General features: G+C 45.4%; 50 protein-coding genes, 1 pseudogene and 1 other annotated feature (1 of these 52 running past the window's edge). Of the genes and pseudogenes, 10 read left to right on the forward strand and 41 right to left on the reverse strand.

Annotated features, from left to right (window positions below):
* Window positions 1-321: 321 nt before the first annotated feature.
* The 5 genes from WJQ40_RS07985 to WJQ40_RS08005 form a co-directional block, all read right to left on the reverse strand.
* Window positions 322-3,243 (reverse strand): glycoside hydrolase family 3 C-terminal domain-containing protein, encoded by a 2,922-nt coding sequence (locus WJQ40_RS07985; RefSeq protein ID WP_337539129.1) that lies wholly within the window; start codon window positions 3,241-3,243, stop codon window positions 322-324.
* Window positions 3,244-3,292: 49 nt separating this feature from the next.
* Complete coding sequence (locus WJQ40_RS07990; RefSeq protein WP_337539130.1) at window positions 3,293-3,799, reverse strand: polysaccharide biosynthesis protein GtrA; 507 nt, start codon at window positions 3,797-3,799, stop codon at window positions 3,293-3,295.
* Window positions 3,796-6,261: a glycoside hydrolase family 3 C-terminal domain-containing protein gene (locus WJQ40_RS07995; protein WP_337539133.1), complete on the reverse strand. Its 2,466-nt coding sequence runs from the start codon at window positions 6,259-6,261 to the stop codon at window positions 3,796-3,798. Before WJQ40_RS07995 ends, WJQ40_RS07990 begins: the two co-directional genes overlap by 4 nt.
* 107 nt (window positions 6,262-6,368) lie before the next feature.
* On the reverse strand, window positions 6,369-7,703 hold the full coding sequence (locus WJQ40_RS08000) for an ATP-binding protein (RefSeq protein WP_337539135.1): 1,335 nt from the start codon (window positions 7,701-7,703) through the stop codon (window positions 6,369-6,371).
* A gap of 2 nt (window positions 7,704-7,705) precedes the next feature.
* A complete protein-coding gene (locus tag WJQ40_RS08005; RefSeq protein ID WP_337404136.1) occupies window positions 7,706-8,476 on the reverse strand; it encodes a LytTR family DNA-binding domain-containing protein in 771 nt (256 codons plus the stop codon).
* Window positions 8,477-8,632: 156 nt separating this feature from the next.
* Here WJQ40_RS08005 and WJQ40_RS08010 point away from each other — a divergent pair, with 156 nt between their 5' ends.
* Window positions 8,633-9,961: an MATE family efflux transporter gene (locus WJQ40_RS08010; protein ID WP_337539137.1), complete on the forward strand. Its 1,329-nt coding sequence runs from the start codon at window positions 8,633-8,635 to the stop codon at window positions 9,959-9,961.
* 9 nt (window positions 9,962-9,970) lie between these two features.
* On the opposite strand, the gene WJQ40_RS08015 is transcribed toward WJQ40_RS08010, so the two are convergent.
* From WJQ40_RS08015 to WJQ40_RS08025, 3 genes are read right to left on the reverse strand one after another with little or no spacing between them, the layout of a single operon-like run.
* Complete coding sequence (locus WJQ40_RS08015; protein WP_337539138.1) at window positions 9,971-10,969, reverse strand: CPBP family intramembrane glutamic endopeptidase; 999 nt, start codon at window positions 10,967-10,969, stop codon at window positions 9,971-9,973.
* Window positions 10,962-11,474, reverse strand: a complete 513-nt coding sequence (locus WJQ40_RS08020; protein ID WP_337539140.1) for a DUF6773 family protein — start codon at window positions 11,472-11,474, stop codon at window positions 10,962-10,964. Before WJQ40_RS08020 ends, WJQ40_RS08015 begins: the two co-directional genes overlap by 8 nt.
* 5 nt (window positions 11,475-11,479) lie before the next feature.
* Window positions 11,480-11,689 carry a helix-turn-helix transcriptional regulator gene (locus WJQ40_RS08025; protein WP_118798403.1) on the reverse strand — a complete coding sequence of 70 codons (210 nt, stop codon included), beginning with the start codon at window positions 11,687-11,689 and terminating at the stop codon, window positions 11,480-11,482.
* Window positions 11,690-11,900: 211 nt separating this feature from the next.
* Between WJQ40_RS08025 and WJQ40_RS08030 the strand changes: the two genes are divergently transcribed.
* The gene (locus WJQ40_RS08030; RefSeq protein ID WP_337539142.1) at window positions 11,901-12,656 is read left to right on the forward strand and encodes an exodeoxyribonuclease III; all 756 of its coding nucleotides are present in this window, start codon (window positions 11,901-11,903) and stop codon (window positions 12,654-12,656) included.
* 2 nt (window positions 12,657-12,658) lie between these two features.
* Here the strand turns inward: WJQ40_RS08030 and rsmH are convergent, their stop codons facing one another.
* Complete coding sequence (gene rsmH, locus WJQ40_RS08035; RefSeq protein WP_337539143.1) at window positions 12,659-13,726, reverse strand: 16S rRNA (cytosine(1402)-N(4))-methyltransferase RsmH; 1,068 nt, start codon at window positions 13,724-13,726, stop codon at window positions 12,659-12,661.
* Between the two features lie 15 nt (window positions 13,727-13,741).
* Window positions 13,742-16,156: a Tex family protein gene (locus WJQ40_RS08040; RefSeq protein WP_337539144.1), complete on the reverse strand. Its 2,415-nt coding sequence runs from the start codon at window positions 16,154-16,156 to the stop codon at window positions 13,742-13,744.
* Window positions 16,157-16,350: 194 nt separating this feature from the next.
* Here WJQ40_RS08040 and WJQ40_RS08045 point away from each other — a divergent pair, with 194 nt between their 5' ends.
* From WJQ40_RS08045 to WJQ40_RS08055, 3 genes are all read left to right on the forward strand, one after another.
* A complete protein-coding gene (locus WJQ40_RS08045; protein WP_262572186.1) occupies window positions 16,351-16,788 on the forward strand; it encodes a hypothetical protein in 438 nt (145 codons plus the stop codon).
* 92 nt (window positions 16,789-16,880) lie between these two features.
* Complete coding sequence (locus WJQ40_RS08050) at window positions 16,881-17,420, forward strand: hypothetical protein (protein ID WP_337404118.1); 540 nt, start codon at window positions 16,881-16,883, stop codon at window positions 17,418-17,420.
* A gap of 17 nt (window positions 17,421-17,437) precedes the next feature.
* Entirely contained in the window at window positions 17,438-18,154 is a 717-nt protein-coding gene (locus WJQ40_RS08055; protein WP_337539147.1) for a DUF975 family protein, read from the forward strand.
* Window positions 18,155-18,213: 59 nt separating this feature from the next.
* On the opposite strand, the gene prfB is transcribed toward WJQ40_RS08055, so the two are convergent.
* Both prfB and secA read right to left on the reverse strand, forming a co-directional pair.
* A protein-coding gene (prfB, locus tag WJQ40_RS08060) for a peptide chain release factor 2 (protein ID WP_337539149.1) occupies window positions 18,214-19,336 on the reverse strand; the annotation gives its coding sequence in 2 pieces (ribosomal slippage) (window positions 18,214-19,260 and window positions 19,262-19,336; 1,122 coding nt in all).
* 47 nt (window positions 19,337-19,383) lie between these two features.
* Complete coding sequence (secA, locus tag WJQ40_RS08065) at window positions 19,384-21,951, reverse strand: preprotein translocase subunit SecA (RefSeq protein WP_118798437.1); 2,568 nt, start codon at window positions 21,949-21,951, stop codon at window positions 19,384-19,386.
* 468 nt (window positions 21,952-22,419) lie between these two features.
* On the opposite strand from secA, the gene WJQ40_RS08070 reads away from it, so the two are divergent.
* Window positions 22,420-23,583, forward strand: coding sequence for a PD-(D/E)XK nuclease family transposase (locus WJQ40_RS08070; RefSeq protein WP_337539151.1), 1,164 nt, complete (start codon window positions 22,420-22,422; stop codon window positions 23,581-23,583).
* 130 nt (window positions 23,584-23,713) lie between these two features.
* Here the strand turns inward: WJQ40_RS08070 and WJQ40_RS08075 are convergent, their stop codons facing one another.
* The 7 genes from WJQ40_RS08075 to aspS all read right to left on the reverse strand — a co-directional run bounded on the left by WJQ40_RS08075 (window position 23,714) and on the right by aspS (window position 33,081).
* Window positions 23,714-25,102 (reverse strand): TrpB-like pyridoxal phosphate-dependent enzyme, encoded by a 1,389-nt coding sequence (locus tag WJQ40_RS08075; protein ID WP_118798386.1) that lies wholly within the window; start codon window positions 25,100-25,102, stop codon window positions 23,714-23,716.
* Window positions 25,103-25,207: 105 nt separating this feature from the next.
* A complete protein-coding gene (locus WJQ40_RS08080; protein WP_337539153.1) occupies window positions 25,208-26,263 on the reverse strand; it encodes an aminotransferase class I/II-fold pyridoxal phosphate-dependent enzyme in 1,056 nt (351 codons plus the stop codon).
* 102 nt (window positions 26,264-26,365) lie between these two features.
* Window positions 26,366-27,433, reverse strand: coding sequence for a butyrate kinase (gene buk / locus WJQ40_RS08085; RefSeq protein WP_118798384.1), 1,068 nt, complete (start codon window positions 27,431-27,433; stop codon window positions 26,366-26,368).
* 9 nt (window positions 27,434-27,442) lie between these two features.
* The gene (ptb, locus tag WJQ40_RS08090; RefSeq protein WP_118798383.1) at window positions 27,443-28,363 is read right to left on the reverse strand and encodes a phosphate butyryltransferase; all 921 of its coding nucleotides are present in this window, start codon (window positions 28,361-28,363) and stop codon (window positions 27,443-27,445) included.
* 111 nt (window positions 28,364-28,474) lie between these two features.
* Window positions 28,475-29,914, reverse strand: coding sequence for a TrkH family potassium uptake protein (locus WJQ40_RS08095; protein WP_262572206.1), 1,440 nt, complete (start codon window positions 29,912-29,914; stop codon window positions 28,475-28,477).
* 10 nt (window positions 29,915-29,924) lie between these two features.
* Window positions 29,925-31,307, reverse strand: coding sequence for a Trk system potassium transporter TrkA (trkA, locus tag WJQ40_RS08100; protein ID WP_337539157.1), 1,383 nt, complete (start codon window positions 31,305-31,307; stop codon window positions 29,925-29,927).
* Window positions 31,308-31,329: 22 nt separating this feature from the next.
* On the reverse strand, window positions 31,330-33,081 hold the full coding sequence (aspS, locus tag WJQ40_RS08105; RefSeq protein ID WP_337539159.1) for an aspartate--tRNA ligase: 1,752 nt from the start codon (window positions 33,079-33,081) through the stop codon (window positions 31,330-31,332).
* A gap of 109 nt (window positions 33,082-33,190) precedes the next feature.
* Window positions 33,191-33,483: a binding site (T-box leader), on the reverse strand.
* A gap of 298 nt (window positions 33,484-33,781) precedes the next feature.
* Here aspS and WJQ40_RS08110 point away from each other — a divergent pair.
* Both WJQ40_RS08110 and WJQ40_RS08115 read left to right on the forward strand, forming a co-directional pair.
* On the forward strand, window positions 33,782-34,918 hold the full coding sequence (locus tag WJQ40_RS08110; RefSeq protein ID WP_118798379.1) for a sodium ion-translocating decarboxylase subunit beta: 1,137 nt from the start codon (window positions 33,782-33,784) through the stop codon (window positions 34,916-34,918).
* Between the two features lie 36 nt (window positions 34,919-34,954).
* Window positions 34,955-35,083 (forward strand): hypothetical protein, encoded by a 129-nt coding sequence (locus WJQ40_RS08115; protein ID WP_262572213.1) that lies wholly within the window; start codon window positions 34,955-34,957, stop codon window positions 35,081-35,083.
* Between the two features lie 2 nt (window positions 35,084-35,085).
* On the opposite strand, the gene WJQ40_RS08120 is transcribed toward WJQ40_RS08115, so the two are convergent.
* From WJQ40_RS08120 to WJQ40_RS08130, 3 genes are all read right to left on the reverse strand, one after another.
* Window positions 35,086-35,601 carry an NUDIX hydrolase gene (locus WJQ40_RS08120; RefSeq protein WP_337539162.1) on the reverse strand — a complete coding sequence of 172 codons (516 nt, stop codon included), beginning with the start codon at window positions 35,599-35,601 and terminating at the stop codon, window positions 35,086-35,088.
* Between the two features lie 27 nt (window positions 35,602-35,628).
* A complete protein-coding gene (locus tag WJQ40_RS08125; RefSeq protein WP_337539164.1) occupies window positions 35,629-36,669 on the reverse strand; it encodes a diguanylate cyclase in 1,041 nt (346 codons plus the stop codon).
* 91 nt (window positions 36,670-36,760) lie between these two features.
* Window positions 36,761-37,315: a TetR/AcrR family transcriptional regulator gene (locus WJQ40_RS08130; RefSeq protein ID WP_337539166.1), complete on the reverse strand. Its 555-nt coding sequence runs from the start codon at window positions 37,313-37,315 to the stop codon at window positions 36,761-36,763.
* Window positions 37,316-37,456: 141 nt separating this feature from the next.
* Here WJQ40_RS08130 and WJQ40_RS08135 point away from each other — a divergent pair, with 141 nt between their 5' ends.
* Entirely contained in the window at window positions 37,457-37,834 is a 378-nt protein-coding gene (locus WJQ40_RS08135) for a CidA/LrgA family protein (RefSeq protein WP_262572216.1), read from the forward strand.
* Window positions 37,831-38,523: an LrgB family protein gene (locus tag WJQ40_RS08140; protein ID WP_118798376.1), complete on the forward strand. Its 693-nt coding sequence runs from the start codon at window positions 37,831-37,833 to the stop codon at window positions 38,521-38,523. The genes WJQ40_RS08135 and WJQ40_RS08140 overlap by 4 nt, the downstream gene beginning before the upstream one ends.
* On the opposite strand, the gene WJQ40_RS08145 is transcribed toward WJQ40_RS08140, so the two are convergent.
* The 19 genes and pseudogenes from WJQ40_RS08145 to WJQ40_RS08235 all read right to left on the reverse strand — a co-directional run.
* Entirely contained in the window at window positions 38,516-40,285 is a 1,770-nt protein-coding gene (locus WJQ40_RS08145) for a methyl-accepting chemotaxis protein (protein WP_262572217.1), read from the reverse strand. The two genes, WJQ40_RS08140 and WJQ40_RS08145, sit on opposite strands and share 8 nt — an antisense overlap.
* 106 nt (window positions 40,286-40,391) lie before the next feature.
* A complete protein-coding gene (gene mmsB, locus WJQ40_RS08150) occupies window positions 40,392-41,582 on the reverse strand; it encodes a multiple monosaccharide ABC transporter permease (RefSeq protein ID WP_337405270.1) in 1,191 nt (396 codons plus the stop codon).
* Window positions 41,579-43,123 (reverse strand): multiple monosaccharide ABC transporter ATP-binding protein, encoded by a 1,545-nt coding sequence (gene mmsA, locus WJQ40_RS08155; RefSeq protein WP_262572219.1) that lies wholly within the window; start codon window positions 43,121-43,123, stop codon window positions 41,579-41,581. The genes mmsB and mmsA overlap by 4 nt, the downstream gene beginning before the upstream one ends.
* 174 nt (window positions 43,124-43,297) lie before the next feature.
* Window positions 43,298-44,470 carry a multiple monosaccharide ABC transporter substrate-binding protein gene (chvE, locus tag WJQ40_RS08160; protein ID WP_337539168.1) on the reverse strand — a complete coding sequence of 391 codons (1,173 nt, stop codon included), beginning with the start codon at window positions 44,468-44,470 and terminating at the stop codon, window positions 43,298-43,300.
* A gap of 207 nt (window positions 44,471-44,677) precedes the next feature.
* Complete coding sequence (locus WJQ40_RS08165) at window positions 44,678-45,727, reverse strand: substrate-binding domain-containing protein (RefSeq protein WP_118798371.1); 1,050 nt, start codon at window positions 45,725-45,727, stop codon at window positions 44,678-44,680.
* Entirely contained in the window at window positions 45,724-47,328 is a 1,605-nt protein-coding gene (locus tag WJQ40_RS08170; protein ID WP_337539170.1) for a helix-turn-helix domain-containing protein, read from the reverse strand. The genes WJQ40_RS08165 and WJQ40_RS08170 overlap by 4 nt, the downstream gene beginning before the upstream one ends.
* Window positions 47,306-48,823 (reverse strand): sensor histidine kinase, encoded by a 1,518-nt coding sequence (locus WJQ40_RS08175; protein ID WP_337539171.1) that lies wholly within the window; start codon window positions 48,821-48,823, stop codon window positions 47,306-47,308. Before WJQ40_RS08175 ends, WJQ40_RS08170 begins: the two co-directional genes overlap by 23 nt.
* A complete protein-coding gene (locus WJQ40_RS08180; RefSeq protein ID WP_337539172.1) occupies window positions 48,807-49,859 on the reverse strand; it encodes a substrate-binding domain-containing protein in 1,053 nt (350 codons plus the stop codon). Before WJQ40_RS08180 ends, WJQ40_RS08175 begins: the two co-directional genes overlap by 17 nt.
* 738 nt (window positions 49,860-50,597) lie before the next feature.
* A pseudogene (locus WJQ40_RS08185) lies at window positions 50,598-50,744 on the reverse strand (polysaccharide deacetylase family protein); the annotation flags it as partial.
* Between the two features lie 134 nt (window positions 50,745-50,878).
* Complete coding sequence (tnpA, locus tag WJQ40_RS08190) at window positions 50,879-51,307, reverse strand: IS200/IS605 family transposase (protein ID WP_337539173.1); 429 nt, start codon at window positions 51,305-51,307, stop codon at window positions 50,879-50,881.
* Window positions 51,308-51,384: 77 nt separating this feature from the next.
* The gene (locus WJQ40_RS08195) at window positions 51,385-52,254 is read right to left on the reverse strand and encodes a GH25 family lysozyme (protein ID WP_337539175.1); all 870 of its coding nucleotides are present in this window, start codon (window positions 52,252-52,254) and stop codon (window positions 51,385-51,387) included.
* Window positions 52,255-52,318: 64 nt separating this feature from the next.
* Window positions 52,319-52,525 carry a holin gene (locus WJQ40_RS08200; protein ID WP_337539177.1) on the reverse strand — a complete coding sequence of 69 codons (207 nt, stop codon included), beginning with the start codon at window positions 52,523-52,525 and terminating at the stop codon, window positions 52,319-52,321.
* A 13-nt stretch (window positions 52,526-52,538) separates the two neighbouring features.
* Complete coding sequence (locus WJQ40_RS08205; protein WP_337539179.1) at window positions 52,539-52,841, reverse strand: hypothetical protein; 303 nt, start codon at window positions 52,839-52,841, stop codon at window positions 52,539-52,541.
* Window positions 52,838-53,296, reverse strand: coding sequence for a hypothetical protein (locus WJQ40_RS08210; protein ID WP_337539181.1), 459 nt, complete (start codon window positions 53,294-53,296; stop codon window positions 52,838-52,840). Before WJQ40_RS08210 ends, WJQ40_RS08205 begins: the two co-directional genes overlap by 4 nt.
* 14 nt (window positions 53,297-53,310) lie before the next feature.
* Window positions 53,311-53,991, reverse strand: coding sequence for a hypothetical protein (locus WJQ40_RS08215; RefSeq protein WP_337539183.1), 681 nt, complete (start codon window positions 53,989-53,991; stop codon window positions 53,311-53,313).
* A gap of 490 nt (window positions 53,992-54,481) precedes the next feature.
* Window positions 54,482-55,081: a hypothetical protein gene (locus WJQ40_RS08220; RefSeq protein WP_337539184.1), complete on the reverse strand. Its 600-nt coding sequence runs from the start codon at window positions 55,079-55,081 to the stop codon at window positions 54,482-54,484.
* 21 nt (window positions 55,082-55,102) lie between these two features.
* The gene (locus WJQ40_RS08225) at window positions 55,103-55,855 is read right to left on the reverse strand and encodes a hypothetical protein (protein WP_337539185.1); all 753 of its coding nucleotides are present in this window, start codon (window positions 55,853-55,855) and stop codon (window positions 55,103-55,105) included.
* A 5-nt stretch (window positions 55,856-55,860) separates the two neighbouring features.
* Window positions 55,861-56,913: a siphovirus ReqiPepy6 Gp37-like family protein gene (locus WJQ40_RS08230; protein WP_337539186.1), complete on the reverse strand. Its 1,053-nt coding sequence runs from the start codon at window positions 56,911-56,913 to the stop codon at window positions 55,861-55,863.
* A gap of 15 nt (window positions 56,914-56,928) precedes the next feature.
* Window positions 56,929-57,671, reverse strand: the 3' portion of a protein-coding gene (locus tag WJQ40_RS08235; protein WP_337539187.1) for a hypothetical protein. 121 nt of this gene lie beyond the right edge of the window; the window shows 743 of its 864 coding nt (coding positions 122-864); its start codon lies beyond the right edge, outside the window; its stop codon occupies window positions 56,929-56,931.

Below are 57,671 nucleotides of genomic sequence, written 5' to 3' on the forward strand. Positions count from 1 at the left end.
CATCAGATTTTCACATGAATTTCTGTTACATTTTTATCGTATCAGTATATGAAATGTATGTCAAGTCGTTTTGTATCGTTTTGTGATCGGTATTTCGTTTCTGCTATTTCCCCATATTTCTGTAAGAAACCAGATTCTCCGTCTGCGGCGAGTCGCTTTACGCAACGTCTGTCCTTCCACTGCAGTGTGATCCTGCCCAGAGGGCTTTTTTATGTCATTGGAACATTATGGAATAATTTCCTATTCCATAAAAAATGTGGCTCTGCAAATATATTTCTATTTACAGAACCACACTTTACTACCATGATTTATTTCTTTTATTTATTTCTGTTCTGCCTCATTTTGCAGATCGCTTTTCCTGTACTTCTGAACTGTTCTGATTTCAGCTACTGCAAATAAGATCAGTACCAGTGCATCAACTCCGATCAGTACCTTCTGCCATGTGTCCAGTCCTCTGTCAAAGGTATGGTCTTCATATACCCTTGAATTGACAACCGTATACAGAATATTCTTAGTTGCCTGGCGCATTGCCTTTACAGCTGTTGCTGACGTGGTATCTGTCAGATAATTTGTTCCTGTATCATAATCAGCTAGCATAATATCTACACCATTACGGATTGCTCTGTCTGAATCCATAAATCCGAAGTCTACAAAATAATCTGTCAGAACCATTCCTCTGAATCCCCATTCATCACGGAGAATTGTCAGATCCAAAGGAGCACAGGCGCATCCCGGTAATGTTCCAATATGATTATAAGAACTCATAACCGCATCCGCACCACCATCTTTTACCGCTAATTCAAATGGTTTCAGATAAATTTCTCTGATCGCCTGCTCGGTACTCCATGTACAGAGCTGTCCATATCTGTTTGTTTCCTGATCATTTAACGCAAAGTGTTTTATGTAAGCATATACGCCATGTTTTTTAGCTGCTTCTACTGCTTTGGCAGCCATTTTTCCGGCAAGAACGCCATCTTCGGAATAATACTCAAAATTTCTGCCGCCAAATGCGGTACGGTGCATATTCATAGATGGTGCATACCAGCCTGTAACACCCATTTCGTCTGCCATCTCTCCGATGTTATCGCCAAAGGTTGCAGCCAGTTCCTTATTCCATGTACATGCCAGCATTACTTCTGATGGGAATCCGATGGATCCCTGTCCTGTAAAGTTATTATTAATTGCGGCTGCCCCGTCACAGTCAACAGTAGATGATTTTTCAATGCTTTCGATTGCTGCTGTCTGGTATCCACCTGTAGCAATCAGTGTATTCATCTCGTCTACGGTAAGTTCATCCAGAAGCTGTTCCCATTTTTCATCATCATAATCAACATTTTTCAAATCTTCCAGTACGATTCCATTTTTGGCTCCTGTTACCGGCATCTCATCATTTTCATCATTATAATCCCTGGGATCATAATTGGAGTTATTTAAAAATGCCTCTTTTTCCTGTTCAGGAAGCATATAGTCTGACGGAGCTGCTGTTGCTTTTTCATAATTGGCAAATCCATCTGCTCTGGACAGATATTCTGCATTTCCCTCTGCAAACTCCAGTTGTGTTACTGCTGCTGTCTGATCAGAGGAACGTGCATTGTCTTCACTATATACGGTATCATTCTGCACCGTATAGACTCTGGAATCTATCACATTGTGTGAATCTGCATTAATGGAAATGGTGTAATCTCCGCTTTCCAGAACATAGCACTTATTTACCTTTGCATCAAAGGATGCCATATCTTCAACAGCAAATGAAATGGTAAGTACCTGTGACTCTCCCGGCTTTAACATATCTGTTTTTGCAAATTCCACAAGATTTGCAGAAGCCTTCTCGATACCTCCATTGGTATATGGCGGATCAAAAAATACCTCTACTACATCTTTACCTGCAACGTCTCCTGTATTCTGTACTGTAACTTCAAATGATACTATACCATTTTCTTCAGAAATATCTCCCATTTTCTGTGAAAATGTTGTATAACTCAGTCCGTAACCAAACGGATACTGTACTGTGCTATCATAATCTATGAAGTTTTCCTTTGCGGCTGTTTCATAATATTTGTAACCTACATATATGTTTTCCACATAATTAACGAAGGAAGGATACATATCCACAAGGCCAAGATCATCAATGTGACCATACTGCTTCATGTTCTCATATGTAAAAAGTCCGATATTATTAAAGTATGGTGTCTTTGTCAGATCATAAACAAAAGTATCTGCTGTCTTACCGGAAGGATTCACTTCTCCGTTTAAGATTTTTCCAAGAGCGGTAAAACCTGCCTGTCCTGCTCCGGGTGTGTAAATGGCTGCCTTCACAGAATCATACTGATCCAGTACGCCAAGTTCCATTGTATTGGCAGAGTTGATCACAACAATAACTGTTGAAAATTCTTTTGCCACACGATCGATCATCTGTAACTCTCTTGTTGTCGGCTCCAGATAGGTCTTGGATTCATCCAGATCTTCCGCATATTCGCTCATCCTAAGTCCTTCAGCACCACCCCACAGGCCGCCGCCACTTGCTTTGAATGTGTCTTCTTCTACATAATAACTGGTTGGCAAATCGGCTCCTTCTCCTCCGGATCTTGCCAGAACAACGACAGCAACATCGGAAAAAGCTTTTGCTTTGTTAAAAATATCTGCCTGATCATATTCATCCATAGATGGTTCCGGTACTGTCCAGTCCTGTCCCCAGTAATCAATGATTGGTCTTGTATCCTTAAAGTTCACATAAAAATCTGCGATTTCCTGATTGACTTCAAATCCTGCTTTTTTCAGTCCCTCTAAAATGGATACTTTATCATAATTGTCATTGATGGAACCGGCACCGGTTCCACTGTATACCGGATTGGTAGAAGACCAGCCAAATACATTTAACTTCTTTGTATCCTTTAACGGTAGTGTATTATCCTCGTTCTTTAATAACACCATGCCTTCCTCAGCCATCTGAACATTTGCATTAATCGCATTGTTCATGGAATCTTCCGATATCGTTCCGTCTCCGCTGACCAGATTCAGCAGCGTTCTCATGGGACCGGTACAGATCAGATTGATCACGATCGTGATTCCAAGTCCCATCGCAATAAGATCTTCCTTACAGATCAATGCCTTTTTTCTTTTTTCAACCTTACTGCATGCTATGATCACAATTAGTGCCATAACAATAATAACCGCTAATGCAATTAACTGTGGTTTACAGCTGTTCAGCACGTTTATGACGTCACCCACACTAAAACTAACCATGTTTTTTCCTCCATCACTTATATACTAACTTATTTTTTACTATTTTTATTCAGCTTTTCTTTTTTCCCGGCATTACCCAGAATTTCATGGTCGGATAGCTGATTACAACCTGCACCAGAATATTCAGAATATTTGCAAGTGTGGGAACCACCCCCTGCGGGATCCCAAGCCCGATCAGCCACCCCTGACTGTAAGCCGGCAATGCCGTAGATACCAGCACCAGAACTACTGCCAGTACCGCATATTTCCAGGCTGCTTTTCCAAAAGCCGCATCCGAATGAAACACCAGATTTTTCTGTACAAAGAAATTCACCGTCTGGGCTGCTGCCGTTGCCACAAGGAAACTTAAAAATCCGCAAAGCATCAGGCTTTCCCTTGTTGTATAATCAAAAATCCAGGCCTGAAAGGGTATTTCTTTCAGTCCCTTGAACACAAACCCTGTACAGATCCACATCACTACAAAATTCGTGACCGTTGCGCAGTTTGACAGAATATTAAAGATAATGAACTCATAAAGATCCGGATGGCTTTCTTTCCATTGTTTCAGTCCCTTCATGTCTCACCTTCTTTCTTCTGATTATCCTCACCGGTCTGTCTCTCCAGCGTCTCTTCATATTCTCTGTTGGCACGGCGGTTTTTAAAAAATCCTGTTATCACCTTTGAAAGGCCCTGCAGGGTTCTACCGTTTACCACCAGCAAAATGCCATCCACCATTTTCATGTCCACCATGCCTTCTGTCATTTTGGCAATCGCCCGGAAGGGCATATTATACTGAAACAGAGTATTCAGATCCGGCTGTTTTCCCTTTTTTTCCGCCTTCTCAATTTTCTTCTTAAGGCTTCCTGCGATCAGCCTTGCCAGAGGATTTCTGGCATAGCGCATATCTGACAGGGGATCATTCCGGTCAAGAGTCCTTCGCTGTTTCCGGCTGTCTGTCTGCTCTTTTGCACCAGGCAGCATTTCCGGTTCACCAGCTTTCGCCAATGTCTCTCCCGTCATCTGTACTCCACTTTCTTTCACCTGTAGCCCCGGCAGAGAAATCTCTCCGGTCAGCCGGATATCCTGGCTGCTGCTTCCTGCAAGGATCTGGTAAGTTCCTTCTTCCTGCTCCCAGCTTCCGCTTCTTTCATTGAAAAACCGGAAGGTTTTATCATCGAAGGGAATCCTGACTTCCTTTTCTTCCCCGGCTTTCAGATAGAGCTTTACAAATCCTTTCAGCTCCTTTTCCGGCCTGCTGACCTTACTTTCCGGAAGCGCCACATACATCTGCACGATTTCGCTGCCATCCACAGTTCCTGTATTCTTTACCTTCAGACTGATTCCCTTGTCAGCTACCTGCAGATCCCTGTAGGCAAAAGTAGTATAGGAAAGTCCGAATCCAAAGGGGAAGGATACCGGGATCTGATTTTTTTCAAAATAACGGTAGCCTGTGAAGATCCCTTCCCTGTATTCCAGAGTTCTGTCCTTCGCCGGATAACAGGGAAATGAAGGGGTATCCTCGTAGCTCCAGATCCAGGACTCTGTCAGTTTTCCGCTTGGATTAACCACGCCGGTCAATATTTTCATCACAGCTCCGGCTCCGGCTTCCCCGGATAAACCGGTAAGCAGGATTGCCTGACAATCCTTTTTCCACCAGGTGCCTACTACGCTTCCGCTACTGAGTACTGCCACCACCGCCGGATTGACTCTGGCGATCTTGTGAAGAAGGGATAACTGATTCTGAGGGATATTGATGCTTTTCCTGTCAGTTCCTTCTGTTTCCTCCTGTTCACCAAGACCAAGGAAAAACAGTACAACATCTGCCTCCCCGGCAAGCTTCAAAGCACTGGTCTCTCTCTTTTTATCCACTTTTCCGCTCCGCAGATATCCACACTCTGCACCTGCAAGAACCAGCTCTGTTTTCCGGATTTCTTCTGCTGCAGTTTCTACTAAAATGGCATTCACACAGGAAGAACCTGCTCCCTGATATCTTGGAGAAAAAGCAAAATCACCGATCAGCGCTACTCTGGTTCCTGTTTTCAGGGGCAGAATGTTTTCTTCATTTTTCAGAAGCACCATGCTTTCTTCTGCTGCCCGGCCTGCCAGTCTGTGATGCTCCTGATAAAGGCTTTCCTTCTGCCCTTCCAGCTTATGTTTCTCTTCTGCGGAATGCTTCGGAAAGGTAAGAGCCGCTGTCAGCAGTTCATCCACCCTTTCATCAATTTCCTGCTCTGTAATCCTTCCTTCTTTCAGCGCCCTGATCAGCTCTCTGGCACTGTCGAAGCCACAGCCCGGCATCTGCAGGTTGGAACCATTCCGGATGCCCTCCGTAAAATCATTGCCGCCGCCCCAGTCCGTGACCACGAACCCTTCAAATCCCCACTCCTTCCGGAGGATCTGCTTCAACAGAAAAGGATTTTCATTGGCATAGGTGCCGTTCACTTCATTGTAGGATGACATTACAGCCCCCGGCTTTCCTTCCTTCACTGCAATTTCAAATCCTGTCAGGTACATTTCTCTGAGGGTTCTTTCATCCAGCACGGCATTTAATGCCATCCGTCTTTCTTCCTGACTGTTCACCGCAAAGTGCTTGGCACAGGCGCTGACGCCCACTTTCTGGATGCCACGGATCATGGCTGCCGCCATTTTACCGGACAGATAAGGATCCTCCGAAAAATACTCAAAATTCCTGCCACAGAGCGGATTCCGTTTCAGGTTCAGCCCCGGTGCCAAAAGTACACTGACATCTGCTAATGCCGCTTCCTGTCCAAGTGCCTCTCCTACTTCCTCTTCCAGCTTTTCATTCCAGCTGTCTGCCACGGTAGCTGAAGAAGGAAAACAGGTTGCCGGCAGGGAAGGATTCAGTCCAAGATGATCTCCCTCGCCGCACTGTCTCCGAACGCCGCTTGGTCCGTCCGCAAAAGTAATACTGTCTATTCCAAGATGAGCATAACCTCTTGAGGCCCACTCATTTTTGCCTGTCAAAAATGCGGCTTTTTCTTCCAGTGTCATTTTTTCTATCAGCTCCTGATGCCGCATTCTTTCCCTCACCTCCTTTTTTCTGTAGTAAGACGTCTTTTTCTGATTTTCATTATAAACAAAAAACCAGAGGGAATTTCCCTCTGGCACAAATGGTCAGAAATCTGTCATGAACTGCATCTGTTTCCTTCTTTTGGTATCAGGATCCGCATGGAAAAGAAGTGATCCTTTACTCCAAACTGTATGGTTCCTCCATACTTTTTCACTGTATAGCTGATACTTTTAATTCCAAATCCATGATTGGCAGCATCCTGCTTTGTTGTTACTGGAAAGCCATTCTTTATCTTTACCTCCCCGTTACAATAATTACGGACCTCTGCATAAATAAACTGTTTCCGCAAAGACACCTCCATGTGAATGATCCTTTTTTCCGGATCCGGAACCTGGATCACATGCTCAATGGCATTGTCCAGCGCATTACCAAAAATCGTACAGATATCCGTCACATGCATGAACTTCAGAAGCTCTCCATCTGCCACACAGGTAAAAGTGATCTGATGACTGTGGATCAGCGGCATCTTTCCATCTAACACCCCATCCAGTACCTGATTGCCGGTCTGCCGCTCCGGCTGGTATGCTGAAAGCTCTCCTTCCATCTGGTCGATCCACTGTGACCGTTTCTCCGGATCCTGTTCTGCCCGAAGTCCTGCGATCTGATGCTTCAGGTCGTGGTATTTCATATTGATCAGGTCGGTAACCTCCTGATAATTCCGGTAGCTGTCATACTGGGCGGTCAGCATGCTCTGGATCTTTGACAGCTCCTTTTCCGCGCTCACCTCATAACGAAGACTCTGATAGGCATAAAGGATCGCCAGTCCTCCAAAGTCCACCAGCGTCCTTATCGTGAAAATATCGGATGCAATGGTTCCGCTGAAAGGGGTATTGCGGTACACAAAGCTTAAGTTGCTGAGCATAAAAGCACTGAGTACGATCAGCAGGGTACTGCTAAGCTCCCTGACACTGATCTCCAGTTCTACCTCATCCCGTTTCATCCTGGATTCTATGATAAAGAGCACCAGTGCCACTGCGCCATAAACAAAAATTAGCGCCAGTACATTAAAAATCCCTCTCTCTTCCCTGCCACCGTGCACAAAGTATTCCAGCTGCCACTCCAGGGAGGCCATAAATTCCGCCGCCAGAAATGCTTTCATACAGCAGTAAGCCACCATTTTCCAGGTAATATCCATGATCAGCCAGAGAAATAGAAGCATGATTAAAATGGCGATTACCATACAAGGGATCCAGAGAAGTGTCGGAACCTCTCCCGTAAGCATCAGCCAGCCTGTCAGCAGCAGAAGCACTGCAACCGCAATCCCTATAAAAACAACCGGTTTTACTTTTCTTCTGTAGAAAAAGCAGAACAGCATACAGCACAGCCATTCTGCGATCGCCGTATAATATCTTGGTATATCCTGATAGGCACCTGTCAGTATTTCTTCCATGATTAATGTTCTCCCATATATTCTGCCAGTGCTGCCATGAAATCATTTTTTCTTGCCCGGCTGATCAGAAGCGCCTCTCCCAGGATCATACAGCAGCCATCCCTGACGCCGTCCACATATTTCAGATTCACAAGATACCCTTTATTGCTGCGGAAAAACCCAAGCGGCACAAACCTTTCCTCCGCATCCTGCATTCTGGCTCTCTCCTTCAGGTCTCCGTTTTCTGTATGATAGATCAGATTGTGGCCTTCGCTTTCGATATAATAAATAGAAGTGGCATCCAGCCTTACGACTCCCTCCTGTGTATTCACCTTCACCGGCCAGCCAGTCTTCTGTGGGATCCTGCTGATCGCACGCTCTAACTTTCTTGCAAAGGAAAAATATGTCACTGGCTTCAGCACATAGTCCATGGCATCCACCTCGTAGCCACGGATTGCATAGTTTGTCATGTTGGTGATAAACATGATCACAACCTTAGTATCAAGCTTCCGTATTTCCTCTGCTGCTGTCATGCCATCCATAAACTGCATCTGGATATCCATTAGGATGATGTCATATTCTCCGGTATACTTTTCCACGATCTCATCCCCGTCTGTGAAGCGGATCACCCTAAACCGTCTGCCGGATTCCTGCTGATATTTCTCAATATATTCAGTAAGCTGCTTTGCGTAAGCTTCTTCATCTTCTACAATGGCAATGGTGATCATATCCTGACACCCTCCTGTCTGATTTTCGTACGCATCATTATAGCAGAACTTCTCCTTACTTTCCACCTTTCTTGACAGTCCCGGGAACATATGTTATAGTAAGCCGCATAAAACCCTGCGGGGTGTGGATTTTTCAAGAGTGATCTTCTTTTCGCCACACAGTAGCCTATACTGTATGGCTTTTTTTGTGGAAAAAATTGGAAATTGCAGGAGTGAAAGAAAATGGATCAGAATTTTATGAAAGAAAAGAAAATATTGCCGCTTGTGATCTCCATGGCGCTGCCCATGGTACTCTCCATGGCGGTCAATTCCCTGTACAACATCGTGGACAGCTACTTTGTAGCCAGAATCAGTGAAAATGCCATGACAGCCCTTTCTCTGGTATATCCCGTCCAAAACCTGATGACAGCCATTGCGGTGGGCTTTGGTATCGGTATGAATGCAAGGATCGCCTTCTGTCTTGGTGCACAGGATCAGAAGCAGGCCGATCAGGCTGCTGCAACCGGTATGGTACTCAGCATTATCCACGGCCTTATATTAATGGTCATCTGTCTTCTTGGCATGCCAAAATTCCTGTCTCTGTTTACTGACAATGAAGAGATCCTTTCCATGGGACTGACCTATGCGAACCGTGCCTTCCTGTTCTCCGTCATCATCATGCTTGGCATTTCTCTGGAAAAGGTATTTCAGGCTGTTGGACGCATGAAGGTATCCATGATCAGTATGATGTGCGGCTTTATCGCCAATATTATACTGGATCCGCTGATGATCTTCGGGATCGGTCCCTTCCCCGAAATGGGAATGGCAGGTGCTGCCTATGCTACCGGAATCGGCCAGTTCATCACACTGCTTGTTTATGTTGTGTTCTGCATTTTCCGGCCACTGCCGGTTTCCTTTGCAAGGGAAAATATTGTATGGAACAGAGCACTGCTGCAAAAGCTGTATGCCGTTGGTATCCCAGCTTCCCTGAATATGGCCCTGCCGTCCCTCCTGATCTCTTCCCTGAACGGCATCCTGTCTGCTTTCTCTGGAACCTATGTCCTGGTGCTCGGCGCCTATTACAAGCTGCAGACCTTTATTTACCTGTCTGCTAACGGTATCATTCAGGGCATCCGTCCACTGATCAGCTTTAATTACGGTGCCGGGGAAAAGAAACGGGTTCAGCAGATTTTTGGTACTACCCTTGCCCTGACAGCAGGTGTCATGGCTGTTGGTACCCTGCTTTCCTTCCTGATCCCCGGTCAGATGATCGGCCTTTTCACAGAAAATCAGGAAACCATCCAGATCGGTATCAAAGCCCTTCATATCATCAGCCTTGGCTTTATCGTATCAGCGGTGTCAGTCACCTGCTGCGGCGCGCTGGAGGCTCTTGGCAAGGGAATGGCTTCTCTGCTCATTTCCCTGTCAAGATATGCTGTGATCATCATTCCGGCTGCTTTCCTGTTCAGCCGCCTGTACGGAGCCGAAGGTGTATTTGCCGCCTTCCCCGCAACTGAACTGCTGACTGCTGTCTTTGCATGGATTGTCTATAAAAGAAATCAAAGGTGCTGAAAAAATAGCTTATTTTTCCTCTTTATACTCTTTTGTAAAGAGGAATGGCAGATACACAATCCCGTTTACAATAAGAACCATCAGAAGATCCTTCCAGCTGTAAATGCGGCCTCCAAAGTCTGCACTGCCCGTCAGTACGGCGATCACGTTGTTATTGATGTAATGAAGTACTACTGCAGTCCAGATATTCCCGGTTCTGCTATAGGCAAAGCCAAAGAATACAGAATAGCAGATACAGGCAATGATCTGGATCAGGATGCTCTTCAGCCAAGTATCCGGACTGTAATAAAACAGATTGATCGGCAGATGCCACAGTCCCCAGATCACACCAAGCAGTAGGACACCGCCCTTTAATCCGAACCGTTTCTGCAGAACGGGCTGCAGGAAATAACGCCAGCCATACTCTTCCCCGAAAAAGATAATATAACTCAGGAAGTAATTGATCACAAGCACCGGAAGCATGATGTAAAGAGACGGGTCTGCAAAAAGAGAACCGAATTCCCTGATCTGCCCCTCCAGAAGATAACTGAGCAGCAGCCTTATCACGTAAAGCAGCAGAAACAGCAGCATGATCAGGAAGGAAGCCTTCACCTGATGTCCTCTAAAATTCAGCCCTGCCGCTTCTTTTATTTCCCTCTTTTCCAGAAGGAGAAGGACAAGCGCAGCTACACCTCCAACGATAAACACGTAGCTCTGGATCACGTACCAGCCCTCCCCTACGCCTATCACATTACCAAGCGGAATAATTATGCTGAGTACAGCGCAGATCACGGTAAGTGCCAGCACCACAAAATATGTCACAAAAAACTTCATCGGCAGCTTCTGCTCTTTTTCTCTTGCTGCAAGCAGCACTGCCATAACTCCCGCTGCTGGATACAGCATCTGTGCCGCCGGAAAGCTGCTGATATCCCTTCCAAGTAAAAAACCGATCCCCATCAGTACTCCCATTACCAGTGTCAGTCCAAAATTGACACCAAAGAACAGTTTCACCTGTTTATTCTCATTCATCCTCGTCATCTCCCAGCATTTCATTTTCTATTTTCTGCTCCCTGAGCTTTGTCACCTTTCCCACGATCAGAAAAGCCACAAAACAGAGCACAAAAATGATGCCTCCATCACACGCCCCTGCGATCAGTCCGACCATCACTTTGTCAGACAACTTTTCCACATAAGGGTTCTGCGCCGCCGTGCAGACACCAAACAGGATCCCCCCAAGGACAGCGCCTGTCAGACTGTACAGCAAATATGCCTTCACACCCGGCACTTTCCTGTGCTGGAAATTCCAGACACCCTTCCACATACAGCCAACCACCACGCAGATAGACGCTATCATAAATGTGATCCATTCCCCCTGGATCTGCTCAAAGGGCATCCCTTTGATATTTCTCTGATAAATAATACTGATCAACAAAAGCCAGTAGGTGATCCAGAAGCACGTATGCTCTACCTTATATATTTCCTGCTGCTGTCTTTCATCAGCCTGCTTCGCAAATAATTTCTTCCAAAGTTTCATTTCACTTACTCCTCTCTCTCCTCATCTTCCCAAAAAAGTCCATCCAGCGTCCTGTCAAGTGCCCTGCAGATCGCAATACAGAGCTGCAGAGATGGATTAAATTTCCCTGCCTCGATCATTCCGATCGTCTGCCTGGTCACTCCTACCTTCTCTGCAAGCTGCTCCTGGGACAGATCCTTTTCAATCCTTGCAATTTTCATCCGTTTATTCTTCATATCATTATCTCTCTCCTCTTCCGGATGTTGTGATCTGACGGTGTACGTCGGTCAGGCATTTCTTTTTTCTGTATCCGTCATAGGTATAGTAATATTTCTTTTTCTTTTTGTCAACTATATTTTACATTTTGTAAACTACCATCCTGTTCCCATTGACCACCAGCCTGTTTTTGTGCATAATTTCATTATCATGCTGCGAGGTGACATTATTATGAAATTTATTTCCTGGAATGTAAATGGTCTTCGTGCCTGTGTGCAGAAAGGCTTTCTTGATTATTTTCACTCTGTGGATGCGGATTTTTTCTGCATTCAGGAATCAAAGCTGCAGGAAGGGCAGATTGCTCTTGACCTCCCCGGCTACCATCAGTACTGGAATTATGCAGAGAAAAAAGGCTACTCCGGTACAGCCATCTTTGCAAAGAAGGAGCCCTTTTCTGTCTCTTATGGGATCGGCATCGATGAGCATGACAGGGAAGGCCGTGTGATCACACTGGAATATGACAACTTCTATCTGGTGACCTGCTATACACCAAATTCCCAGAATGAGCTGGCAAGACTTCCCTACCGTATGACATGGGAGGATGATTTCCTCGCCTATTTAAAATCTCTGGATGTGAAAAAGCCTGTGATCCTCTGCGGTGACCTGAATGTGGCCCATGAAGAGATTGACTTAAAGAACCCCAAAAGCAACCGCCAGAATGCTGGCTTTTCAGATGAGGAACGGGCGAAAATGACAGCCCTTTTGCAGGCCGGCTTCACTGATACCTTCCGTTATTTTTATCCTGCTGCCGAGGGGATCTACTCCTGGTGGTCTTATCGTTTCAAAGCACGTGAAAAGAATGCCGGATGGCGTATTGACTACTTTATTACCTCAGAGCGCCTTGCTCCGCAATTAAAAAAGGCAGCTATCCATACCGAGGTTTTCGGTTCGGATCACTGCCCTGTTGAACTGGATATTGATTTATAAACTCATTCTTCTGCCCGGACCGCCCAGCGCATCTTGGTGGATTTCGCCCTTGGGTTCTTTACGCATTCCTCGCTGGAAGGCCGGATCACATCTTCAGCAACCTCGCTGTAGATCCCTGCTTTCTTCCCTTCCTTGAAGGCACGTTTCACCAGCCTGTCTTCCCCGGAATGGAAGGTCAGGATAGCGATCCTTCCACCAGGTGCCATACAGGAAGGGAGCTTTGTCAGAAAGGCTTCCAGTACTTCAAACTCACTGTTTACATCTATACGGAGTGCCTGAAACACACGGGCACAGGATTTCTTCACTGCTTCCTTCCGTTCCTTTTCAGGCAAAAAAGCAAGTGTTTCCCCGATCAGCTCTGCCAGCTTCGTGGTCGTATCTATCTTCTGCCCCTTACGCAGTTTTCCGGCGATAGCCCTTGCGATCTCTGCCGCATAGGGTTCATCAGAATTGTCGATCAGCATTCCCTCGATCTCTTCCCGGTTCATTTTCTGTAAGCGTTCTGATGCAGGCTCACCGTTCTGTGGGTTCAGCCGGAGATCTAAGGGTCCTTCCTGTTTATAGGAAAATCCTCTTTCCGGATTATCAATCTGCATGGAGGATACACCAAGATCTGCCAGCAGGAAATCAAAGGAACCGTACTGCTCTGCCACCCTGTCAACATTAGCAAAGTTCTCGGAAATGGGAGTAAAGATCTCTTCTGAAAATCCTGCCTCCCTAAGCCTTTTTGTGGTCTTCACGATCTCGATCGGATCCACGTCCAGGGCATACAGATGTCCCCTTCCCTGCAGTGCCTCCAGCATCTTCCGGCTGTGTCCGCCATATCCAAGGGTAGCATCAAGTCCTTTCATACCCGGTTTTATCTGCAGGAAGGTAAGGATCTCCTGTACACAGATGGAAATATGCATTCCCGCCGGTGTACTGCCCTTGCTGATCACCCTTTCTATCGTATCCTGATATTTCTCCGGATTGAGTTCCTTATATTTTTCACTGAATTTTCTGGGATGTGTCCCACTGTAACGCACTCTTCTCTTATGAGGCTTCTCATCCTTCTGCTCTTCTGTCCCCAATCCGTCACCTGCTTTCTATTTCTGATTGATCTTCATGGTCAGGGAGATCCTCTTCTTCGGTACATCCACGGAAAGTACCTGTACCTCTACAATATCCCCGACACTCACTGCTTCCAGCGGATGTTTGATATATTTGTCCGTGATCTGGGAAATGTGCACCAAACCATCCTGATGGACACCGATATCCACAAACACACCAAAGTCAATGACATTCCGCACAGTCCCCTTCAGGATCATGCCAGGCTTTAAATCCTTCATATCAAGGACATCACTGCGAAGGATCGGCAGCGGCATATTTTCTCTGGGATCTCTTGCCGGCTTTTCCAGCTCCTTTAAGATATCTGTCAGAGTGATCTCACCAATGCCAAGCTCTTCTGCCAGCTTCTTCTTATCCGTGATCTTCTTTTCCAGTGTTCCAACATTGCTTCCCACTGCATTTCCGGAAGCTGCTGCACTGCTTCCGTTATTTCTGTTCTTTCCGTTATCTCTGTGAGATCTGCTTCCCTGATCTTCAGCTTCCAATGTCATACCGCCCATGGCTGCAGCAAGTGCCATTCCCATGGCCGTTCCTGTATTACGGATCACAACCTTCTGCTTCTTCTGTCTGCTGCCAGCTCCGGCTCCTGCATTTCCACTGCTGTTTCCTGCCCTGCTGCCTGTGCTCTTCTGTGCAGCGGCTTCCTTCTGAAGTTTCCGTACATCATCCATGGTCAGATGCAGTCTGTCGAGAAGCTGCATGGCTGCCCCATAGCTTTCCGGATGGACACTGGTCGCATCAAGCGGATTGTCCCCGTCTGTGATCCTCATAAATCCGGCGCACTGCTCATAGGCCTTGGGACCGAGCTTTGCCACCTTTAAAAGCTGCTTTCTATCTGTAAAGCGGCCATTCTGTTCCCTGTACTCCACGATATTTTTTGCAATAGCTTTGGAAATACCGGAAATATATTCAAGCAGCGAAGCAGAAGCAGTATTTAAATCTACGCCTACCTTATTTACGCAGTCTTCTACTACACCACTCAATGCTTCTCCAAGCTTCTTCTGGTTCATGTCATGCTGATACTGTCCGACACCGATAGATTTAGGATCTATCTTGACAAGCTCTGCCAGCGGATCCTGCAATCTCCTTGCGATAGAAGCTGCGCTTCTCTGTCCCACATCAAAGTTCGGGAATTCTTCAGTAGCCAGCTTACTTGCAGAATAAACAGATGCGCCCGCTTCATTCACGATCACATACTGAACAGGAGTATCCAGTTCCCTTATCAGTTCCACGATCACCTGCTCTGATTCTCTGGAGGCAGTTCCATTTCCCACACTGATCAGGGATACATGATATTTGCTGATCAGACGCTTTAACTCCTTCTTGGCCTCCTCTACCTTATTCTGTGGTGCTGTAGGATAAATGACCTTCGTATCCAGTACCTTTCCGGTAGGATCTACAACAGCCAGCTTACAGCCGGTACGGAATGCAGGATCCCAGCCAAGTACCACCTTTCCTGCGATCGGAGGCTGCATCAGCAGCTGCTCCAGATTTTTGCCAAATACAGAAATGGCACCGTCCTCTGCCTTTTCTGTAAGATCATTTCGGATCTCTCTTTCAATTGCCGGTGCGATCAGTCTGTCATAAGCATCCTCGATCACTTCCTGCAGTACAGGTGTGGTATAGGGATTCTCTGCTGTCACGATCTTCTTATTCAGATACTGAAGGATCCGTTCTGTCGGCGCATTGACCTTTACAGTCAGAATCTTCTCATTTTCTCCACGGTTCAGTGCCAGGATACGGTGACCTGCTGCCTTCTTCAGTGGTTCCTCATAGTCATAGTACATTTCATAGACGCTTTCTGCCTTCTCATCCTTGGCACTGCTGCTGATAGAGCCTTCCTCCATAGTGATATTTCGGATATAAATACGGTAATCTGCCTCATCGGAAATACTCTCTGCAATAATATCCCTGGCACCCTGCAGTGCTTCCCTGACATCTGTAACACCCTTATCAGCATCCACATATTTTTCTGCTTCTGTTTCCAGCGGCTTATCTGTATTCTGCTCAAGGATAAACTCTGCAAGCGGCTGCAGCCCCTTTTCCTTTGCCACACTGGCTCTTGTTTTTCTCTTTGGTCTGTAGGGTCTGTACAGATCTTCCACCACCACGAGAGTCTCCGCCGCCAGGATCTTGGCCTTCAACTCCTCAGTAAGCTGTCCCTGCTCCTCAATACTGCCAAGCACCTGCTCCTTCTTCTCCTCCAGATTACGGAGATAGTTCAGTCTTTCATATAAGTCACGAAGCTGCTCATCATTCAGTGAACCGGTAGCTTCCTTCCGGTATCTGGAGATAAAGGGAATCGTGTTCCCCTCATCGATCAGCTTGACTGCCGCTTCTACCTGCCACTTTTCTACCTTGAGTTCTTCTTTGATCTTTTTGATGATATCCATATGTTTTTCCTTTTCCTGACTGCAAATTTGTTCTTTCAATCCGGAGCTCTTTCTCCCCGCATGCGAAAGTCCTCACTTCTATCATCATACAAAAAGCCGGTTCTTTTTTCAAGAACCTGTTCTCCTTGTTTTCTTTTCCAACTGGCGCTATAATAGAATCACTAAAATATTAAGAGATAAAAGTGAGATTTTCTATGGATTTCAATTTTCAGAGCAATGATCCAAACAGATATAACGGAGTCGATTATTCCTGCCGCAATCCAGGCATGGCCATGGCGACTGCCTCCCTGCTCCTTGGGCTGGCATCCTTTTTCACGATCATGACAGTGATCCTGCCTTTTATCTGCGGTGGTCTTGCGATCCTTTTTGCCCTGCTTTCCAAAGGCTATGGCAAAAAGCTGCTAACCCAGGCGAAGATTGGCATCATCTGCGGTATCGGCAGTCTCGTTATGACCGTTGGCATTCTGATCTCCTCTATAGCCCTTCTGCTGCAGAATCCAGATCTTCTGATCGGTATCGGCCAGCAGTATGACGAACTGATCGAAGATACCTACGGGGAATCCACAGAAGATATTTATGGTACCTCCTTCGAGGATATGATGAAGGAATATACCGTTCTGTTCCAGCAGTAAATACAGCTTTTCCATTGCTCCTGCCCCTTCCGGCAGGTACATGGAGCATAACAGATTTTTAACAGGAATATGACAGAAAGGAAACATTTCCCATGATGGGTATTGGTGCAGTCGGCAGTTACGAATATGGATATGGATACGGATATGGTGTGGATATTTCACCATTTGGCTCTGCGGCGGCAGGCGGCACAGCCAGCGCAGACGATGAAAAATCTGGCGGTATTATCGTCAACCCCGGTGAATCCACGAAAGTAAGTCCTGGACGCAGATCTTCTCCGGCAGAATGTGAAACCTGCAAGAACCGGAAGTATCAGGATGGCTCTGATGAGATGGTTTCCTTTAAATCCGCTTCCCATATTTCACCGCAGGCTTCGGCTTCCCGTGTCCGTGCCCACGAGCAGGAGCATGTCAGCAATGCCTATAAGAAAGCTGCACAGGGAAACGGCAAGGTTCTCTCCGCTACTGTATCCCTCCGGACTGCCATCTGCCCCGAATGCGGCAGAAGCTACACAGCAGGCGGCACAACCTCAACTAAAATAAGCTACAGCGATGAATCCAATCCCTATCAGCAGAATAAGAAGTCTGCAGATGCAGCAGCACTGATCGGGCAGAATCTGGATGTAGCGGTATAAACAGGAGTTTTATTTTTATGAAAAATTATCTATCCTCTACCAGCCTGAAATCACAGGCTAAAGGACAGTTACTTGGCAAATACGGCACCCTTGCCGGAACCTATGCTATCCATGCACTCTGCGTTTCTGCACTGAGCGGCATCACTTCCCTTTTTCTGAATCCGGGATCTGTCATCGAATATATCATTTATTTTGCTGTTTCTTTCCTGATCAGCATTTTCAGTGGCCTGTTCTCTTATGGGGAAACTTATATTTACCTGAAAACATCCTGCGGACAGCAGCCTGTCCTCAGTGATCTCTTCTATGGTTTTAAACAGACTCCCGACAGGATCATCCGGGTAGCGGTTGTTTTTTCCCTGATCAGCTATCTCCTGAATTTACCTGTTTTCCTGCTCTCTCTGCTTCCGCAGGAAACACTGTTAAATGGATATGGCATGCTTCTGTTTTCCCTGCTGACAGTAGTCTGTGCTGTCATCGGTATGTTTCTGATGCTTACCTATTCCCAGAGCTACTATCTGCTCCTTGATTTTCCGGACTGCAGCGCCAGGGAAGCGCTCAGGAAAAGCCGTGATATGATGAAAGGCAGTAAGGGACGCCTGTTCTATATTGATCTGACCTTTGTCCCGCTGATGCTGCTGTGTGTACTGACCTGTGGGATCGGTCTCTTATGGCTGATGCCTTATATGCAGGCTACCAAAGCCAATTTTTATCTTGATCTTGTAAAGCAGAACTGATTTTGATCACTTTAAGCAGAAATCTGCTGGCAGAAATTCTCTTTCTGCCAGCAGATTTTTTATCCTTCGGTATTTGGTTTTACATTGATCCACTTCAGATAGGCGTTGATAAACAGATCGATTCCCCCATCCAGAACAGCATCCACATTTCCGGTCTCTGCCTCTGTCCGGTGATCCTTTACCATAGTATAAGGCTGCAATACATAGGAACGGATCTGGTTTCCCCAGCCAATCTCCTTCACTTCGCCTCTGATATCAGAAAGCTTCTCTGCATTGGCTTCCTTCTGCAGCATATACAGCTTGGCCTTCAGCATCTGCATCGCCTTGTCCTTATTCTGGAACTGGGAACGCTCATTCTGACACTGTACTACGATTCCGGTAGGAATGTGGGTAATACGGATAGCCGATGATGTCTTGTTAATATGCTGTCCACCGGCTCCGCTGCTTCGATAGGTATCAATCCGGAGGTCATCCTCGTTGATCTCCACATCCAGATTCTCCTCAATATCCGGCATAACATCCAGTGATACAAAGGAGGTCTGTCGTTTTCCCTGTGCATTGAACGGGGAAATACGCACCAGTCTGTGTACTCCCTTCTCTGACTTCAGATAGCCATAGGCATTAATTCCATTTACCTGAAAGGTAACGGACTTGATCCCGGCCTCCTCACCGTCAAGGTAATCCAGTACTTCTACACTAAAGCCCTTCTTTTCCGCCCATCTGGTATACATACGATAAAGCATGCCGCACCAGTCACAGCTTTCTGTACCACCGGCACCGGCATTCAGCTTAAGAATCGCATTGTAGCTGTCATATTCATCAGAAAGCAGGGTACTGATCCGGATATCCTCAAAGGTCTTTATAAACTCATCCAGCTCATTTCGGATATCGGCTGCCAACTCCTGATCTTCCTCTTCATTACCCATTTCAATCAGGGTCATGATGTCGTCATACTGATCTCTTAAATGATCCATGGTTTCCACAAGATCCTTTAAGTTTTTCAGCTCTTTCATCTTGGTATTGGATACTTCCGGGTTGTCCCAGAAGCCGGGCGCTTCCATCTCACGCTCCAGTTCTTCGATCTTCTTTGACTTATTAGCCAAGTCAAAGTGAATCCCTCACTTCCGCTAAAGGGGTCTCATATGCCTGAAGTTCTGTCTTCATCTGGTCTAATTCTACCACTTAACGTTCACCTCTTTCTTATTTTAAATTCTTTATCACAAGCCTGATCAGGCTTTGCGTCCACAGCACTGCTTGTATTTCTTACCACTTCCGCAGGGGCAGGGGTCGTTAGGATAAATCTTAGCGTTTTCTCTCTTTACAGGTGCCTTTCCAAGAGAATCATCCTTATTGGTACCGGTCACCTTAGCTACCTCTTCCCTCTCTACCTTCTGCTCTACACGTACATGGAACAGGACACGGACAGTCTCTTCCTTAATATTCTGGGTCATCTCATCAAACATGTCATAACCGCTTCTCTTGTACTCTACAAGCGGGTCTCTCTGTCCATATGCCTGCAGACCGATTCCCTGGCGGAGCTGTTCCATATCATCAATATGATCCATCCATTTCCGGTCAATCACCTTAAGCAGGATCACACGCTCCAGCTCTCTGATGGCCTCCGGCTCCGGGAACTCTGCTTCCTTTGCCTCATAAAGCCTGACAGCCTCTTCCTTCAGCTGCTGCTTCAGCGCATTCTTCTTCGGTGTGTGGATTCTTCCACGGTTCACCGGCTTTAACGGGATAGTCGGAAGAAGCAGGGTGTTGAGTTCTTCCAGATTCCACTCATCGAAGTCTGTATCATCTCCGATGGAAATATCTACCGCATTTTCTGCAATATCAGTGATCATCTTGTAGATTGCATCACGCATGCTCTCTCCATCCAGTACACGGCGTCTTTCTTCATAGATGATCTCTCTCTGCTCATTCATAACCTGGTCATATTCAAGCAGATTCTTTCTGATGCCAAAGTTATTGCTCTCGATCTTTTTCTGGGCAGATTCAATGGCATTGGTCAGTGCCTTATGCTCAATTTCCTGCCCTTCCGGAATACCCAGTGTATTAAACATATTGATCAGACGTTCAGATCCGAACAGTCTCATCAGGTCATCTTCCAGTGAAATATAAAATTTGGATTCTCCGGGATCGCCCTGACGACCGGAACGTCCACGGAGCTGATTATCAATACGTCTGGATTCATGACGCTCTGTACCGATGATCTTCAGACCACCAGCGGCTCTTGCTGCATCATCCAGCTTGATATCCGTACCACGTCCTGCCATGTTGGTAGCAATCGTAACTGCTCCGTGTACACCGGCATCTGCTACGATCTCTGCTTCCAGTTCATGGAACTTTGCGTTCAGCACCTTATGCTGGATACCCTGCTTGGAAAGCAGACGGCTCAGTTCTTCAGATGCATCGATATTGATGGTACCAACCAGTACAGGCTGACCCTTTTCATGAGCCTCCTTGACAGCCTCCACAATGGCATGGAGTTTTTCTTTCTTTGTCTTATAAACAGCATCCTGCTGATCGATTCTGGCGATTGGCCTGTTAGTCGGGATCTCTACAACGTCCATGCCATAAATATCACGGAACTCCTTCTCTTCTGTCAGGGCAGTACCGGTCATACCTGCCTTCTTATGGAACTTGTTAAAGAAGTTCTGGAAGGTAATGGTCGCCAGTGTCTTGCTTTCTCTCTTGACCTTTACATGCTCCTTGGCTTCAATCGCCTGATGGAGACCGTCAGAATAACGACGCCCCGGCATGATACGACCGGTAAATTCATCAACGATCAGTACCTGATCATCCTTGACCACGTAGTCCTGGTCACGGAACATCAGGTTGTTGGCACGCAGTGCCAGATTGATATTATGCTGGATCTCTATATTTTCCGGATCAGCCAGGTTCTCGATCTGGAAGAAACGCTCTACCTTGGCAACACCCTGGGCTGTCAGGTTCACGATCTTGTCCTTTTCATTGACAATAAAGTCGCCCGTCTCTTCTCTTTCAATGCCCATGATGGCATCCATCTTGGACAGGTCTTCCATATCTTCACCACGCTGCATCTGCCTGGCGAGGATATCACAGACCTCATAAAGCTTGGTTGACTTGCCGCTCTGTCCGGAAATGATAAGGGGTGTTCTTGCTTCATCGATCAGGACGGAGTCAACCTCATCAATGATCGCATAATTCAGTTCACGAAGAACAAGCTGTTCCTTATAAATGACCATATTATCACGCAGATAGTCAAAGCCAAGCTCATTGTTTGTCACATAAGTAATATCACAGGCATAAGCTGCTTTTCTTTCATCCTGCTTCATGCTGTTCAATACAACACCTACGCTGAGTCCAAGGAATTTATGTACCTCTCCCATCCATTCCGCATCACGCTTTGCCAGGTAGTCGTTCACAGTAACAACATGAACACCTTTTCCTTCCAGCGCGTTCAGGTAAGCAGGAAGCGTAGATACCAGTGTCTTACCTTCACCGGTCTTCATCTCGGCAATACGTCCCTGATGCAGGATAATACCACCGATCAGCTGAACACGGAAATGCTCCATATTAAGGACACGCTTCGCAGCTTCCCTGACCGTTGCATATGCCTCTGGAAGAATATCATCCAATGTTTCTCCTGCAGCAAGTCTCTTTTTAAATTCTTCTGTTTTTCCTTTTAATTCTTCATCAGAAAGAGCCTGCATGGAAGGGCGGAGATCTTCAATCGCCTGTACAATCGGCTCTATCCTCTTCAGTTCTCTTTCACTATGGGTGCCAAAAATCTTCTGCACAAAATTCATATCTGTACCATTGCCTTTCTCTCCGATCCTGTGAAAACGGTAAATCCTGCCCTCTCTCATCCTGACCGGAGAAGTTTTCCTCTCACTGAGGCAAAAAACTGCAATTTTTATTGTAACAGATTCCTTTCGTTTATTCAACTGCCACTCTGTGAAGAACTCATAAGGATTCCTGAAATTTTTATAAAATTTATACTCATAACAGGAAATTTGCCATCTTTCCACTTGCTCCCTGCCATCACCTGTGTTATACTTGCTTCATTCCCACCCGTTTCCGGGATTTCAGGAAGATCATGTTGATTCTATTATTTTTATCTTATGGCACTTCGCCGAATGTTTTCAGAACAGGTCTGCATGATGTAACTATTCACTTTTGTTTTTGGGTATAATAGCAACAGTTTTCAGATCACCATGGTCTCGTCTATTCTGCATGCAAAAACACACGTCTATTTCACATAAGGAGGGCTGTCTATGGCCACAAATCTACTAAAATCTTATTTTCCAATGATCCAGAGCAGAGAAGAAATTCTCCAGCGAATCTACACAAATCCAAGAATGCAGCAGCTTTTTGAAAGCTGGACTGTCCTGCAGCAGAAGGAATTCCTCGATTTCTGCTCCGGTGCCAGAGGCATCAAGGTTCTGTATGACTCCTTCTTCAAGGAGGTCATGAACCCGGAGTATGACCCTACCAGACTGGAATCCTTCCTGACCGCCCTGCTAAACCGCAAGGTCAGGATCAAAGAGGTGCTTCCCAATGATTCCACCAGACTTTCTGACGAAAGCTCCCTGCTGATCACAGACATTATCGTTGAACTTGAGGACGGCTCTCTTGCAAATATCGAAGTCCAGAAAATCGGTTACGCTTTTCCTGGAGCAAGGTGTGCCTGCTATTCCTCAGATATGCTCCTGCGCCAGTATAAACGGGTAAGACAACGCTCCGTAGATCCCGTTACCGGCAGGGACACTTTCTCCTACCGCAACATCAGCAAGGTTTATCTGATTGTTCTGTACGAAAAAAGCCCGGATGAATTAAAGAAATGTCCTGACCATTGGATCCACCGTTCCAAAGTATCCTTCGATTCCGGACTTTCCATGGATCTTCTGCAGGATTATATTTTTATAAGTCTTGACATTTTCCGTTCAAAAATGCACAATAAAAAGGTAACTACATTGTTGGAAGCCTGGATGATATTTCTATCTATAGATGACCCGGATGAAATTATCCGGCTTATCACCAGCTTCCCACAGTTCAAGCCAATGTATGAGACACTCTATCAGATGTGCCGGAATGTGGAGAATATTATGGGTTTCTTTTCTGAGGAATTACGGGAAATGGACAGGAATACTGTCAGATATATGATCGATGAACTGCAGAAGGAAGTGGATGTACAGAATGCCACAATTGCAGAGAATGCGGCTGTCATTGCTGAAAATAACGCTGTCATTGCTGAAATGAACGCTGCTATTGCTGAAAAAGAGTCTTTGCTCGCTGAAAGGGACTCTGCTCTCGCTGAAAAAGAGTCTCTGATCGCCGAAAAGGACTCCGCCCTCGCTGAAAAGGACTCTCTTCTCTCCAAAAGCGCTGCCACTATTGCTGCTCTGCAGGCAGAATTATCCAGACTTAAAAATTTATGATCCTGTAAGAAAAATCCTGCTTGCAGGATTCTCCGCCTGCGTTGGGTCGCTTTAAGTGACATCTACCCTTTTGCCGCAGTGCGATCCAGTCCGGCAGATAATCTGCCGGACTGCTCTTTATCATTCTGATCTAAAACTCATTCCCAGGGAACTTCGGAATCCCGGCAAATCCCTTTGCCAGATCCTCATCTGTCGGAATATAATCCACCATCTCTCCATTATTGAAGCGTTCATAAGCCATCATATCAAAGTAACCTGTTCCGGTAAGTCCAAAGAGGATTGTTTTCTCTTCTCCGGTCTCCTTGCATTTCAGTGCTTCATCGATCGCCACTTTGATCGCATGGGAGCTTTCCGGTGCAGGAAGGATGCCTTCTACTCTTGCGAACTGCTCTGCTGCCTTAAATACCGCTGTCTGCTCCACACTCATGGCTCTCATGTATCCATCATGATAAAGCTGTGACAGGATAGAGCTCATGCCATGATAGCGGAGTCCGCCTGCATGATTCGGTGCCGGGATAAAGCCGCTTCCCAGTGTGTACATTTTCGCCAGAGGACATACCTTTCCTGTATCACAGAAATCATATACAAATTTTCCTCTCGTAAGGCTTGGGCAGGAGGCCGGTTCCACTGCGACAATATCATAATCTGCCTCACCTCTTAGCATTTCACCTGCAAAAGGAGAGATCAGCCCACCAAGGTTTGATCCTCCACCAGCACATCCAATGATCATATCCGGTTTGATTCCATATTTATCCATAGCCGCCTTGGCCTCCAGACCGATCACTGTCTGGTGAAGCAGTACCTGGTTCAGTACAGATCCCAGTACATAACGATAACCCTCTTTGGAGATTGCTGCTTCTACTGCCTCAGAGATTGCACATCCAAGACTGCCTGTTGTTCCGGGGAATTCCCTCAGGATCTTTCTTCCTACCTCTGTTGTTTCTGAAGGAGAAGGTGTCACCTTCGCCCCGTAGGTTCTCATAACCTCTCTTCGGAAGGGCTTCTGTTCATAAGAGCACTTTACCATATATACATTACAGTCAAGATCCAGATAGGCACAGGCCATGGAAAGTGCTGTTCCCCACTGACCGGCTCCGGTCTCTGTAGTCACACCCTTAAGTCCCTGCTTCTTGGCATAATAAGCCTGCGCAATGGCTGAATTCAGCTTATGGCTTCCACTGGTATTATTTCCTTCGAACTTATAATAAATCTTTGCCGGTGTCTGCAGCTTTTCCTCCAGACAGTAGGCTCTGACAAGCGGTGAAGGACGGTACATTCTGTAAAACTTACGGATTTCATCCGGAATTTTAAAATAGGGAGTGGTGTCATCCAGCTCCTGTCTGCAAAGCTCATCGCAGAAGATTCCTCTCATCTCTTCAAATGTCAGGGGCTTTTGCGTGCCTGGATTTAATAATGGCGCCGGCTTATTCTTCATATCCGCCCGCACGTTATACCAGCTGTCTGGCATTTCATTTTCTTCCAAATAAATTTTGTAAGGAATGTTATTCTTATCACTCATCTTATCAGATTCTCCTTTTCCCCTCTGTTGTTTAACTCATTTTATACCAGTATACAATTTTCTGTCAATCTGTGTCAAAGGCTGATCCACTTCGATTTTTCTTTTTCAGCTTATGGAAGCCAGCCTGCATTCCTTCAGGATCTGCAATAGCTCCCTCATATCCTCTTCTCTGGTTGCCCAGCTTGTACAGAAGCGGCAGACCACATGGTTTTCATCTACTCTGGCAAAGAGATCATAGCCTGCCCCCTTCGCTGTCAGTGTATCTGCCTCCTGATCAGTCAGCACGAGGAACTGCTGATTGGTCGGGGAATCCAGATAAAAGGTATAGCCCATATCCTTCAGTTCCCTTTTCAGCATCTCTGCCATACCGATGGCATGTGCACTGATCTTAAAATAAAGTCCGTCCGTAAATAAGGTATCAAACTGTACGCCAAGCAGTCTTCCCTTGGCCAGCATGGCACCACGCTGTTTGATCTTTGTAATAAAGTACTTCGGCTCATTCCCCTTTGGAAATACGACTGCCTCTCCGCAAAGCGCCCCAACCTTGGTACCCCCTATATAAAAGACATCGCAGAGTCTGGCAAGCTCCGGCAAGGTCAGATCGGCTGCCGCGCTCATCAGTCCGTAGCCGAGCCTTGCCCCATCTACATAAAGAGGAATCTGATATTCCCTGCACACCTCATAAATATCCGTCAGTTCCTTTTTCGTATACAAGGTTCCATATTCTGTGGGATAAGACAGATATACCATTCCCGGGATCACCATATGCTCATGGGAGGGATCCTTATAAAAATTCACCAGGTAATCCTTCAGGTCAGGTGCTTTCATCTTCCCCTCATATGCAGGAAGTGACAGCACCTTATGCCCTGTGTATTCAATAGCACCCGCTTCATGCACATTCACATGACCGGTATCCGCTGCCAGCACTCCCTCACAGCTTTGCAGCATCGTAGAGATCACTACTGCATTGGTCTGTGTCCCTCCTACAGTAAAGAATACGCTTCCTTCCGGACATTCACAGGCTGCCCTGATCTTCTCTGCAGCGCTGATACAGTAAGGATCGTTCTCATATCCCGGCATCTTTTCCAGATTGGTTTCTGCAAGCCTTTGCAGGATCTTCTCATGGGCTCCCTCCAGATAATCACATGTAAATAAAAGCATTTATTCTCTTTCCTCCTGTTCTTCCGTTTATTCGTAAAAAAGAAGACACAGCTTAGACCACTGTGTCCTCTGTATTTTCCTGTTTTCCTGCTCCGGAACGGATTAATATTCCATTGCCTTTTCTTCGCCGTTTAATACACGGAGCGCACCCTGTGCCAGGGCAAGCAGCTCATCTTCTCCGGGATATACGGTGAATGGAGCAATAAATCCGGCTCTCTCTTCCATCTTGTCAACCACTGCCTTATTGTAAGCAATGCCACCGGTAACGATGATCGCATCTACCTTGCCCTTTAATACGCAGGACATGGAACCAATATTCTTGCAGACCTGAAGGATAAATGCCTCTCTTACCTCATCAGCATGTGTATCACCTTCATCGATCATCTTGGCAACATCACGCATATCATTGGTTCCAAGATATGCATTGAATCCGCCGCCGCCAACGATCTTCTTGTAAACTTCCTTCTCGGTATATTCACCTGAGAAGCACATCCTGATCAGTGCGCCTGAAGGAACTGCTCCGGCTCTCTCAGGTGAGAAAGCACCGTCTCCATCAAGGGCATTGAATACATCAATGACACGTCCCTTTTCATGGGCGCCTACAGAAACACCACCGCCCATATGTACTACGATCAGATTCAGGGATTCATAGGAAACGCCCTTCTCCTTCGCATATCTCTTGGCTACAGCCTTCTGGTTCAGGGCATGGAACACGCTCGTTCTTGGAAGCTCCGGTACACCTGAATATCTTGCGATAGGCATCAGTTCATCTACTACGACAGGGTCAACAATATAGGAAGGAACACCGATTTCGTCCCCGATCTCTCTTGCCAGAATGCCGCCAAGATTGGATGCATGCTGTCCCTGCTTACCGATCTTCAGGTCATGAAGCAGATCATCACTGACTGCATAGGTGCCACCCGGGATCGGCTTTAACATACCACCACGGCCTACAATTACCTGCAGGGATCTGATATCAAAGTCCTTCTCCTTCAGCAGGTCAAGAATGATCTGCTTACGGAAATCCTTCTGGTCTACGATAGACGCATACTGTGCGATCTCTTCGGTAGAATGACGAAGGGTTTCTTCAAATAACAGGGTTTCATCTTCGAATACACCGATCTTGGTGGAAGTAGAACCCGGATTGATAATTAAGCTCTTAACTGACATGATTACCTCCTACTGATTCTTTTTCATTTCTTCTGCTACCACTGCAGCAAGTGCAATGGAATTTACCTTGGTTTCAAATGTGTCAGAACGGGATGTCAGGATAACAGGAGCCTTGGTTCCTGTCAGGATACAGCCATTCTTTACTTTTACAAGATGAACGATTGCCTTGTATACCAGATTTCCTGCATGGATATCGGGGAAAAGAAGGATATCGGCATCGCCTGTGATCTTACGATCCATGGCTCCCTTTTCTTCTGCTGCTGCCCTGTCAATGGCAATATCAAGAGAAAGCGGTCCGTCTACGATACAGTCCTTGATCTCGCCTTCCTCGTTCATTCTTGTCAGCTCTGCCGCCTCTACGGTAACAGGCATCTTGGGATTTACTACTTCTACCGCTGCAAGGGGAGCTACCTTCGGACACTCTACGCCGCAGGCCTTTGCTACCTCTACAGTATACTTAATGATAAACTTCTTATCCTCTAATGTGGGGTAAGGCATAAATGCAACATCTGTAAAGAAAAGCAGACGGTCGATCCCGGGAATCTCAAATACACACACATGGGAAAGAGGCTGTCCGGTACGAAGCCCGACTTCCTTGTTCAGCACGCTCTTTAAGAAAGTCTTGGAATCCAGAAGACCCTTCATATACATATCTGCCCTGCCATCGTGTACAAGAGAAACTGCCTTTAAGGAAGCCTCTACTACATCAGGCTCATTGATGATTTCATATTCATCCATATTCATGGAAAGGGAGGCTCCGATCTCACGGATCTCTGCTTCATTACCAACCAGAATCGCATCTGCAATACCACGCTCCTTTGCAGCCTTAACTGCCTCCAGCACAGCCTTATCCTGTGCCACTGCAACGGACAGAATCTTCTTACTGCACTCTGACACCTTGGACAATAAATCATCAAAATTCTTGCTCATTTGTTCACACCTCTTATTTTTATTTGTTAAATTTATAACATAATCACAACAAAAAAATCATAGCACATTTGCGGGGAAATAGCAATCCCATGGGCTTTTTTTCTGCCTTTTCTATCTGGTATGCATGGATCTTCCAAACAGAAGCAGCATAGGGAATATCTCCAGTCTTCCTGTCAGCATACAAAGGGATAGCAGTACCTGTGCCCAGTCAGAGTAAATCCCGAAGTTATTCATGGGACCTACACCGCCAAGTCCCGGTCCTATATTGTTAAAGCAGGACAGCACTGCTGTCACATTGGTCGTCAGATCCTTGCCATCCAGGGAAAGGATCCAGGTAAACAGACAGATCAGGATCAGATAAGCTGCTGCGTAGATCCTGATGGAATTCAGTGTTTCCTTATCAATAGGCTTACCATCAATCCTCACGGGATTGATCGCCTTCGGCGTAATGATATGCCTTACCTCTGCCATCATGGCCTTTAACAGGATGATCAGTCTTGATACCTTGAAGCCACCTCCGGTAGATCCGGCACAGGCACCGATAATCATTAGAAGTACAAGCGTATGCTTGGAAAATTCAGGCCAGAAATTAAAGTCCACCGTGGCAAAACCGGATGTGGTCATAATACTAGCCACCTGAAAAAATGCATTCCTGACTGTTGTTCCAAGTCCTGTCACCCGGCTGAAGGTATTGATAGAAATCAATACAGTGGCTGTAATTACAATTCCAAGATAAGCTTTTACCTCTTCCGATTTCAGTGCATCCTTTACCTTGCCGAGAAGCAGAAGATGGTATACATTAAAGTTTACGCCAAATAACAGCATAAAAATTCCAAGCAGGATCTCAATATAAGCACTGTGATAACCGGCCACGCCCGCTGACGACACTGCAAATCCACCGGTTCCTGCTGTTCCAAAGGCTATACAGAAGCTATCAAATAACGGCATTCCCCCAAGCAGGAGCAAAACAAGCAGTATCATCGTCATGGCTGCATATATACCATACAGGATCATAGATGTAGTCCGCATTCTCGGCACCAGCTTGCCTGCAGTAGGTCCCGGCACCTCTGCACGTACAAGATGCATGGAATTGTCATTTTCCATAGGCATGACCATCATTACAAATACCAGGACACCCATACCACCGATCCAATGGGTAAAGCTTCTCCAGAACAGAACGCCATGTCCAAGGAGCTCCGGCTGCGCCAGCACAGAAGCGCCTGTGGTGCTGAAACCGGATGCGATCTCAAACAGGGCACTCCAGTAGGAACGGAATCCCCCTGCCATATACAGCGGCATGGCACCGATCAGGGAAATGATGATCCAGGTCGCCGCCACGATAAAGTATCCATCCCTGCTGCTGAGTCTTCTGTCCGACTGCCTGACTCTTGCCATAAGTACCCCTGGGATCAGTGCCGCCAGGATCGTAACAGCAAAAACCCATGCATCTCCATCTCCATAATACAAGGCAACAAGAAGCGGCAGTACCATGAGAGCCGCTTCAATCAATATGATTCTTCCAATAAAACTGACTATTTTTCTTTTATTCATTTCTCTGCTCCTAGGAAGCAAATATGTCTTCCAGTCTTGCGATCTGTCTGTCAATGACAGCTACCAGTACCGTATCTCCTGGAAGGATCACATCATCACCCCTGGGAATGATGATCCGGAAATCACGGATAATACAGCCGATCAGCATATTCTGTTTCATTCTCAGATCCTTCAGTGGGGTATTCAGGTTCAGATCCCTGTCATCCACCTTAAACTCGATGATCTCCAGTCTGCCATCCATCAGACGGTACAGAGATTCCACCGCATCATTATCCTCTGCATTCAGAAGAGATCTGCTGTAGCCAAGAATTCTGTCCGCTGCAACATCCTCTCTTGAGATCGTACAGATCTTGCTCCCCTCCGGCAGCACCTTAAGCCTTGATTTGGCTGCGATCCTGGAAATCACCTTGCTGATACCCTGGGACTCTCCATACATGGCTGCCACCAGATTATATTCATCGTTATCTGTGATCGTAATAAATGCGTCTGTATTCTCGATATCCGACTGGGACATGGAATCAAAATAGGCAAGCGCATCATCGCATACCACGTTGATCCCTTCCACGGCTTCAGAAAGCTCTGTTGCCATCACCTTATTTTTCTCGATCAGGGTTACCTTCGCCCCCTGCTCCAGCACTGCCTCTGCCAGATAATAAGCTATCCGTCCGCCTCCTGCGATCATAACGGACTGCAGCGGCTTTACCGGAAGCTTGATCTTTTTGAAGGATTTACGGAATTCATCTGCAGCACCTGTCATATACAGGATATCCCCTCTGCTGATCACCGTATTTCCTTTTGGCACAAAGGCCTCCCCGTCCCGGACGATCGCACAGATCAGCAGGTTGATCCCCATATCCTGGTTCATCTCGATCAGGGAATGGCCGATCAGCGGGCTTTCAGCCCGGACATTGATCTGGACAAGCTCCGCCCTGCCTCTCGCAAAGGTTTCCACACGGGTTGCCAGTGGGAAACGCAGCAGCCGGAAGATCTCCAGAGCCGTTGCCAGCTCCGGGTTAATGATCATGGAAAGCCCCAGCTTATCCTTGTAAAAATGATTCTGCCTTGCATAATCCACGTCCCTGATACGGGCAATGGTATGCTTGGCTCCCATCATATGGGCTGTCATACAGCTCAGTATATTCAGTTCATCGGACTCTGTCACGGCAATCCAGATATCTGCCTTGCCTGCGGAAAGCTCCTGCAGTGTGGTATAGGAAGCGCCATTACCTTCAAAGCAGATAATATCAAAGCTGTTGCTCAGGCTCTTTACCACATCCTGGTTTCTGTCGATCAGGGTCAGTTCATATCCATCCCTGGAAAGCTGTCCGGCAAGCGAACGGCCAATCTCGCCTCCTCCTACAATAAATATTTTTATATCACTGCGTGATTTCATTATGATTCCTCACTTTTGAGTCCTATGCTCTTACCTTAATATGAACCTCGCGAAGCTGCTGCTCCGTTACCTCATTCGGTGCCCCACACATCAGATCCTGTGCTGTACCACTCATCGGGAAGGCAATGATCTCCCGGATATTCTCCTCATTGCGGAGAAGCATGATCATCCGGTCTACCCCGGGTGCCATGCCTGCATGCGGCGGTGCACCAAACTGGAATGCCTGATAGAGTGCTCCAAACTTCTGCTTCAGTACTTCTTCATCATAGCCTGCGATCTCAAAGGCCTTGACCATGATGTCAATGCTGTGGTTACGGACTGCTCCGGAAGAAAGCTCTACTCCATTGCAGACAATATCGTACTGATATGCCAGTATTTCCAGCGGATCCTTATTTAAAAGTGCATCCAGCCCTCCCTGCGGCATGGAGAAGGGATTATGGGTAAATCCGATCTTCTTCGTCTCCTCATCCAGCTCAAACATCGGGAAGTCATTGACAAAGCAGAAACGGTATGCGTTCTTCTCATAAAGATCCAGTCTGGCACCAAGCTCATTACGGATCTGTCCGGCATAGCTTGCTGCCCGCTCTTCCTTATCTGCGATAAAGAAGATAGTATCTTCTGCCTCAAGCCCTGCTTTTTCACGGAGCTCTGCCTTCATATCATCCGGGATAAACTTGTCGATCGGCCCTTTATAGGACAGATCCTCCTGTACCTCCAGATAGCCAAGTCCGCCCATGCCGATTCCGGTAGCAAACTTCAGCATCTTTTCATGGAAGCCCTTGGACTGATGTCCGTGGATCTTAATAGCTCTTACTGTCTTGTTCTGGAAAGGCTTGAAGGTACAGCGGTCAAAGAATTCGGACAAATCAATAATTCTCAGCGGATTCCGAAGATCAGGCTTATCGGAGCCAAACTCCAGCATGGCCTGTTTATAACTGATGACCGGATAAGGTGCCTGTGTAACCTGGAAGCCCTCCGGTGCGAATTTTTCAAAGGTAGCTGTCAGGACTTCCTCGCCTACCTGAAATACATCCTCCTGGGTAGCAAAGCTCATCTCGAAATCAAGCTGGTAAAATTCTCCGGGAGAACGGTCTGCTCTTGCATCCTCGTCGCGGAAGCAGGGGGCGATCTGGAAGTACTTATCAATTCCGGATACCATCAGGAGCTGCTTATACTGCTGGGGTGCCTGAGGCAGTGCATAGAACTTACCCTTGTAATGTCTTGACGGAACGATGTAGTCTCTTGCGCCTTCCGGAGAAGAAGCACACAGAATGGGGGTCTGCATTTCCATAAATCCCATCTCCGTCATCTTCTGGCGCAGGAATGCGATCACCTCGGAACGGAAGATCATGTTATCCAGAACCTTTCTGTTTCTCAAGTCAAGGTAACGGTATTTCAGACGTAAGTCCTCTCTGATCTCCTTGGAGGCTGCGATCTCAAACGGCAGCGGCTTGTAAACCTTACCAAGGATTTCGATAGAGTGTGCCTCCAGTTCAATCGTTCCTGTAGGGATCTTTGGATTGTAGGTTTCCTCGTCTCTCTTCTCTACCTCTCCCGTGATCGTCACACAGTCTTCCTTACTGATTCCCTTCAGCAGGTCGGTATTCCTCATAACGATCTGCAGTACGCCGTACATGTCTCTTAAATCAATGAAGGATACACCACCATGGTCACGGATATTCTCTACCCATCCGGCTACCTTCAGAACCTTACCGATATCATCTTCGGAAAGCCTGTCCAGTGTTCTTTCACGATACAGTGTTGATAATTCCATTTCTTTCTCCTCTTTCTTTTCTTTTTCATGACCCTGCTTAACAGGATAAGCACTTCACCGGGCTGCCTTTCTGCCATAAAATAAAAACACCCCGAATTGAAGTTCATCAATTCAGGACGAATCATGATCCGCGGTACCACCTGATTTACTGCATCTGCAGTCACTTAAACTGAATTACGGCCAGCTGCCGGCGTTCCTACTCTCCAACCCTTCTGAATACTTTCTGTGAGTTCCTGTAAAATATCATATCAGCCTTCTGGAAATCACCCTCAGCAAAACAGGTACGGCTTTCAGTCTGCAGCTCGGAAGTGTTATTCATATGAGCTCTGCTGCCGGGCTCCCACCTGTGCCGGCTCTCTGGAAGTGAATTCTCATACTACTTCTCTTCGTCATCGCTTTTCTCATTGTTTCCTTTTATGCTTCCTATATCATAAGGTAGAATAGCCATTTTGTCAATTTCTAATCCCCCGGAAAATGCACTCTCAAAAACTGTTGACACAGGCAGCGGAAACCGTTATGATATCATCATACAAAAGGGAGTAGCCGGCACTTCGGTGGATTTCCAGGCGTCATCACGGTTTGACAACCCGCCTGAAATTGAAATGGTAAGACTTTTATTACAGGGAACACTCTGTAATAAGGGTCTTTTTTTATACCCTGGTAACCCCTTAATATCACGATCAAGAGAAAGGATACTATTATGGATTTTCTGATTTCCGGCTTATTAGCCATCACCTGGAAGCAGCTTGTCATGTACCTGATCGGCCTGCTTCTGATTTATCTCGCCATCAAAAAAGAATATGAGCCATCTCTCCTGCTTCCCATGGGATTTGGTGCCATTCTGGTCAACCTTCCCTTCAGCAGCGCACTGAATCAGGTCGTCAGCGGTGTTGGTGAAACACAGGGCATTGTAGAATGGCTGTTCCACATCGGGATTGAAGCTTCGGAAGCACTGCCGATCCTTCTTTTTATCGGTATTGGTGCCATGATCGACTTTGGACCTCTTCTTTCAAAGCCAGCCCTGTTCCTGTATGGTGCTGCTGCCCAGTTCGGTATTTTTGCTGCACTGATCCTGGCTACGCTCCTTGGCTTTGACTTAAAGGATGCCGCCTCCATCTCTATTATCGGTGCTGCTGACGGTCCTACCTCCATACTGGTTTCGCAGATCCTGCACTCCAACTATATCGGTGCCATTGCTGTGGCTGCCTATTCCTATATGGCGTTGGTTCCTATCATCCAGCCCTTTGCCATCCGGCTTGTCACTACAAAAAAAGAACGGACCATGACCATGAACTACCAGGCCTCATCCGTTTCCAAAAGAGTGCGTATTGCGTTTCCTATCGTTGTTACGTTTATTGTCGGGCTCATCGCCCCGACCAGTGTTTCCCTTGTCGGCTTCCTCATGTTCGGCAATCTGATCCGGGAATGCGGCGTCCTTGGCACCATGTCCGAGACTGCACAGAATACCCTTGCCAATCTGATCACCCTGTTTCTTGGCATCACTATTTCCTTCAGTATGCAGGCGGAAAGCTTCGTCAGAACCGATACCCTGCTGATCATGGCGATCGGACTCTTTGCCTTTATTTTCGATACCATTGGCGGTGTCCTGTTTGCCAAATTCCTGAACCTGTTCCTGAAGGAAAAGATCAATCCCATGGTTGGTGCGGCTGGCATTTCTGCCTTTCCCATGTCCTCAAGAGTAGTACAGAAGCTGGCTCTTTCTGAGAATCCTCAGAATATCCTGATCATGCATGCTGCCGGTGCCAATGTTTCCGGTCAGATCGCATCTGCCATCGCAGGTGGTCTGATGATCACCCTGGTTTCTGCTTACCTGTAAGCATCATATATATTATAGAAGAAAAGGAGATTTATGATGACGGCAAATCTTATTATCGCACTGAAAATCGCAGGTCTTGGCCTGCTTGGCATCTTCGTTTCCATCCTTCTGATCATGGGCGTCACCGCACTTGTCGCAAGGATCCCGGAGAAAAAGAAAGAATAACCTCAGTTCTCGAAGGCTGCCCTGATACTGTCATAGTGAAGGAAGATCCCCTCCGCTGCAAGAGCCCTGATTTCATCTGGTGTTGCCAGCTTGAAGCCAAGGGTCTCTTCCGGCTGTGGGGTCACATCTTCCTCTGTAAAATCACCGGTAAAGCGGTACACATCCACAAAATAATTATCTCCCTTACCCGGGTTTTCCCTGTGGTAGGTAAACAGATACTCTCTGTCAAGCTTTTCCACATCAAGTCCGGTTTCCTCCTGTACTTCTCTTTTCACTGCTTCCTCTGAGCTTTCTCCGGCCATTACACCACCACCAGATACCTCCCACCAGCCAGGCGCCCATGCCTTTGTCATGACTCTTCTTGTGATCAGGAATTTCCCGTCCTTTCTTCTGACAACACCAAGTACGGTCAGATGATATTCCCCATCCTGAAGGATCCAGTCATTCCGCTTCATAGTACGTCCTGTCAGCTTTTTATTGCTGTCATAAATATCCCAGAATTCTATTTTTTCACTCATAGCTTCTCTCCATCCTTATCCTGTACTCTATCCGATGATCTGCTTTTTTCCACTGTTCTTTGCCTGATACAGCTTTTCATCCACTGCAGTAAACAGCTTATCAAGCGGCATCTCTTCCCGGTAGCTCTCCACACCACCGCTGAAGGTGATCTCCTGCTCCTTTGACTCCTGCCCGAAAGCCTTAAGTCTTTCCTGTATACGGCACAGACTTTCAAACGCTCCTGATACATCTCCATCTTCAAAAACGAGCAGAAATTCCTCTCCGCCAAACCGTGAAGCAATACCCTTTCCCTCGATCTCCTCCTGCATAAAGCCTGCCAGTTCAGTCAGCACCTGATCTCCATAGGCATGCCCATAGGTATCATTCAGATGCTTGAAGTCATCAATATCGATCAGAGATATCAGGAACTCCTTCTCTGTATGCCGGATCAGCTCTGTCAGATACCTGACCAGATATCTTCTGTTGTATAACCCCGTCAGTCCATCATGGTTGGCAGCCTGCTCCAGTTTTTTCCCCATTTCCAGGATGTCTGTTTTCTGTGATTCATATCTTTCGATCAGTGTTTTCAGTACGCAGAAAACACTGAAGGATGCTATCACAAGAGAACAGAGTATGGCAAGTGCCATACTGTCTGCGCCTCTTGTCACAATACCGTACACCCTTTCCCTGCATACCAGAACCACAGTACTGTCTATCAGAAGTGTGGCAGCAAAATAAAACCATAGATGCCTTCTTGGCAGAAATACTGCCACTGCCACCATCGCCATCACAAAATAAGGAAGGATCGTACTTCCATATACAAAATATAAAAAAGGAAATTCAAACCAGGAAATGATCAAAACGATTCCAGCTCCTGCAAGATCAGCCCTTTCACCGGTACAGCCGATGATCCCAAGCAATACGATCGTCAGAAAGCAGAGACCACAGACAACAGACGGACCGGTCATGCCATACAGAAAAATATTGCAGATAAAGCCACACAGATTGGCAATGCCTCCGGTAATGACCAGAAGCCTGAACATTTTTTCCCTTACGTCAACAAAAAAACTCTCTCCGAAGTATTCCATATCATTTGTCCCATAATAATTTTACACACAATTTCTTCTATTATGGCACAAACATTTTTTGAGTACAACAAAAATTCATTTAATTCAGGATTTAATTCGCATATTTTTTCAGTGCCCTTGTGATATCACCACTTATGAGCACACTCAGCTTATCGATAATATCCTTCGGATCCTCCTTCATATCATTTTTGATCCAGTTCAGCATGATCCCTACAAATGCATATTTATAGAAGTCCGCAATAAATTTCTTTTCCTCTTCTCCTACGTTAAGTCCCTCAGCCCGCTCTTCCACCACACCGATCAGCAGTCCGTATGTCATATGATACAGATAATTTTCTACCTGCTCCCTGCTTACAGAGTGGTACACATTCATAATAAATGGCTTATTCTGTAATATCGCCTCAAAGATATTATAAAATCCCTGCTGCCAGGTATCATAGGTTTTATTCCCTTCCATGGCTCTTTCAGCATCCTCCACGCAGGTCCACTCCACAAGGTCATAAATATCCTTAAAATGATAATAAAAGGTCATGCGGTTGATCCCACATTCCTCTGTGATATCATTGATCGTGATCTTATGAAGGGGCTTTTTCAGAAGCTGATCCTTTAGTGCTGCTGCCAGTGCCTTTTTGGTTACCTGTGACATTTCCTGCCTCCTGCATCTGTTTCTTTTTGTTGATATTCACTCTTGTCCGTACAAAATCCCGGTGCTACAATAATCGCTGGTGTACCGGGAGCTCCTGGGCGCCATACCAATCTATCATGAAGAAAAAAGGAGTTTTATCCCGTGAAGTACTTAAAACAGTTCGTTATTATCCTGCTGGTATCCTTCCTTGGTGAGATCCTGCATTATCTGATCCCGCTGCCGGTTCCTGCAAGCATTTATGGAATCCTACTGATGCTGCTCTGTCTGCATTTCAGGGTGTTCGCCGCAGAAGAAGTAAGAGAAACTGGCATCTTCCTGATCGAGATCATGCCTGTCATGTTCATTCCTGCTGCCGTTGGTCTGATGGAGTCCTGGTCAGTCATAAAACCGTCACTCCTTCCGTACATAATCGTGATCATCGTGTCTACCATTATTGTAATGGCGGTTTCCGGCCTTGTCACGCAAAAGATCATTAATAATTCTAAAAAAAGCATAAAGAAAGGAGATTCCAACTCATGAGTACATTCATTGAAACCTCCGTCTTTTTTGGTGTTGTGGTAAGCCTTCTTGCTTACGGCATTGGTATGCTTTTAAAGCAGCGCTTTCATCTCGGTGTTTTCAACCCTCTGCTGATCTCCATCGTGATCACTATTGGTGTACTGCTGCTGTGTCATATTGATTATAACACCTACAATGAAGGTGCCAAATATCTGAGCTACCTGCTGACACCGGCTACTGTTGCTCTGGCAATTCCCCTGTATGATCAGCTTGCTGTGCTGAAAAAGAACTGGAAGGCTATCTTGGCCGGTATTGCCTCCGGTGTACTTACAAGCCTTCTCTGTGTCCTTGCACTGGTTCTGCTCTTTGGGCTTTCCCATGAGGAATATGTAACCCTGCTTCCCAAGTCCATCACTACCGCCATCGGTATCGGCATATCAGAAGAGCTGGGCGGTTACGTTTCTATCACTGCCGCTGTCATCATCATCACCGGTGTCCTTGGTAATGTGATCGGAGAAACCATCTTAAAAATCTTCCGTATCACAGAACCCGTGGCAAAGGGTGTGGCACTTGGCAGCGCCTCTCACGCCATCGGCACAGCCAAGGCAATGGAGCTTGGCGAGGTAGAGGGTGCCATCAGCAGTCTTTCAATCGTAGTCTCCGGTATCATGACTGTGATCGGTGCCTCCCTGTTTGCAGGCATCATTTAAAGCACCGGATACTGTCCTGAAGCTGTTCCACTACTCCTGACATATCTTCAATGGAAGAAGAGATATCCTTCATTTCTTCTTCCATTCCGTGATTATTTTCCCAAACCACAGAAAGCATTCCGTTACTGTCATTTACGGTCTTTTCTATACTGTCATTTGCTGTATTGACATGCTGCAGACTTTCCTGTATCCTGCCGATCTGCTCTTTTACATCTGACATCATTTCATCTACATGATCTGCCGCTTCATGATAATTTTTCCCTGTATCCTCCAGTGTATCATAATCAGCAAGCACCTTTGTATTGACAAAGTTAAGCAGCCTTGTCGCATTATCGGAAAGCTCCTGTACACTCTCTACTACCCTGTCGCTGATCTCCTTGATATGGTTTGCCGATTCTCTTGAACTGTCCGCCAGATTTCTGATCTCCTCTGCTACAACAGCAAATCCCTTTCCTGCCTCTCCAGCTCTTGCTGCCTCTATGGAGGCATTCAGTGCCAGCAGATTTGTTGTGCCGGCAATTCCGAGGATATCCCCTGTCAGCTTGGTTATCTTATGGATCTGCTGACTGCTTTCGATCGAGCTGTTCACCGCCGCATTGATCTCGGAAAGCATACTTGTGGCCTCCTTCTTGCTTGCCAGAGCCACCTCCTTCATTTCTCCTGCTTTTCCCTTAATACCAGCCGCATAGCTGCTGCCTTCTTCTGCAACCTGCTTCATTCCCTCCACAGTCTGTCCAAGAAGCAGCGTATCCTCCTTTACCTCCTGTACGGCTCCGGATACCTTTTCCATTCCTCCGGAAAGCCTTGTCAGATTCTGTGTCGTGTTCGCCGCACTTTCATTTACCTTTTCCACGCATGCGGAAATACCTGTCTGTGTCTCCTGCATCCTTCTGCATCCGTTTTGGAGTGCTTCGATAATTTCCTGCATCTGGGAAACCAGATCATTGATCGCCATGGAAAGTCTGCCAATTTCATCCCGTGACCTTACCCGGATCCGTCTGGTGATATCCCCTTCATTATTCCGGATCCCTTCCACCAGTTCATCTACCTGCTTTGTAGCGCCCTTTACAGGATTGATCACCCAGAGCTTGATCCCGATCATGATCAGCAGCATTGTCAGGGCAAGGATCAGTGACGCCACCGCAACAATTCCGGGTACACTTTCTGCCCTCTCTTCCATGCCCGCATGGGCAATATCCATCTGTGTCTCCGTGATCTCAAGCATTTCATCCATGCAGGCTTCTATACTCTCGTTAAACATCGGCAGATTGGAGGTAGCCGATACATATGCCTGCGTCTTGTTCGCTGCACTGGTTTCCAGCAGACTTTCTACTGTTCTCTTGTACTTCGCATACACATCGTACGCAGACTGGAACGCATCCCTTCTCTGGTCATTTTCAGAAAGACATTTTGAAAATGCATCCATCTGTGTATCCATCTGCTCCATTTCTGCCAGGATCTTTGTCTTCAGCTCCTCCATGGTCACATTATTGGTCGTCATGACGTGCGTCAGTACCTGCCCGTTAATATAGGTAAATTCTCTGGAAAGCTCAGATATCTGCTCCTGCTCTGTCACCTGCTTTGTTACGATCTCATTGCTGACATTAGTTATTGACTGCAGCTTATTTACCAGGATAAAAATACAGCCAAAGGCTGCAGCTGCAAACAGAAGAATCAGCAGCATGATCTTCATTTCCAGTCCGATCCCACGCTTTTTCCTCGTTTTTCGTATTTTCTTTTCCTTTTTTTCCCTTTTCCTCACAATTATTTCCTCCTGTAAATATGCGCAATATCGCTGCCGTATTCATATCCAAAAAGGGCCATAAAGTGCATATGCACCCGGCCCTCTTTGATTAGATATGCAGAAATTAATTTTTGGCAATTAATTTTCCACCACGTTTGGATACTACATCGAAGATAACTGCTGCCAGAAGTACAAGCCCCTTTACTACCTTCTGCATATTCTGGTCTACACCCATCAGGGACATACCAAGGTTGATCACACCCATCAGCACCGCACCAACAATAACACCGGGAACTGTTCCTGTTCCGCCATATGCAGAGGCACCGCCGATAAAGCAGGAGCCGATTGCATCCATTTCATAGTTCTGTCCATAAGTGGGCTGTGCGGATGTCATACGTGCGATTGTTACCATTCCGGCAAGAGCTGCTAAAAAGCCCATGTTCATGTATGCCAGGAAATAAACCTTATTTGTATTGATACCAGAAAGCTTTGTCGCCTTCTCATTTCCTCCTACTGCATAGAAGTAACGTCCCACTGTTGTATTGGAGGTAATATAACCATACACCATGATAACGATCAGTACCCAGATCAGGACGCTCGGAATACCCTTATGCTGTGCCAGTCTGTAGGTAAAGGCGAGAATGACAGCTGTGATAATCACCATTTTCACGATAGCAGAAGTAAGACTCTCTACCTCATAACCCTTCTTTACCTTATCCATTCTTCCCTTGATCTGGATAAAAATGTAGATCGCTGCTGCCAGAACACCGGCAAAGATACAGGTCATATTCAGGGAACCACTTCCGAAGAAATCCGGTATGTAGCAGTCAGCACCGCCGCCAAACAGATTTACAAAGGTTGTACAGTCCTTAATGGATACTGTCATACCATCCAGTACAACATTGCTTAGGCCACGGAAGGCAAGCATGCCGGCCAGTGTTACAATAAAGGGAGGGATCCTGACATAGGCGATCCAGAAGCCCTGGAATGCACCGATCAGTGTTCCTACAACAAACATGATCAGGATAGCCAGCCACATGTTCATCTTCATGTTTACCATCAGCATGGCACCGATCGCACCGACGAAGCAGACAACGGAACCAACAGAAAGATCAATGTTGCCGCCTGTCAGGATACAGAGCAGCATACCGGTTGCCAGGATAAATACATAGGCATTCTGGGAGATCAGACTGCTGACATTCATAGGCAGCAGAATTGCTCCTCCTGTTCTCCAGGCAAAGAATGCTGTTACTATGATCAGTACGATTATCATTGTATATTTTTTAACAAAATCCACAGATTTTATTTTACTCATGCTGTTTGCTCCTTTCCTGCTGTGCCAAGAATATGAGACATGATCAGTTCCTGTGTTGCCTCACTTCCTGCCAGCTCTCCAACCATTTTCCCTTCGTTCATAATATAGATCCTGTCGCACATGCCCAGAATCTCCGGAAGCTCTGAAGAAATCATAATGACGGATTTTCCTTCTGCCACCAGATGATTGATGATGCAATAGATCTCATATTTTGCACCAACGTCAATTCCTCTTGTCGGTTCATCCAGTATCAGAATATCAGGATCTGCAAACATCCATTTTGCAAGAAGTACTTTCTGCTGATTGCCACCGCTCAGGTTTCCAACATTCTGTTCTACCGTCGGACATTTTGTTTTCAGTTTTTCTTTGTAGTCAACTGCCACATTATATTCTTTATCCTTATCGATCACAGTATGGCTGCTGACTGCATCCAGATTGGAAAGTGTGGTATTGATCTTGATCGGGTTGCTCAGGATCAGACCATTTCCCTTTCTGTCCTCCGTAACATAGGCAAGCTTGTTCTTGATCGCTTCCTGTACGTTGTTCAGATGGACTTCCTTTCCATTGATATATAATTCTCCACTGATGTTATCTCCATAGCTCTTTCCAAACAGACTCATGGCAAGCTCTGTTCTTCCTGCGCCCATCAGTCCTGAGATTCCTACAACCTCTCCCCTTCTCACATTGAGGCTGACATCATCCACCACCTTCCGTTCTGAATACAGCGGATGATATACATTCCAGTGCTTTACCTCCATCCGGATATCACCAATATGTGGCTCTCTCTTCGGGAAACGGTCGGAGATCTCACGTCCTACCATTCCCTTAATGATCCGTCCCTCTGAGATCTCATCCACCTTCTTATCCAGTGTTTCTATCGTAGAACCGTCCCGGATCACTGTGATCTTGTCAGCCACATAAGAAACCTCATTCAGCTTATGGGAAATGATGATGGATGTCATTCCCTGCTCCTTCAGCTGAAGCATCAGATCCAGAAGTGCTTTGGAATCTGTCTCATTTAAAGATGCAGTAGGCTCATCCAGAATCAGCAGCTTTGCATTCTTGGCCAGTGCCTTTGCGATTTCTACCAGCTGCTGCTTTCCTACTCCGATATCCTTGATCAATGTCTGCGGACCTTCATGGAGTCCTACCGTCTTAAGCAGTTCTGCCGCCCGTGCATTGGTCTCGTTCCAGTTAATTTTATATTTATGTCCCCGTTCATTTCCGAGGAACATATTTTCCCCAATTGTCATATAAGGAATCAGGGCCAGCTCCTGATGGATAATAACGATCCCCTTTTCCTCACTGTCCTTAATGGTATTGAATTTACAGACCTCACCATCGTAAATAATATCCCCTTCATAGGTTCCATAAGGGTATATTCCACTCAGTACATTCATAAGTGTGGATTTTCCAGCACCATTTTCTCCTACAAGTGCGTGGATTTCACCTTCCTCCACTTGCAGATTTACATTGTCAAGCGCCTTTACGCCAGGGAATGTCTTGGTAATATTTTTCATTTCCAGTAATATTTTTGCCAACTGTATCCCTCCCAAGTCTTACTGTTTCCGCATGATCTAATCAATTTATAAAATTATTTATAGAATTAAAATACCTTCTCCGGGGAATCTGCCTCCGGCAGCTCCCTTCATTCTCCGATATAAAACTGGCAGGCGGGCAAGAACCCACCTGCCATAATCATCCTGCCAATTATTTTACTGTAAATCAGCTTCTGTATAGTATCCGGAATCAACAAGCAGCTCCTTGTAGTTGCTTGCATCTGCGAATACGGGCTCGCACAGGTAAGAAGGAATCACACCAGTACCGTTATCATAGGTCTCTGTATCGTTAACAGGTGCCTCTCCGCCCTTCATAACTGCATCTACCATTTCTACTACCTTGGATGCCAGTGTACGTGTATCCTTGAAGATAGACATAGACTGTTTGCCGGCGATCATATTCTTTACATTTGCGATATCACAGTCCTGACCGGTAATGATCGGCCACTCACCTGTGTAGTTTGCTTCCAGTGAGTTGGTAACACCAAGTGCTGTAGAGTCATTGGAGCAGAGAACTGCATCAAGCTTGGTTCCATCTGCATAGTTTGCAGAAATGATAGCATCCATTCTGGACTGTGCTGTTTCTGTTGACCAGTTTGCTGTTGCAACTGTTTCGAAATCTGTCTGACCAGACTTAACAACAAGCTTGCCTGCATCGATGTAGGGCTGAAGCACATCCATAGCACCACCGAAGAAGAATCTTGCATTGTTATCACCAGGATCACCTGTTACAAGCTCAATATTGAAGGGTCCGTCTGCATTGTCAAGATCAAGCTTTTCCTTGATGTATTCACCCTGCTTGGTTCCTACCATGTAGTTATCAAATGTAGCATAATATGTAACAGCATCAGAGTTCATGATCAGACGGTCATAAGCGATAACCGGAATATTCTTTTCCTTTGCCTGCTCAAGAACGGTTCCAAGGGAATCACCATCGATAGAAGCGATTACCAGAAGCTCACAGCCTGAGTTGATCATGTTCTCGATCTGAGATACCTGGGTCGGAATATCATTTGATGCATACTGGAGATCTACCTCATATCCGGCTTCCTTCAGCTGGGCTTCCATATTGGAGCCATCCTGATTCCATCTCTGAAGATCCTTGGTAGGCATTGCCACACCAACTTTTCCGCCGCCGGCTGCTGTGTCTGCTGCTGTGTCTGCTGCCGCATCAGTGGTCTCAGATGATGCATCCTCTGCCGGTGCTGTCTCCTGCGTATCTGTGCTTGTACTCGTACTTTCTGCTGCCCCCTGTGATGATCCGCATCCTACCAGCATGGAAGCTACCATTGCTGTGGTAAGAAGTACGCTCAGTAATTTTTTCTTCATAGAAATTTTACCTCCCTATTACTTTGTAGATTTTGTTTACAGTAGGATCATACCATAGAAGAAGCAGGACAAAATTATGACTTTCTGTATTTTTTTGATTCCCTCATGGTGTCAAAAAGGACTGTGCTAGCATTTTTTTGTGCTCGTCACAGTCCTTTTCCAAATTTAATCCTGTTCTGTTTTTATCGTCGCAGCATATCATCCCGCTTATTCCGGCATTTTCCCCGGTACATTTAAATAAACATCCTCCTTCAGATGAAAGCCGCTCCCTATGATCACCTCATTCATATTGTCCTCATTCACACTGATCGGCTCCAGTCCGATATAGGGGATCTCATAGGTTCCGTCATTCATTGACACGGTTCCCTCCAGTTCTTCTCCTTTTGCCAGCTTCACTGCACATTCTGCAGCCTTCTGGGCAAGCTTTTCTACCGGCTTGTATACTGTCATGACCTGGGTTCCCTCCACTATACGCTGACAGGCCTCCAGATCCGCATCCTGTCCTACCACAAGAATGTCTCCTGCCATCCGTTTTTCCTTAAGATTATGTACTACCTTGCTTGCCAGGTCATCATTACCGCACATAATGGCATCTGTTTCCGTCACAAGCCCCATATGATCATCCAGGTATGCTGATGCAAGCTCTGCCTTCCACCCTTCTGCGTGCATGGAGTCCAGAATCGTCACATTGTGTGCCCCCATGACCTTCCGGAAGCCATCTTCTACAAGGGGTACATTACTATCCGTTGCTGATCCGCCAAGCATCAGTACCTTGCCGCCATCGATTCCCTTTTCCACAAGAGCTTCTCCCATCATGTTACCGACCATCTCATTATCAAATGAAATATACAGATCCACATCTGCATTCCGGATCAGTCTGTCATAGGCGATCACCTTGATGCCGGCATCCTTCGCCTTCTTTACGCAGTCGCTCTGCGTATTGGAATCAATACAGATGATCGCGATCACATCCATTCCCTTATCAATAAAGTAATCGATCTGTTTTCTCTGCTGTTCAATATCTCCATTGGCATTCTGGACATTTACCTCCGCTCCAAGCTCCTTGGCCATAGATACGAAAATATCCCTGTCTCTCTGCCATCTTTCAATCACGAAGGAATCAAAGCACAATCCTATCTGTATCTTGTCCTCCTTATCCTTTTCTCCCTCCGTCATTTCCTTTTCCATACTGCCACAGCCTGCCATAGTGATCAGCAGTATGAGCATCAAAAGAAAGCTGCCGATATGCTTTTTCATCCTACGGTATCCCCCTTATTTTCCTTATATTCTGTTGGTGTTACCCCTATATTTTTCTTAAAAATCCTGCTGAAATAATTAGGATCAGCATAGCCCACCATAGAACAGATCTCCTTCATGGAGCTATCTGTCGTGAGTAAAAGCTCCTTAGCCTTATCCATTCTCAGATTAGTCAGATATTCAATAAAATTCTGCTCTGTACTGTCCTTAAAAAGCTTGCTGAAATAATAAGGACTGATATTTACCTCCCTTGATACCTCATCAAGGGAGATATCCCTGTTGTAGTTCTCCCTGATATAACGCATAGCCTCTTCGATCACACTTCCGGATTTCTCTGACCGTTTACTCTGGATATTTCTGCAGGCCTCTGCTATCTTATCCGTAAACCAGAGCCGCAGTCTCTCCGGATCCTCTATGCTCATGATTCCCGGCAGATAATCACTTCTGATATTCAGCTGATAGGTCATACCTCCCTTTTCATAGGCAATGTGTTCTGACCACAATACAAATTCCAGTACCTTCAACCGGATATCCATAAGCCCTGACCCACTTTCCATCATCCAGTCAAAGAAGCTCTTGGCAGAAGCTGTTGCATTATTTATTTCACCATTCTCAATTTCTTCAAATAATCTCTTCTCCAGCTTAATAGGATAATCCCCGGCATACTCACAGCGTATGGGGAGATCATCCACATGGGCAACACTCCCTGTTGATTCCACCAGCACCCGTAGTGCCTGCGTATAGGAATCTGCCATATCCCGCATTTCACCTACACTTCCAAACCCGATCCTGAAGCTGATATCTGTCCGTTTTCTCAGATACCGCACTGCTTCCCTTGCCTTTTCGATCAGCTCGATACGCTCATTATAATCCATGGCTTCCTTTTCATAGGGCACCAGGACTGCCAGCTTATTGGCCATTACCGATCCTACATAGCAGTTAAAGTATTCCTTCAGGATCGTGCGTACCTCCTGATAATGATTCTGCATCCTGACACTGCTTCCTACCGCATTGGTCATATGATTCCCCTGCTGCTCATCCCCGCATACAACTGCCACCATGTAGGCATATCCGCTGTCTATCCCAAGCAGCGTCTTATAATTCTCTATATCCTCTTCAAAATGCTCCTGCAGAAGGATATTGGATATCAGCCCGCTCTCAATGATAGGAACTACCGTTTCCAGCTTTTCCTTGACCAGCAGCTCCCTTTTCCGCTTTTCCTTTTCCCTGTCAATGATCCCCATAGCTTTTTTCAGGATAGCCAGGATCCGCTTTCTCTCCATGGGCTTCGTAATATATTCAAGAACACCAAGTGAAATGGCCTCCTGTGCATAGTCGAACTTATCGTAGGCCGACATCACGATAAACACTGTACTGCTGTTTGACTTCTTGATTTCCTTTATTGCGTCAATTCCATTGATACCAGGCATCTGGATATCCATGACCGCAATATCCGGCCGGAAGCTTTCCGCCAGCTCAATTACACTTCTTCCTGTTTTGGCATACTGGATCTCACAGAGATCCCCAAATTCTTTTTCAATAATAAATTTCAGTGAATCGATCACAATCCCTTCATCATCAGCCAGCATGATCCTGTACATGATAAGGCTCCCCCTCTTCCTTTTTCTTCAGGTATATAACAAACTCCGTCCCATGATTTTCTCCGTCACTGTATATACTCATCACATCATCCATTTCTGAATATAGCTTAAGTCTTGCGATAACGTTATCCATACCGATTCCATTGGAACCTCCCACATGTTTTTCCTCCCGGTAAGTACCATTCAGAATCTTCTCTATCTTTTCCGGACTGATCCCCTTTCCATTATCCCGCACACTAATACAGACAACATCCTCTTCCTGATAAACCTTCAGCCAGATCTTCCCTTTGCCTTCCATCTCCCGTATTCCATGGTTGACGCAGTTTTCTACGACAGGCTGCAGGATCATTCCCGGCATCTGTATGGAAAGCAGGCTTTCCTCTATCTTCTTTTCATAATGGATCTCTCCCGAAAATCTAACGTTCAATATATAAATATAGTTGTCTACAAGTTCAATTTCCTCTCTTACAGTAACCGTTTCATTTCCCTTTTTTACATTATATCTGAAAAACTCTGCTACATTCTGGACATAATCGTAGGTGCGGTCTGCTCCTTCCATCATGGCAAGCTGGGCACCCGCATTCAGGGTATTGAACAGAAAATGCGGATTGATCTGTGCCTGCAGATATTTCAGCTGCGCATCCTTCAGATGTGCTTCCATCATCAGCTCCTTTTCCTTCAGTGACTGCTGGATCTCCATACTCTGCCTCAGTCTCTCAATATACTGTCTGATGCTGACCACCATCTGGTTAAAGGCCTTGGTCACGATACCGATCTCGTCTTCAGCCGCAACCGGTATCAGTTCCACGTCAAAATTTCCCCTGGCAACCTCGTCGGCCGATGTTGCCAAGCCTTTGAGCGGCCTGATCATGCCACCGGTAAACCGGATGATCAATACCACATTTCCCACGATCACAACAGTCAGCACCAGGATGCTGATCGTTTCAAAACGTCTGAACGCGTCAGACAGCCTGCTGTAATTCTCTGAGTTATTCCGAAACCGCTCATTGTTCAGACTGTTGATATAGGTATCAATATAGCCATACATCTGCGTGGCATTCTCATAACGCACCCTGTACTTCTCCACATTCCGTCCACGTTTAGCCTCGATCGTCTGCCCTACCACATCCAGATATTCCTGGGACATATACCGGATACTCCGTTCCATCCTCAGAAAAGCAGTACCAGCGATCTCATCATTCAGCTCTTCCACCATTTCAGTATAGGTCTGTTCATTCCGGTAAAACTCCTCCAGGGAATCACTGGTCTTGGCATTCAGATAATCGGTCATACTATCCTGCACTGACGTCAGTGCATCCGACAGCTCGTTCAAGTGCATATTGTCTTCATAAACCATATCTATTTCCCGGGACATACTGTTGATTCCGGTAAATAAAAGCAGGGTAACCAGAAATACCAGCATATTGGCCAGAATAAAAACACAGCTCATCTTCTCCTGAAGTGACAGCTTTTTCGGATTAATTTTCATCTTCATCACCGCCCTCCAGATACTGTTCCACATTACTTTTATCGATCAAAGTGACATCTGCCGTAAAATACTGACTGGTGTTTCCCAGCAAATAATATTCAGTCAGTGCATCTACACAAAATCCACCCATCTGCTCCGTATCTATGGAAATCGTTGCATTGACGACATTCCTGTCAATGGCATTGATAATAGTATCCGAATCATAATACCCCAAAATGGAAATCTGTCCAACCCGATTATAATCAACCACCGCCTGATAAACACAGGTAGTATTCAGCTCATTCAGACAGATGATGATATCCGGCAGCCTCTCTTCCATAAAAATATCCCGGATAGACTCCTCTACAGAAAAGGTATTGGTATCATCTACTGTGATATAGGAAACTGAGAACTTTGTTTCTCCCGTCTTTTCCTGTTCTATGGCATCCTGGATGCCAGAATAGATAATATTTTGTCCAGAATTCATCGTAAAGGCATTCGTAAGGACAGCTACCTGTATTTCTCCCTTTTCTTCGGATTTCTCCTTCTTCTGTTCCTCTGCAATCTTCAGCACCTGTCTGCCATATTCCCTGCCAAGATTATAGCTTCCTACACCAACAAAGCTGCACCGTTTACTGTGGGTATTGTCACCATACAGCGTTACAACAGGAATATCCCTGTCTACAGCTTCATCGATCAGCTCTGTCAGCTCCCCACTTTCATCCGATTCCACAAAAATACCATCCACGCCTGAAGAAATCGCGATCCGCATCAGATCCTCTCTGGAATAATCCTCTGACAGATTTTCTCCAAGAAGATCTACATAGGCATTTTCTTCCAGTCCCCTCTGATAAGCACCCTGATAAACAGACTGCCAGAAAGAGGATTTCCTGTCCTTGGTGATCATCACGTAATACTTATCATAGCTGTCTGCATCTGCCACCTCACGAAAACCCCTGATATATGATAAAAACAAAAACATACATATACAAACTGCTATCACACATAAAAGAATCAGGATCCCACTGATCCAGACAGTCCGTTTTACATTTTTCTCCTTCATTCCCCGTTCCTCATTTATCTTCTATTCCCTGTAAATATATTCTCATATTGGCATTTTAACTTCATTGTTCCAGCAGCACAATCAGTTCGTTTTTATAATTATAACAGATTATCTGGTTTTCTGTTAGTTCTTCACTCTTAATTTATAAAGTACCCTCGTATACCACCAATTTCTTAAATTTAAACACGTATGTTTTTACGAAAATTTAATATTTATATATTGTTTCTCTTTATTGACTGTACACATGTTTTCCATTTATACTTTTATTATGAGATGCTACCATAACGGTAGGCGGTTAGTCCTTCTTCAGGGGGACTGTGACCCTCTGTTGCTTATAGAAATCCACGGTATTTATGCTTTGGAAATTTGTACGAAAGAGGGATGATTGCCATGATAACAACAGAAGGTTTTATTGCAGTAATAAGTCTCGTGCTTACTGCTTTTGGACTTGGCTATGCCATCGGAAGTAATAATTCACAAAAATAATCGCCTCGGTCTGGACAACTAGGCGATTATTTTTCATCAAATATTGTCTGGGCTAACCGTCTATCGGTAGCACCTCTTTATGTCTTCATTATAGCAAAACTTTTATTTTTGTCAAATTGGATTTTCCCCGTCTTACCGCTTTTCCATTAATATTATGATCAGGATATTCCATCATTTTCCAGTCTAAAGACCAGTCACCTGTAACCATAGTAAATAAAGCGGGAATTTATTGCCTGGCTGATCCCCTATCCCCTAATTTTTAATCTGTCTCCCCTCATGGTTCATATGATACTGATCCCGATAGATCAGTTCTGACAGCGGCACAAAGGTATACCCCTTTTCCTGCAGCGTCGTGATCAGGGTATCCAGTGCATCTGCTGTGTATTTTGCTCCATTATGTGCCTGTAAGTTAGTATATTATCCTACCTAGTTAGCAACCACCACTTCAAGTGGTGGTTTATTTTTGCCCCTCCTAAGGGGCACTGTTACTGCTCGCCCCGAAGGGCGGTATCGCAAGCACTATTACTGGTCCGCTATAAAGCGGTACTTCTCGAATCTTCTTTTCGAGATTCTTCTGCTTGCTCTTTTATATACTTTTGAACTGCTTCATCTGTTATATTACCAATTGTTTCGACATAATATCCTCTTGCCCAAAAGGCTTTATCCCATTTACTCTGCAGTTCTGGATGTCTATCATAAACCATAAGTGTACTTTTCCCTTTTAAATATCCCATAAAATCTGAAATACTTATTTTCGGTGGTATTGCTACACTTAAATGCACATGGTCTATGCAAACTGCTCCAGCTATTATTTCCACATCCTTGTACTTACATAATGTATTGATGATTTCTCGCACATCCTCTCTTACTTTTCCGTACAATACTTTCTTTCTATACTTTGGAATGAATACAATGTGGTATTGGCATTTCCATCTCGTGTGTGATATGCTTCTATTGTCCATTTGGACCACCTCCTGTGATTGAGTTTGGCTTGCGACACCATTCTCAATATATCACAGGAGGTTTTGTATTGATATCCTCACCGTTTCCAACTATTCCATTCTCCCCAGCATAGCTGGGGGATTAGGATTTTCATTAATTCAGCCCAAGTTCTCACGCCAACGACTCCATCTACTACCAGACCACGGTCTGCCTGGAAAGTCCTGACAGTTTCATCAGTCTTGGATCCGAAGATTCCATCCGTGGCAAGATGATATCCTTTGTCCTTAAGCTTCTGCTGCAGGATCCTTACATCAGCGCTACGGCTTCCTTTTCTCAAAACGGGATATGTTGTGGTAACCTCGCCATAATACAGGTCCATATCCACATTCCCGGTGATTCCCGGAACCACCCCGGTGCTGCTGTACTGCCATCCCCACAGGGCATGACGGATAGCCGGCTTCTTACTTGCAGGCGGATCATAGGATACCGCCACGCTGGCATTGGAAGGATATCTTGCAATCCAGAATTTGCATTTCAGCTCCGAAGCATACGGCTTCAGATAGGTATTGTAGAAATACAACCCTGTGTATACTCCGAACTCATAGCCAGCATCCTCAATGATCTTCTGATATGCCTTGATGATATCAATCAGCTTATGCCCTATCCCCTGCTGGCATTTATCCTCAACATCAAGCCACACACGGCAATGTAGCTTTTTCCCTGCCAGAACCTGCAATACCTTCCTTGCTGCATTCTGTGCCATATCCACCGTTGTAGCGTAAGAATAATTGTATACTCCTATGGAAAGCCCTTTGGCAGATGCTCCGGCATAATTTTGGCTGAATGAGTCTTCCTCCCGGCACTGCTTGTTAATTACCTTCAGAATGACAAATTCGATACCAGCGGTCTTTACCTTGCCCCAGTCGATCATGCCATTCCACTTGGCAACATCTATACCTTTTACCATTTTCCTACCTCCATGCTCCGGCCTGCATGGCATATTGCCACACAAGCCAGTAAGAATAACGTTATCATTCTTCTACCTCAGGGATTCCTGCCACGGAAGTAAGCATGGACAATACCCCAGAGAGGATTGCTGTGCTTCCAACCATCAACCAATTTACCTCTCCCATTGTAGCAGCTACCCCAATAGATGCTACTGCCGCCTGCGCCATTGTTTTAACTGCCCTGATTCCTGCCGCCTTGATCCATTCCTTCCAATTTTGTTTCTTCAACATACCTTTTTCCTCCTTATAGAATATTAATAATTGCTGCTGCAACAGCCGCTACTACGGCTGTAATCGCTGATGAAAGTATAGCTGTCTGTACGGTTCCCCACTTCTTCCCTGGAACCGCCTCCAGCCCCTCTACTTTTTCTGTCAGGTTATCTACCTTCTCTCCTGTGTTCTTGCTTTCCTGTGCAAGTAACTGTACAGATCCCGAAAGGGTTCGAATCTCTTCAATCAAATTCTCTGCTTTTAACATCCGATGCTCCAGTGATCCGATCCGGTGCTTATGATCTGACAGTGCTTCTGCCAACTCAACCTCATTCATAGTGTTTCTCCTTTCCCCCATAAAGAATATCTTGGCTTTTGTCTCTCCTGCATCCCTGGAAGGATACCCTTAAGCAGTGCATAGGCTATATATCTGATCCAATCGTCAAGGATTATGCCAACTGCTGACAGCAGGATCCAGAGAAAGAAAAATGGCAGGCATATCTGTCCGTACAGATTAAATGGCATATTGGAATAATCCCAGACATTCCATTTGAGTGCTATATTTAACAGGATCCCAGTAAAGAATTCCAACACAGTTATAATGACCGCACTCATGACGCATTGCTTCACCAATGACTCATTCCATTCAAAGTGATACTCATTGAGTAATCCCATGATTACAAAACAGATGCCACCTAAGATGAACATGGACCAGTGTGTCCTGCCTCTCCACAGGATCTCTATCCATGTGTAAAGTCTTCCTCCTATCAAAAAAAGGATAATTTCCATCATGCTGCTCCTTCCATCTATGCCAGATATTTTTTGTATACCTCATTCTGGTATTCTTCCGGGATTGTAGCCCCATATGAAATGCTATTCACCTCTTCTGTCGAGGAACACTCATCAATCCACTCACACAGATTATTCCTGTATGTGGTCTGAAAATTCACAAACAACAGTGCTTTACTTATGATCAACTGCATATCTTCCCTTGAATAGAGCTTGCATCGATTTTCTGAATCCTGATATGAGATTTCTTCTTCCGTACTTCCCTGGAGCTCCAGTTGCTTTCCAAAAAGGAACGTTACATCCTCATCTTTCAACGGGAAATGCTCTGTGCCTCCTGAAAGCTCGATATCAAATCCAGAAGTCTTGACAGCCTGATATGCACTCATAATCTCCTGCTTCTTATATTCCTTAACCTCTTCAAGGGTGGGAACATATGGCTCCGGATCCGGTTCAGGTTCAGGCTCCGGTGGTGCTACATACACTGATCCATCGTCTGAAAATTGTACGCCACCATCTATCTCCCTATAGATGGTGTTAAATCCGGAATAATCCCAGTTATCTTCCTTTCCTTCCCGGCTCAATATAAATCCCTTTGCTTTTGCTGGAAAATCTCCCAGAAGCTGTATTACATGATCTGATATTCTGCTGAAGGCTACAGTATATTCTGTCTTAAGGCCTTCATATTTCATTATGAGCATTTTGCTCTCCTTTCTCCGGGATCCCCCCGGTGCAAAATAGGAGCCCGCCGGTGCCGGCTGACTCCTATTAGTCCCTCATGCGACCCTCTTGCCGCATGGCAATTATTTATTTTTTTGTTTTTCCGTAAACAGTAGTTTAGTGGATGTTATACAAGAAGTAGAATTATGGTCTCAGAATTCCAGTTCGTTTGAGGCACAAACTATTACCATTAATAACTTATCTACATATAAACGAATAGGAATTTATTGGGCTGTTTATAGTACAAATTTCGCCACAATGTATACAGAAATTCCTATTTATTCATTTAATAGCGTCGGTTCGGTTCTTAGTTTCTATGGCGAAAACCATCATTGGAGGCATCTAAGAATAAATGAAAATGATATTGTTTTTAGTGATGGTAAAATTAATACTAGCACAGAAACAAGATCTGCTGTTCCTATGAAAATCATAGGTATTAAATAGTTAGTCAAATTATGATTGAACGAAATTTTATATAACACCTTCTGTATATATTAAATAGCCTTTTGTTTGACCTTTAGAAGTAAAAAAAGCTGGCAGAAATAATTTCAGTACATCACCACTTTTAACTTCAGCAATATCGCTACAACACATATTAGAATCGGTCAATATATTTTCTTGAATTACTTGATTAACATATAAACAAGCATAATAATCACTATAAATAAGCGAACTACCTCCTGTAATTGGAACGCAACACAATTGTACATAACCATCTTTTAGTACATCAACTGTTACATTACGAGCATTGTCAGAAGAGGTAATGTAAATGTTATATTTTGCTCCTGTTAGTTTTATCCTGTTGTTAAAAGGGAACACTGTATCAGCACCGCCGATCTTAGTTTTATATCCAGTAATCTTACCGGACTCGTCATACTCAAAGGTGGGTTGGTCAGTCAAACTACTGTATACTTCCTTAACTGCTTCTGCTCCGGCGATCATGTTCTCACTGGTATTTGCTTCGATTTCCTCCTTGGAATTCAGCACTTTCCCAAACAGTCTTCTCCATGCCCTTGATAAATTTTTTTTACTAACAAATCTTTTTTCACTAACAAATCCTTTTTCATTCATTATACTCCGCTCCCTTCTCTATTATGGGGTTGCCTCATCGACCTCTTCATCAGTCAGCTCTACTATATCATTGATCTGCTGCTGCAGGTTTGCAGCAACATCACCTGACAGCTGATTTTTCAGAGTATTAAGCCACTCATCAAATTCCACTTTTTTTTGTTCCATCCAAGATGCTGAATCTGACTGAAACTCTATATAGTAAGAATTCAGCTGCGCCATAAGCGTACTTGTGTCAAGCTTTGTAATAGCGGTCACATATCCACATCGGCTGCTGTCCTGTCTCGTATCGGTTATATTACTACCGCTTATACTAGTGCTATTTGCCGTTCTATATATATTGGCCAGACCTATTTCATAAATGGAATCCGTCTGAGTAAGAGCCGGTGCTACAGGAGCACTCGCTGCGGTACCTTCTATAACATCCAAATACATATTCCTATAATCAGTGTTATCATTCAGTCGGATAACCACCGTGTCGATTCTCGGTAGAGAATCATCAGCATCAGGCATAACTATGGCTGTGTCTACCTCTGTATACCCAGTAGCTCCTCGTACCAAAGCCACGCCAGGCTTCACAATAACACTTGCCGTCCCATCATCTGCGGCTGTTACCTGAAAACACGATGACCAATTTGTGGCAAACACCCCATCATTATAATAATTACTCAAACACTTTCTTAATACCGCTGCATCAACTGCCCGATCCAGTTGGGGCCACCCTTTTGCATCATATGTCAATTCTGATGTGAAAGGAAATGCTGTCAGTGCCTGCATATCGATTACCTCCTTGCCTTGTTGTATACAGTCGGAACCTTGTTACCAAACTGTAATGATATAGTGTGTTTATTTTCCTTAAAAACTTCTGTTACTTCTATGATCCGAACTGTGTATGACTCACCTATAGAATCGAGAACTACATCGCATTTATCTCCAAGGTCATAATCTTTCATATAAGTAAGCCCACGATCGATCGTATCAAAAGAAACGCTTGTTATGTCTGTATATTTGGCGAGCTCCTCTATTCCAGCCTGACAGAGTTGTTCTTTAAATTCATCTAAGGTTTGTTTTGTTTCGTCATAAGTCTGCCCTGTCTGATCAACATACAGTTTCTGAGCGTATACGTTCTTATTACTCCGAAGATCTACAATAACCTCAATCTGATTTCCTTCCTCATACCTGCCATTTCCAATCACCACCGCATAATTCTTAAAATTGGAATTGTCAATTATGATTTCTTCATTCTGCATATTTCTAAAGCCTTCTGAGAAAACAACAAAGCTGTTTACATCCTGGTCCTGTGTTCGATCTTTTCCTTGCCATACGACAGCACTCATGGAATTATTCACATAATCATAAAGGCACCGGATACTCAGTTCCTGGGTCTGCAGCAGTTCATAAATTACTGCGGCAAGTCCATCCCCCGTAGATTCTTTCGTTATACTGCTCCCAAGCAAAGGGTCATTGGCCTTCCCAAGCTGTAAAATTGGGATGTCTTCCTTATAGGTAGAGATGATCGTTCTGGCTACAGCTTCTATGTTTCCGGAGGCATTAAAACGGGGATATGTAATTTTGTCATTCAGCTTATATTCGTAAAAGTAACCGGACAGCTGCATAACCTTACCATCATAACCATCCGCATACTGCCTCTTTTGTATCAGTCCCACTTCTGGTCTGTCTTTCGTGAATAGATAGACTGCACTGCTGTCATATTCACTGGCCGGCAGCTGAACATTAAATTCTCCCGGTTCATAATATCTCCGGATCCATTGCAGATTAATAAAGCTTATGTACTTCACGATATTAAAATCTTTATCCATCAAAGCCAGATTCATGATTATACCCTCCCTTTATAGTCCGGTATACAATTTATTGAAATAAATAAATACGCTCATATTTGTGTCGCCGTCATCTGCTACAAACCCTATTTTAGAATCTCCAACAGGTAATGCCATATCTGTAAACGTACTGCTACGATCTATATGCTGAATCCAGTTCACACCGTTTTTATAAATTGTACATTTTTCACAATCTATGGAAAGAACGTCTCCTTTCACAAAATCTCCAAGTATACGGACATAGCTGCTATCTTTATATACCTTTGGATTGGACACATTCCCTTTAATATTTATAGTAATTCTAGGATATGTATCTGTTGCCCCATCGTTGGTAAGCACAACCTCCTGATTATAGTTAAAAATACTGGCATAAACAGGAATCAAAGGGTTTTTCACATCAATGAAAGGAAAACCAAATCCGGGACTCACACTGGCAATATCCTTTCCAAAATTATCAACCGATTTCAGCACCCCATCCCTGCAGTAAAATTTTACAATCATAGTCATGCACCGGTGGATATTCTCAGACGGACAGGAGAACCCCTGCAGCTCTCCCTCTGTCCATCTTGTCTGTCCCATATAGGTAATGTAAATGCTATAGCTATACTTAGGGTTAAAAAAATTAATAGCCGCAGCTCTTACCTGTTCATTACTCTTCGGATCTGTATTTTTACACTTAATCTGTATGTCCCGATCATCTATTCTTTTTCCGGAAAGCAAAGCGCCATCTCCCGCGCCATTCTTATCCGAATATA

Source organism: Suilimivivens sp., assembly GCF_037359455.1.
In the GTDB taxonomy this organism is placed as follows: Bacteria; Bacillota; Clostridia; order Lachnospirales; family Lachnospiraceae; genus Suilimivivens; species Suilimivivens aceti.

Excerpts from the sequence above, each read along its gene's own strand:
- WJQ40_RS08230 (WP_337539186.1), bottom strand. The coding sequence starts at position 56,913 with ATGAATCTGGCTTTGATGGATAAAGATTTTAATATCGTGAAGTACATA.
- WJQ40_RS08120 (WP_337539162.1), bottom strand. The coding sequence starts at position 35,601 with ATGAGTGAAAAAATAGAATTCTGGGATATTTATGACAGCAATAAAAAG.
- WJQ40_RS08210 (WP_337539181.1), bottom strand. The coding sequence starts at position 53,296 with ATGATGGAAATTATCCTTTTTTTGATAGGAGGAAGACTTTACACATGG.
- WJQ40_RS08170 (WP_337539170.1), bottom strand. The coding sequence starts at position 47,328 with ATGTACAGGATCATGCTGGCTGATGATGAAGGGATTGTGATCGATTCA.
- chvE (WP_337539168.1), bottom strand. The coding sequence starts at position 44,470 with ATGAAGAAAAAATTACTGAGCGTACTTCTTACCACAGCAATGGTAGCT.
- WJQ40_RS08115 (WP_262572213.1), top strand. The coding sequence starts at position 34,955 with ATGACGGCAAATCTTATTATCGCACTGAAAATCGCAGGTCTTGGCCTG.
- buk (WP_118798384.1), bottom strand. The coding sequence starts at position 27,433 with ATGTCAGTTAAGAGCTTAATTATCAATCCGGGTTCTACTTCCACCAAG.
- ptb (WP_118798383.1), bottom strand. The coding sequence starts at position 28,363 with ATGAGCAAGAATTTTGATGATTTATTGTCCAAGGTGTCAGAGTGCAGT.
- WJQ40_RS08020 (WP_337539140.1), bottom strand. The coding sequence starts at position 11,474 with ATGAAACTTTGGAAGAAATTATTTGCGAAGCAGGCTGATGAAAGACAG.
- WJQ40_RS08030 (WP_337539142.1), top strand. The coding sequence starts at position 11,901 with ATGAAATTTATTTCCTGGAATGTAAATGGTCTTCGTGCCTGTGTGCAG.
- WJQ40_RS08080 (WP_337539153.1), bottom strand. The coding sequence starts at position 26,263 with ATGCTTTTATTTACATGTGATTATCTGGAGGGAGCCCATGAGAAGATC.
- WJQ40_RS08125 (WP_337539164.1), bottom strand. The coding sequence starts at position 36,669 with ATGGAATACTTCGGAGAGAGTTTTTTTGTTGACGTAAGGGAAAAAATG.
- WJQ40_RS08040 (WP_337539144.1), bottom strand. The coding sequence starts at position 16,156 with ATGGATATCATCAAAAAGATCAAAGAAGAACTCAAGGTAGAAAAGTGG.
- secA (WP_118798437.1), bottom strand. The coding sequence starts at position 21,951 with ATGAATTTTGTGCAGAAGATTTTTGGCACCCATAGTGAAAGAGAACTG.
- WJQ40_RS08200 (WP_337539177.1), bottom strand. The coding sequence starts at position 52,525 with ATGTTGAAGAAACAAAATTGGAAGGAATGGATCAAGGCGGCAGGAATC.
- WJQ40_RS08205 (WP_337539179.1), bottom strand. The coding sequence starts at position 52,841 with ATGAATGAGGTTGAGTTGGCAGAAGCACTGTCAGATCATAAGCACCGG.
- WJQ40_RS08045 (WP_262572186.1), top strand. The coding sequence starts at position 16,351 with ATGGATTTCAATTTTCAGAGCAATGATCCAAACAGATATAACGGAGTC.
- WJQ40_RS08130 (WP_337539166.1), bottom strand. The coding sequence starts at position 37,315 with ATGTCACAGGTAACCAAAAAGGCACTGGCAGCAGCACTAAAGGATCAG.
- WJQ40_RS08225 (WP_337539185.1), bottom strand. The coding sequence starts at position 55,855 with ATGCAGGCACTGACAGCATTTCCTTTCACATCAGAATTGACATATGAT.
- aspS (WP_337539159.1), bottom strand. The coding sequence starts at position 33,081 with ATGGAATTATCAACACTGTATCGTGAAAGAACACTGGACAGGCTTTCC.
- WJQ40_RS08175 (WP_337539171.1), bottom strand. The coding sequence starts at position 48,823 with ATGAAGATGAAAATTAATCCGAAAAAGCTGTCACTTCAGGAGAAGATG.
- WJQ40_RS08010 (WP_337539137.1), top strand. The coding sequence starts at position 8,633 with ATGGATCAGAATTTTATGAAAGAAAAGAAAATATTGCCGCTTGTGATC.
- WJQ40_RS08075 (WP_118798386.1), bottom strand. The coding sequence starts at position 25,102 with ATGAGTGATAAGAATAACATTCCTTACAAAATTTATTTGGAAGAAAAT.
- WJQ40_RS08220 (WP_337539184.1), bottom strand. The coding sequence starts at position 55,081 with ATGAATGAAAAAGGATTTGTTAGTGAAAAAAGATTTGTTAGTAAAAAA.
- WJQ40_RS08000 (WP_337539135.1), bottom strand. The coding sequence starts at position 7,703 with ATGGAAGAAATACTGACAGGTGCCTATCAGGATATACCAAGATATTAT.
- WJQ40_RS08055 (WP_337539147.1), top strand. The coding sequence starts at position 17,438 with ATGAAAAATTATCTATCCTCTACCAGCCTGAAATCACAGGCTAAAGGA.
- WJQ40_RS08095 (WP_262572206.1), bottom strand. The coding sequence starts at position 29,914 with ATGAATAAAAGAAAAATAGTCAGTTTTATTGGAAGAATCATATTGATT.
- WJQ40_RS08215 (WP_337539183.1), bottom strand. The coding sequence starts at position 53,991 with ATGCTCATAATGAAATATGAAGGCCTTAAGACAGAATATACTGTAGCC.
- WJQ40_RS08015 (WP_337539138.1), bottom strand. The coding sequence starts at position 10,969 with ATGAATGAGAATAAACAGGTGAAACTGTTCTTTGGTGTCAATTTTGGA.
- WJQ40_RS08195 (WP_337539175.1), bottom strand. The coding sequence starts at position 52,254 with ATGGTAAAAGGTATAGATGTTGCCAAGTGGAATGGCATGATCGACTGG.
- WJQ40_RS08070 (WP_337539151.1), top strand. The coding sequence starts at position 22,420 with ATGGCCACAAATCTACTAAAATCTTATTTTCCAATGATCCAGAGCAGA.
- tnpA (WP_337539173.1), bottom strand. The coding sequence starts at position 51,307 with ATGGACAATAGAAGCATATCACACACGAGATGGAAATGCCAATACCAC.
- WJQ40_RS07985 (WP_337539129.1), bottom strand. The coding sequence starts at position 3,243 with ATGGTTAGTTTTAGTGTGGGTGACGTCATAAACGTGCTGAACAGCTGT.
- WJQ40_RS08110 (WP_118798379.1), top strand. The coding sequence starts at position 33,782 with ATGGATTTTCTGATTTCCGGCTTATTAGCCATCACCTGGAAGCAGCTT.
- mmsB (WP_337405270.1), bottom strand. The coding sequence starts at position 41,582 with ATGAGTAAAATAAAATCTGTGGATTTTGTTAAAAAATATACAATGATA.
- WJQ40_RS08165 (WP_118798371.1), bottom strand. The coding sequence starts at position 45,727 with ATGAAAAAGCATATCGGCAGCTTTCTTTTGATGCTCATACTGCTGATC.
- WJQ40_RS08025 (WP_118798403.1), bottom strand. The coding sequence starts at position 11,689 with ATGAAGAATAAACGGATGAAAATTGCAAGGATTGAAAAGGATCTGTCC.
- WJQ40_RS07995 (WP_337539133.1), bottom strand. The coding sequence starts at position 6,261 with ATGCGGCATCAGGAGCTGATAGAAAAAATGACACTGGAAGAAAAAGCC.
- trkA (WP_337539157.1), bottom strand. The coding sequence starts at position 31,307 with ATGAAATCACGCAGTGATATAAAAATATTTATTGTAGGAGGAGGCGAG.
- WJQ40_RS08180 (WP_337539172.1), bottom strand. The coding sequence starts at position 49,859 with ATGAAGGAGAAAAATGTAAAACGGACTGTCTGGATCAGTGGGATCCTG.
- WJQ40_RS08140 (WP_118798376.1), top strand. The coding sequence starts at position 37,831 with ATGAGTACATTCATTGAAACCTCCGTCTTTTTTGGTGTTGTGGTAAGC.
- WJQ40_RS07990 (WP_337539130.1), bottom strand. The coding sequence starts at position 3,799 with ATGAAGGGACTGAAACAATGGAAAGAAAGCCATCCGGATCTTTATGAG.
- WJQ40_RS08050 (WP_337404118.1), top strand. The coding sequence starts at position 16,881 with ATGATGGGTATTGGTGCAGTCGGCAGTTACGAATATGGATATGGATAC.